Source organism: Streptomyces sp. NPDC058092 (assembly GCF_042884935.1).
Lineage (GTDB): Bacteria > Actinomycetota > Actinomycetes > Streptomycetales > Streptomycetaceae > Streptomyces.
In genome coordinates, this window is the sequence record NZ_JBHVSY010000007.1 from 295,818 (window position 1) to 353,488 (window position 57,671).

29 protein-coding genes and 1 pseudogene (1 of these 30 only partly in view) are annotated in these 57,671 nt (G+C 73.5%); 17 read left to right on the forward strand and 13 right to left on the reverse strand.

Annotated features, from left to right (window positions below):
* Positions 1-31 precede the first annotated feature (31 nt).
* The 3 genes from ACFVV1_RS14855 to pheT all read left to right on the forward strand — a co-directional run bounded on the left by ACFVV1_RS14855 (position 32) and on the right by pheT (position 4,894).
* Positions 32-1,108, forward strand: a complete 1,077-nt coding sequence (locus ACFVV1_RS14855; protein ID WP_389989624.1) for an ATP-binding protein — start codon at positions 32-34, stop codon at positions 1,106-1,108.
* 145 nt (positions 1,109-1,253) lie between these two features.
* Positions 1,254-2,381 (forward strand): phenylalanine--tRNA ligase subunit alpha, encoded by a 1,128-nt coding sequence (gene pheS / locus ACFVV1_RS14860; protein ID WP_389989528.1) that lies wholly within the window; start codon positions 1,254-1,256, stop codon positions 2,379-2,381.
* Positions 2,381-4,894 (forward strand): phenylalanine--tRNA ligase subunit beta, encoded by a 2,514-nt coding sequence (gene pheT / locus ACFVV1_RS14865; protein ID WP_389989530.1) that lies wholly within the window; start codon positions 2,381-2,383, stop codon positions 4,892-4,894. Before pheS ends, pheT begins: the two co-directional genes overlap by 1 nt.
* 368 nt (positions 4,895-5,262) lie before the next feature.
* Here the strand turns inward: pheT and ACFVV1_RS14870 are convergent, their stop codons facing one another.
* Positions 5,263-6,396, reverse strand: coding sequence for a CaiB/BaiF CoA transferase family protein (locus ACFVV1_RS14870; RefSeq protein WP_389989531.1), 1,134 nt, complete (start codon positions 6,394-6,396; stop codon positions 5,263-5,265).
* Positions 6,397-6,533: 137 nt separating this feature from the next.
* Between ACFVV1_RS14870 and ACFVV1_RS14875 the strand changes: the two genes are divergently transcribed.
* Positions 6,534-7,709, forward strand: coding sequence for an acyl-CoA dehydrogenase family protein (locus ACFVV1_RS14875; RefSeq protein ID WP_389989533.1), 1,176 nt, complete (start codon positions 6,534-6,536; stop codon positions 7,707-7,709).
* Positions 7,710-7,762: 53 nt separating this feature from the next.
* Here ACFVV1_RS14875 and ACFVV1_RS14880 read toward each other — a convergent pair whose 3' ends face one another.
* Entirely contained in the window at positions 7,763-9,256 is a 1,494-nt protein-coding gene (locus tag ACFVV1_RS14880) for a PucR family transcriptional regulator (protein ID WP_389989535.1), read from the reverse strand.
* Positions 9,257-9,350: 94 nt separating this feature from the next.
* Here ACFVV1_RS14880 and ACFVV1_RS14885 point away from each other — a divergent pair, with 94 nt between their 5' ends.
* The 3 genes from ACFVV1_RS14885 (at position 9,351) to ACFVV1_RS14895 (ending at position 12,192) form a co-directional block, all read left to right on the forward strand.
* Positions 9,351-9,809: a hypothetical protein gene (locus ACFVV1_RS14885; RefSeq protein ID WP_389989537.1), complete on the forward strand. Its 459-nt coding sequence runs from the start codon at positions 9,351-9,353 to the stop codon at positions 9,807-9,809.
* Between the two features lie 403 nt (positions 9,810-10,212).
* Positions 10,213-11,562, forward strand: coding sequence for a transcriptional regulator (locus tag ACFVV1_RS14890; RefSeq protein ID WP_389989538.1), 1,350 nt, complete (start codon positions 10,213-10,215; stop codon positions 11,560-11,562).
* A gap of 99 nt (positions 11,563-11,661) precedes the next feature.
* Positions 11,662-12,192: an NUDIX domain-containing protein gene (locus ACFVV1_RS14895; RefSeq protein ID WP_389989540.1), complete on the forward strand. Its 531-nt coding sequence runs from the start codon at positions 11,662-11,664 to the stop codon at positions 12,190-12,192.
* A 73-nt stretch (positions 12,193-12,265) separates the two neighbouring features.
* Here the strand turns inward: ACFVV1_RS14895 and ACFVV1_RS14900 are convergent, their stop codons facing one another.
* On the reverse strand, positions 12,266-13,126 hold the full coding sequence (locus ACFVV1_RS14900) for a 3-hydroxybutyryl-CoA dehydrogenase (protein WP_389989542.1): 861 nt from the start codon (positions 13,124-13,126) through the stop codon (positions 12,266-12,268).
* 198 nt (positions 13,127-13,324) lie between these two features.
* Here ACFVV1_RS14900 and ACFVV1_RS14905 point away from each other — a divergent pair, with 198 nt between their 5' ends.
* The gene (locus ACFVV1_RS14905; RefSeq protein WP_389989544.1) at positions 13,325-14,617 is read left to right on the forward strand and encodes a glycoside hydrolase family 10 protein; all 1,293 of its coding nucleotides are present in this window, start codon (positions 13,325-13,327) and stop codon (positions 14,615-14,617) included.
* Between the two features lie 105 nt (positions 14,618-14,722).
* Here ACFVV1_RS14905 and ACFVV1_RS14910 read toward each other — a convergent pair whose 3' ends face one another.
* Together ACFVV1_RS14910 and ACFVV1_RS14915 are read right to left on the reverse strand one after the other, a co-directional pair.
* On the reverse strand, positions 14,723-14,932 hold the full coding sequence (locus ACFVV1_RS14910; protein WP_384464778.1) for a DUF1918 domain-containing protein: 210 nt from the start codon (positions 14,930-14,932) through the stop codon (positions 14,723-14,725).
* An 86-nt stretch (positions 14,933-15,018) separates the two neighbouring features.
* Positions 15,019-16,038: a DMT family transporter gene (locus ACFVV1_RS14915; protein WP_389989546.1), complete on the reverse strand. Its 1,020-nt coding sequence runs from the start codon at positions 16,036-16,038 to the stop codon at positions 15,019-15,021.
* On the opposite strand from ACFVV1_RS14915, the gene ACFVV1_RS14920 reads away from it, so the two are divergent.
* Both ACFVV1_RS14920 and ACFVV1_RS14925 read left to right on the forward strand, forming a co-directional pair.
* A complete protein-coding gene (locus ACFVV1_RS14920) occupies positions 16,037-17,494 on the forward strand; it encodes a PLP-dependent aminotransferase family protein (protein ID WP_389989548.1) in 1,458 nt (485 codons plus the stop codon). The two genes, ACFVV1_RS14915 and ACFVV1_RS14920, sit on opposite strands and share 2 nt — an antisense overlap.
* Positions 17,495-17,624: 130 nt before the next feature.
* A pseudogene (locus ACFVV1_RS14925) lies at positions 17,625-18,115 on the forward strand (serine hydrolase); the annotation flags it as partial.
* Between the two features lie 93 nt (positions 18,116-18,208).
* Here the strand turns inward: ACFVV1_RS14925 and ACFVV1_RS14930 are convergent.
* The 3 genes from ACFVV1_RS14930 to ACFVV1_RS14940 form a co-directional block, all read right to left on the reverse strand.
* Positions 18,209-18,949, reverse strand: coding sequence for a Clp protease N-terminal domain-containing protein (locus tag ACFVV1_RS14930; protein ID WP_389989550.1), 741 nt, complete (start codon positions 18,947-18,949; stop codon positions 18,209-18,211).
* A gap of 83 nt (positions 18,950-19,032) precedes the next feature.
* The gene (locus ACFVV1_RS14935; RefSeq protein WP_389989552.1) at positions 19,033-19,494 is read right to left on the reverse strand and encodes a hypothetical protein; all 462 of its coding nucleotides are present in this window, start codon (positions 19,492-19,494) and stop codon (positions 19,033-19,035) included.
* 173 nt (positions 19,495-19,667) lie between these two features.
* Positions 19,668-20,165: a peptidylprolyl isomerase gene (locus ACFVV1_RS14940; protein ID WP_389989554.1), complete on the reverse strand. Its 498-nt coding sequence runs from the start codon at positions 20,163-20,165 to the stop codon at positions 19,668-19,670.
* 169 nt (positions 20,166-20,334) lie between these two features.
* Between ACFVV1_RS14940 and ACFVV1_RS14945 the strand changes: the two genes are divergently transcribed.
* Positions 20,335-22,191, forward strand: a complete 1,857-nt coding sequence (locus ACFVV1_RS14945) for a glycoside hydrolase family 15 protein (RefSeq protein ID WP_389989626.1) — start codon at positions 20,335-20,337, stop codon at positions 22,189-22,191.
* A gap of 241 nt (positions 22,192-22,432) precedes the next feature.
* On the opposite strand, the gene ACFVV1_RS14950 is transcribed toward ACFVV1_RS14945, so the two are convergent.
* Both ACFVV1_RS14950 and ACFVV1_RS14955 read right to left on the reverse strand, forming a co-directional pair.
* Positions 22,433-23,497 (reverse strand): hypothetical protein, encoded by a 1,065-nt coding sequence (locus ACFVV1_RS14950; RefSeq protein WP_389989556.1) that lies wholly within the window; start codon positions 23,495-23,497, stop codon positions 22,433-22,435.
* 166 nt (positions 23,498-23,663) lie between these two features.
* Complete coding sequence (locus ACFVV1_RS14955) at positions 23,664-25,748, reverse strand: B12-binding domain-containing radical SAM protein (protein ID WP_389989558.1); 2,085 nt, start codon at positions 25,746-25,748, stop codon at positions 23,664-23,666.
* Positions 25,749-26,041: 293 nt separating this feature from the next.
* Here ACFVV1_RS14955 and ACFVV1_RS14960 point away from each other — a divergent pair, with 293 nt between their 5' ends.
* Genes ACFVV1_RS14960 through ACFVV1_RS14980 form a run of 5 tightly spaced genes read left to right on the forward strand, consistent with a single transcriptional unit; the run spans position 26,042 to position 44,972 of the window.
* On the forward strand, positions 26,042-40,696 hold the full coding sequence (locus tag ACFVV1_RS14960; RefSeq protein ID WP_389989560.1) for an amino acid adenylation domain-containing protein: 14,655 nt from the start codon (positions 26,042-26,044) through the stop codon (positions 40,694-40,696).
* 14 nt (positions 40,697-40,710) lie between these two features.
* On the forward strand, positions 40,711-40,935 hold the full coding sequence (locus ACFVV1_RS14965; RefSeq protein WP_389989562.1) for an MbtH family protein: 225 nt from the start codon (positions 40,711-40,713) through the stop codon (positions 40,933-40,935).
* On the forward strand, positions 40,932-41,891 hold the full coding sequence (locus tag ACFVV1_RS14970; RefSeq protein ID WP_389989564.1) for an ATP-binding cassette domain-containing protein: 960 nt from the start codon (positions 40,932-40,934) through the stop codon (positions 41,889-41,891). The genes ACFVV1_RS14965 and ACFVV1_RS14970 overlap by 4 nt, the downstream gene beginning before the upstream one ends.
* Entirely contained in the window at positions 41,888-42,643 is a 756-nt protein-coding gene (locus ACFVV1_RS14975; protein ID WP_389989566.1) for an ABC transporter permease, read from the forward strand. Before ACFVV1_RS14970 ends, ACFVV1_RS14975 begins: the two co-directional genes overlap by 4 nt.
* Positions 42,644-42,653: 10 nt before the next feature.
* A complete protein-coding gene (locus tag ACFVV1_RS14980) occupies positions 42,654-44,972 on the forward strand; it encodes a lantibiotic dehydratase (protein ID WP_389989568.1) in 2,319 nt (772 codons plus the stop codon).
* A 27-nt stretch (positions 44,973-44,999) separates the two neighbouring features.
* On the opposite strand, the gene ACFVV1_RS14985 is transcribed toward ACFVV1_RS14980, so the two are convergent.
* The 3 genes from ACFVV1_RS14985 to ACFVV1_RS14995 are packed head-to-tail and all read right to left on the reverse strand — an operon-like array spanning position 45,000 to position 56,566.
* Positions 45,000-50,606, reverse strand: a complete 5,607-nt coding sequence (locus ACFVV1_RS14985; protein ID WP_389989570.1) for an SDR family NAD(P)-dependent oxidoreductase — start codon at positions 50,604-50,606, stop codon at positions 45,000-45,002.
* Between the two features lie 37 nt (positions 50,607-50,643).
* Complete coding sequence (locus tag ACFVV1_RS14990) at positions 50,644-54,189, reverse strand: amino acid adenylation domain-containing protein (protein ID WP_389989572.1); 3,546 nt, start codon at positions 54,187-54,189, stop codon at positions 50,644-50,646.
* Positions 54,182-56,566, reverse strand: a complete 2,385-nt coding sequence (locus tag ACFVV1_RS14995; RefSeq protein ID WP_389989574.1) for a lantibiotic dehydratase — start codon at positions 56,564-56,566, stop codon at positions 54,182-54,184. The genes ACFVV1_RS14990 and ACFVV1_RS14995 overlap by 8 nt, the downstream gene beginning before the upstream one ends.
* Positions 56,567-56,843: 277 nt before the next feature.
* On the opposite strand from ACFVV1_RS14995, the gene ACFVV1_RS15000 reads away from it, so the two are divergent.
* Positions 56,844-57,671, forward strand: partial view of a hypothetical protein gene (locus ACFVV1_RS15000; protein WP_389989575.1) — the 5' portion only. It continues 267 nt past the right edge of the window; the window shows 828 of its 1,095 coding nt (coding positions 1-828); it begins with the start codon at positions 56,844-56,846; the stop codon falls past the right edge of the window.

Below are 57,671 nucleotides of genomic sequence, written 5' to 3' on the forward strand. Positions count from 1 at the left end.
CCAGGACCCCGACAGCTGGGACACCCACAGCCTGGACACCGGAGCCGTCGACGCGACCGTCGATCCCGACGACCTCCCCGACGGCCTGGTCATCGCCGACGAGACCGGCCGGGTCATCTGCTTCAACTCCGCCGCCGCCCGGATCACCGCCGTGCCCCGGGCCGCCGCCCTCGGCCGCCCCTTGGAGCACGCCCTGCCGCTGGAGGACCTCAAGGGCCGCCGCTGGTGGGCGCTGACCGATCCGTACGGCGGCCTCGCCATCCGGGTCGGCCAGCCCGAGCGCAATCTGCTGCTGCCCGGCGGCCGCGAGGTCCTGGTCTCCGCACGGTACGTACGCGAGCACCCGACCGGTCCCGTACGCCGGGTGGTGATCTCGCTGCGCGGCACCGAGGCCCGCCGCCGCACCGAACGCAGCCACGCCGAGCTGATCGCCACGGTCGCCCACGAGCTGCGCTCCCCGCTGACCTCCGTCAAGGGCTTCACCGCGACCCTCCTCGCCAAATGGGAACGGTTCACCGACGACCAGAAGCGCCTGATGCTGGAGACCGTCGACGCCGACGCGGGCCGCGTCACCCGGCTCATCGCCGAACTGCTCGACATCTCCCGGATCGACTCCGGCCGGCTGGAGCTGCGACGGCAGCCCGTGGACCTCTCCGCCGCCGTCGAACGCCACATCCAGGCCCTCACCGCGAACGGCCAGACCCCCGACCGCTTCCTCGTCCGTACCTGCCAGCCGCTGCCCGCGGTCTGGGCCGACCCGGACAAGGTCGACCAGGTGCTCGGCAACCTGCTGGAAAACGCGGTGCGCCACGGCGAGGGAACCGTCACCATTGAAGTCGCACCCGCATCCGTACCCGCGAAGAGCGACGAGAAGGGAACGGCCGTCACCGTGAGCGACGAAGGCCCCGGCATCCCCGAGGAGTCGATGGGCCGTGTCTTCACCCGCTTCTGGCGGGGGAGCAAGCGCGGCGGTACGGGCCTGGGCCTCTACATCGTCAAGGGCATCGTCGAGGCGCACGGCGGCACGATCACGGTCGGCCGCGGCCCCGGCGGCGGCGCGGAATTCCGATTTATCCTGCCCGTGAGCACGCCGGCCTACCTGGTCTGAGCAGCCCACGGGCCTCCCACACATCCTGTGACCCTTAGACTCGACCTTTGGCACCTTTGCGTCCTCCAGTCGTCGAGCGGGGCCATGGGGGTCCGGGGTATCCCCCGGTAAGCGCAGTACCAGCCAATCGGAAGCACGGGAAGAGATGTCGGCACCGAACAAGTCGTACGACCCAGTCGAGGTCGAGGCACTGAAACCGGAAGAGATCGAGCGCATGCGGGACGAGGCGTTCGCCGCCTTCGCCGCCGCCGGTGACCTCGACGCGCTCGCCCAGGCGAAGACCGCGCACACCGGTGGTACCTCGCCCCTGTCACTCGCCAACCGGGAGATCGGCGCACTGCCGCCGCAGGCCAAGGCCGAGGCGGGCAAGCGCGTGGGCCAGGCCCGCGGCGCCGTGAGCAAGGCCCTCGCCGCCCGTCAGGCGGAGCTGGAGGCCGAGCGGGACGCCCGCGTCCTGGTCGAGGAGGCGGTGGACGTCACGCTGCCCTACGACCGCGTCCCGGCCGGCGCCCGCCACCCGCTGACGACCATCATGGAGCGCGTCGCGGACGTCTTCGTGGCCATGGGCTACGAGGTCGCCGAGGGCCCCGAGGCCGAGGCCGAGTGGTTCAACTTCGACGCCCTGAACTTCGTGCCCGACCACCCGGCCCGGCAGATGCAGGACACCTTCTTCGTCCGGGGCGCCGACGGTGCCGAGAACGACGAGTCCGGCGTCGTGCTGCGTACGCACACCTCGCCGGTCCAGGCCCGCACCCTGCTCGACCGCGAGCCCCCCGTCTACGTCGTCTGCCCCGGCCGCGTCTACCGCACCGACGAGCTCGACGCGACGCACACCCCGGTCTTCCACCAGATCGAGCTGCTCGCCGTCGACGAGGGCCTCACCATGGCCGACCTCAAGGGCACCCTCGACCACATGGTCCAGGCGCTCTTCGGCCCGGACATGAAGACCCGGCTGAGGCCGAACTTCTTCCCGTTCACCGAGCCGTCCGCCGAGATGGACATGGTCTGCTACGTCTGCCGCGGCGCGTCCGTCGGCAACCCGGACCGCCCCTGCCGCACCTGCGGCAGCGAGGGCTGGATCGAGCTCGGCGGCTGCGGCATGGTCAACCCCAAGGTGCTCGTCGCCTGCGGTGTCGACCCCGAGAAGTACAGCGGATTCGCCTTCGGGTTCGGCATCGAACGGATGCTGATGTTCCGCCACAACGTCGAAGACATGCGAGACATGGTCGAGGGTGACGTCCGGTTCACCCGGCCGTTCGGGATGGAGATCTGATGCGCGTCCCGCTTTCCTGGCTGCGGGAGTACGTCGACCTGCCGGCGACGGAGACCGGCCGTGACGTACAGGCCAAGCTCGTCGCCGTGGGTCTGGAGGTCGAGACCGTCGAGCAGATCGGCGCCGGCCTCAAGGGCCCGCTGGTCGTCGGACAGGTACTGACCATCGAGGAGCTGGAGGGCTTCAAGAAGCCCATCCGCTTCTGTACCGTCGACGTCGGCCACGCCAACGGCACCGGTGAGCCGCAGGAGATCGTCTGCGGAGCCCGTAACTTCTCCGTCGGCGACAAGGTCGTCGTGGTCCTCCCGGGCGCCGTCCTGCCCGGCGACTTCGCGATCGCCGCACGCAAGACGTACGGCAAGACCTCGCACGGCATGATCTGCTCCACCGACGAGCTCGGCATGGGCGACGACGGCACGCACGGCATCATCGTGCTGCCTCCGGAGCACGAGGTCTCCGCCGACGCGATCGAGCTCCTCCAGCTCGTCGACGAGGTCCTCGACATCGCCGTCACGCCGGACCGCGGCTACTGCCTGTCCATGCGCGGCGTCGCCCGCGAGACCGCCATCGCGTACGGGCTTGCGCTGCGCGACCCGGCGCTCCTCGACGTGCCCGCGCCGAACGCGTTCGGGTACCCGGTCAAGGTTGCCGACCCGATCGGCTGCGACAAGTTCACCGCGCGCACCGTCGTCGGCCTCCAGCCCGAGGCACGCTCCCCGATCTGGCTGCAGCGCAGGCTGCAGAAGGCCGGGATGCGCCCCATCTCGCTCGCCGTCGACGTCACCAACTACGTGATGCTGGAGCTCGGCCAGCCGCTGCACGCCTACGACCGCACCCGCCTCGACGGACCGATCGGGGTGCGCCGCGCCCAGCAGGGCGAGAAGCTCACCACCCTCGACGGCACGGCCCGCGTCCTGGACGCCGAGGACCTGGTCATCACCGACAACCGCGGGCCGATCGGCCTCGCGGGCGTCATGGGCGGAGCCAACACCGAGATCGCGGACGTCCAGGAGGGTGCGCACAGCACCACCGAGGTCGTCATCGAGGCCGCGCACTTCGACGCGATCTCGATCGCCCGGACCGCGCGCCGCCACAAGCTGTCCTCCGAGGCGTCCAAGCGCTTCGAGCGCGGCTCCGACCCGCAGGCCGCGGCCGCCGCCGCGCAGCGCACCGTCGACCTGCTGGTGCTGCTCGCCGGCGGCACCGCCGAGGTCGGCGCCACCGAGGTCAGTGCACCGTCCGCGCCCCGCACCATCGCGATGCCGGCGGACCACCCCGACCGGGTGGCCGGTGTCGGCTACGGCCGCGAGACCGTCGTACGCCGCCTCCAGGAGGTCGGCTGCGACGTCTACGGACAGGACGAGCTGATCGTCACCGTGCCGTCCTGGCGCCCCGACCTCAGCGAGCCGAACGACCTCGCCGAAGAGGTCATCCGGCTCGAGGGGTACGAGAACCTCCCGTCCACCCTCCCGACGCCGCCGTCCGGCCGCGGGCTCAGCGACCGCCAGCGGCTGCACCGCAGGATCGGCCGGGCGCTCGCCGGAGCCGGCTACGTCGAGGCGCTGAACTACCCGTTCATCGGCGCCGCCGTGCTCGACCAGCTCGGGCTCGACACCGACGACGCCCGCCGCCGTACGGTCGAGCTCGTCAACCCGCTCTCCGACGAGGAGCCGGCGCTGCGCACCACGCTGCTGCCGGGTCTGCTCGGCGCACTGCGGCGCAACGACGGCCGCGGCGGTCACGACCTCGCGCTCTTCGAGACCGGTCTGGTCTTCAGGCCCACCGGCACGGAGACCAAGGCCGTACGGCTGCCCGTCGACCGCCGTCCCACCGACGAGGAGATCGCCGGGCTCAATGCCACGCTGCCGCGCCAGCCGCGCCACGCCGCGGTCGTCCTCACGGGCGCCCGCGAGCAGGCCGGCTGGTGGGGCAAGGGCCGCCCGGCCGACTGGGCGGACTCCATCGAGGCCGCCCGCACGATCGCCCGCGAGGCGGGTGTCGAGGTGACCGTCCGCAGCGACCAGCACGCGCCGTGGCACCCGGGCCGCTGCGCCGCGCTGTACGTCACGGTGAACGGCGCGGAGACCCTCTTCGGGCACGCCGGTGAGCTGCACCCGCGCGTCATCAAGGAGCTCCACCTGCCGGAGCGCACCTGCGCCATGGAGGTCGAACTCGACCTCCTGGAACAGGCCGCCGACGGCGCGCTCCAGGCACCGCGGATCTCCGCCTTCCCGGTGGCGACCCAGGACGTCGCGCTGATCGTCGCGGAGAACGTCCCCGCCGCCGAGGTGGAGCAGGCGCTGCGCGAGGGCGCGGGTGAACTCCTCGAATCGCTGCGGCTGTTCGACGTCTTCACCGGCGACCAGATCGGTGCGGGCCGCAAGTCCCTGGCGTACGCGCTGCGGTTCCGCGCGGCGGACCGCACGCTGACCGTCGACGAGGCCTCGGCCGCGCGCGACGCCGCGGTGGCCCTTGCCGCCGAGCGGACGGGTGCGGTGCTGCGGGGCGCGTGAGGCGCCGTCGTTCTCGATCGCAGGGCGGGCCGGATCTCCGGCCCGCCCTGCGCGTTCGAGGATGTTTCGGAACCCGCCCGAGGACAGGCGGGAGTTCCGGTCGGCGCGGCGCTCGACGGCACCTCGGCGCCCGTCCGGGCCGGCTCGTTCTCCAGCCCGTCGGGTGTTTTCCGAGACCTGCCTTCCGGAACCGCTTCGGGTCGACAGCGGGGGCCTGGGGGCGGACGGCGTGCTGATCGGCCGCCCCTGCCGCTACGGACTCGGGCCGGGAGGCCGTGGTGCCCAGCGGGTCGGCGACGGACGCGTCGGAACTACGCGCCGGCGACTGAAAGGGCCGGGCCGTCTCCGTGGCAGTCGCGGGTCCGGGTTCAGCCGATGGTCCAGTCGTGGAGGACTTCGGCGCGATGGGCATCGAGTTCGGGGGTGGTGGAGGGCGAGGCGTGGGGGGTGTTCTGGAATGCGACGGGCTGGCGCAGTGCGGTCATGCCGTCCAGGGCGGGGTGTTGGAAGTGTCCGGTGACGCCCCGGTGACGGACGCTGTCGAGAGCCTGCTGGAGATCCTGTACGGGGCCGGCGGGAACGCCCTGCTGTCCGGCGAGCGCGACGACGTCGGCGGCGGAATGCTGCCGTGTCCAGGACTCGATGGTGGCGCGGACCTCCGGTTCGTGGGCGGTGCGTGCCTCGTCCGTGCGGTATGTGGGGTGGTCGGCGAGATCAGGGCGTCCGATCAGGGCCAGCAGGTTCTGGAAGGTGCGGTCGTTGGCGGCCGCGAGGACGACGGGGGCATCGGCTGCCTGGTAGACACCGAACGGGGTGGAGACGGGATGACGGTTGCCGACGCGGGTGGGCGGGGTGCCGTCGGCGGCCAGCAGGCTGGCGTTGGTGAGCTGGAGGGAGACCATCGCATCGAGCATGGCGATGTCCAGGTGCTGCCCCCGTCCGGTGCGGCCGCGTTCGACGAGGGCGGCGCAGATCGCCCATGAGCCGTACAGGCCGGCCTGCAGATCGGCGATGGACTCGCCGACCTTGGTCGGTTCCCCGTCGGCCCGGCCGGTGGTCTCCATGATCCCGGACATGGCCTGGATGATCAGGTCGTAGGCGGGACGGGCGGACATCTCGCCCGTCTGCCCGAATCCGGAGATGCTCGTGTAGATCAGGCCCGGGTTGCGGGCGAGCATCGCTTCCGCGCCGACGCCCAGCCGGTCGGCGACGCCCGGCCGGAAGTTCTCCACGAGTACGTCCGCGCGGTCCACCAGGGACCACAGCGTGCGCAGGTCCTCATCGTTCTTGAGATCGAGCGCGATGCTGCGCTTGTCCCGGTTGAGCATCGCGAAGTAGACGCTCATGCCCTCCACGAACGGCCCGAGATGCCGGGTGTCGTCGCCGTTGGGGGGCTCCACCTTCACCACGTCGGCGCCGATGTCGGCCAGCAGGGACGTACAGAACGGGCCGGCCAGTACCCGGGACAGGTCCAGCACACGGATTCCACTCAAAGCCGGCATGGCAACTCCTTCGTTCGACTGCGCCGAACGCTAGGAGGAGCAGTCGGCACAAGGTATGTGCAGTGGCACGGAGAAGGACCCCGCCGTCGTGCGTCGGCACATTGCCGGTGGCGGGCGGCAGGTGGGTGACTGAGGACATGAACACCTCCGAACAGACCCCGCAGGCGGACCTGCCGTACCGGATGCCCAGCGAGTACGAGGACTTCCGACTGTCCGTGCGCGCCTTCGCCGACGAGCGGATCCAGCCCCTGGCATCGATCGCCGACGCCGAGGACGTCTTCTCCGAGAAGGGCTACGCGGAACTTGTCGCCGCGCAGTTCCATGCGCTCGGCGTTCCCGAGCGTTACGACGGGGCGGGGGCGGACGCACTGGCGCAGGCCATCGCCATCGAGGAGATCGCCCGGGTATCGGCGGGCATCTCCACCGTGCTGACCTCCAACAAGCTCGGTGTCACCCCGCTGCTGCTCGCCGGATCCGCCGAACAGCTCGACCGGTATCTGCCGAAGGTGGCCGCCGGCGAGGCGCTGTGCGCCTACGCGATCTCCGAACGGGAAGCGGGCAGCGATGTCGCCGCGATGACCTGCCGGGCGGTGCCCGAGGGGGACGGCTGGCGGCTGACGGGCACCAAGAGCTGGATCACCTCGGCCGGCGAGGCCGCCGTCCTGATCGTCTTCGCCGTCACCGATCCCGGACAGGGCAAGCGCGGCATCTCGGCCTTCATCGTGGAGGAGACCGACGACGGGATCTCCTACGGTGCCCCGGAGCGCAAGATGGGCCTGCACGGCTCGGTCACCAAGGAGGTCCACTTCGACGGTGTGCACCTTCCCGGCGACCGGCTGCTCGGACGGCGTGGCCGCGGCCTGCACCTGGCGCTGGAAACGCTCGACCACACCAGGATCTCCATCGCGGCACAGGCCGTCGGCATCGCACAGGGAGCGCTGGACTACGCGGCGGACTACGTACGCGAGCGGCAGCAGTTCGGCCACCCGGTCGCGGAGTTCCAGGGAGTCCAGTTCATGATCGCCGACATGGCGATGCGTATCGAGGCCGCCCGCTCGCTCACCTACCGGGCCGCGGCGGCCTCGCAGGCCCGCGCCGGTGACCTCACCTTCCTCGGCGCTGCCGCGAAGTGCCTCGCCTCCGACACCGCCATGGCGGTCACGACCGACGCCGTCCAACTCCTGGGCGGGGCCGGCTACGTACACGATCACCCGGTGGAGCGGATGATGCGCGACGCCAAGATCACGCAGATCTACGAGGGCACCAACCAGATCCAGCGGGTCGTCATGGCACGGCAGGTACTGGGGCGCTGAGCCCGCCCCACCCGGCGTGGCGAGAGCCCGAAGGGCCGGCCGGCCGTGCCGGATCAGTCATCCGGTGGCGCCAGGACCTGGAGGGCCAGCCACAGTTCCAGCCGGTCCTGGGTGGAACCGAGCCGTTTGCCCAGCAGCCGCTCGATCTGGCCGATCCGGTACCGCAGCGAATTGCGGTGCAGGTTCATGGCCCGGCACGTTTCCGCCATCGAACCGTCGTGTTCGAGGTAGAGGCGCACGGTGGCCTCCAGCGCCGCACCGTGGTCGGCATCGTAGCGGCGCAGGGGTTCGAGCAGACTCCTCGCGAGTTCCGCCAGTGGAAGGTCGGCGCTGCTCAGGATCAGGCCGGGGAGTGACAGCGTGCGGCATTCCTGCACGCCGGATCCTTGCCCCTGGGCGTGCCGGGCCTCGTGATAGCCGATGCGGATGCCGTGGGAGCCGCGGTGCAGGCCACTGACGCCGACCTTCGCTGCCGCGGGCCGGCCGTCGAGGTAGCGCAACAGCCGGTCGGCGACCGTCCGTGCGTCGCCGTCCGCACCGACCACCACGACGATGCCGTCGTCGAGCGGACACATCGGGTACAGGTCGGACCGGCCCTGCAACAGTGCGACCAGGTCGAGGGGGCGCTGCCGCAGCAAGGACGCCGCGTGCGCGGAGCTCGCCACGACCACCCGGTGGCTGCCCTGCGGGTCCAGCCCCAGCTGGGCCAGCTTGCGCTGCGCCTCCTTCTCGGGGAGACCGTGGTGGACGATGTCCGCGATCACCTGCGCGACCAGCTCACGGCCGCCGGACACCAGCGCCTGGCGCCGCGCGATCTCCAGGCCGACGAGATTGGCCGTCGGCGCGAGCAGGGTGACCTGCTCACTGGGGCCCCGGGCCGCGATGTACCCGACGACGACGCCATCCGCCCGCACCGGAAGGGACACGGTCCCCGAAGTGGCCGCTGCCTGTGGCTGGTTCGAAGCGGCGGCCACCTCCTCCACCGGCCAGCGCGCGGCCGACGGGTGTTGCTCCAGCACCGTGCCCGCCGTGTCGAGGACGGCGACCTCGGCGGTCAGATGGTGGGCCAGTACGGCGACGAGATGACGCAGGCCGCGGCCCGCGAGAAGGGCTCCCATGATCTCGTCCTGCAGGCGGATCATCAGCCGGGTCCGGGCGTACTGCTCGGCGAAGATCTGGTCCGCCGTCCACCGGCTGATCTGGATGAACGGGATCTCCACCGGAGAAGTCAGCAGCGCGAGCCCGTGTCGTTCGGCGGCGTCCCGCAACCCCGCCGGCACCCGGTCGTGAACCAGCCCGATCCCGATGCAGAGTGCCGCGACGGGCACGGCGACCAGGTCCCGCACCAGCTGGTCCCACTCCCGGCGGGTACGCCGGCGCAGGCCGGTGGTCAGAACCAGCTCACCACCGCGCAGGAACGGGACCGGATCCTCCAGCTCGGTGGTGGAGGACCAGCTGATGGGCACCTCGGCCCAGCCACCGGGATCGGTGACGGCGGTCAGCCGCAGTTCACGCTGGGCGAGCAGGTGAGACGCAAGCACGGGCATCAGCACAGGCTGCCACAGCCCGCATCACCGAGTCCTGTGCGCATGCACAGGATGAAGCCCTCGAGACCGGTCACCTGCACATCTGTCCCGTACGGTGCCCGGCCCCACCGTCTCCACCACCGGCGTGACCGCACTGCCGCGAGGAACCGCCCGGTACGGACACCACCGCAGGCACGAAGGGAACACCGGGAACGCATGGACACGCATGCTCGTACTGCGGCGCGGCCACTACGACATCGAGGCACTGTTCCGGCGTGACGGGGGCCGCTACGGCCGCTGGTCGGTACCCGGGCTGGTGGCCTACGTGCTCGGCTTCGCCGTCATGGTCCCGTTCTTCAGCGTGCCCGGACTCTTCGTGGGACCGGTCGCCTCGGCCCTGGACGAAACCGACCTCTCGGCCTTCGTCGGGCTGCTGGTCTCCGCCGGTCTCTACGCCGCCCTGGCACCGTCCGCCGGCCGCCGGGCCGAGACCGCACCACTGGACACCGCCCGCGGCCGGACGGAGCGAGCCCGAGCCTGTCCGGCGATCGAGGAAGGTAAGCGAGGAAGGTGAGTAGGGAGGGGCGCATCCGGTCACCGGACGCGCCCCTCCCGTGCTCGCCGAAGGGCGAGGACCGCACGCGGGCCCCGGCCCGGCCCGGGGGAACCCGGCTCCGTGCCGACCCCGCAGCCACCCTCCGATCCGTGGGCAGTGGGTCGTGCGATCCGGCGCCGTCCGCGCCGCCACGGAGTGTCGGGCAGGTCGGCGGAGACGGACGGCGCGGGTGCGGGTCGTCGGCTGTACGAGGGGGAGCAGACGACCCGGCCGCCTCTTGCGAGACGACTGATTCAACCGATCCGGGTCCCGGCGTGCCAGAGCGCGCGGCGGGACGGTTCGGGCATTCCGTTCACACCCCGTGTGAATCGTGCTCCACTGGTGCGACACGCCTCGGCGTGCCGAACCACCGGAGGGGCACATGGGGGCAACGGAGCCCAACATTCTGCTGGCGGCCCTGATCGAGGAGGCGGGCGTCTCCCGGGCCGGCCTCGCCGCGCACATCAACCGGGCCGGCCGCTCCCGCGGACTGTGCCTGCGGTACGAACACACCGCGGTGGCCCGCTGGTTGAAGGGGCAGCGCCCCCGTGGCCAGGTGCCGGACCTGGTCTGCGAAGTGCTCGGGAACCGGCTGAACAGGCCTCTTTCGCTGGACGACATCGGCTTGGCGGCTCCGGGCGCCGGTGCGGCCGGGCCCGCGTCCACGCTCGGCGGATTCGTCGAGCGGGCCACCGCGCTGTGGCGCTCCGACGCACAGCAGCGCCCGCACGCGCTCGCCCCGGCCGCCGTCACGGGTACCACGGCAGTGATGCCCGTCTGGGAATGGGAGAACCCGCCCGAGGACCTCGATGTCTCCCGCAGCGGCACCACCCGGGTCGGCACGGCCGACATAGTGACCTTGCGCGCGGCCCGCGCCCACTACGAACTCATGTACCGCAGGGCAGGCGGAATCGCGACCCGATCCCGCATCGTCGGCTTCCTCAACGCGGAGACCGCCCCGCTGCTGCGTGGCGCCTACAGCGATGCGACGGGGCGCCAACTGCACCGGGCGACGGGCGGGTTGGTGGCCGTCGCGGGCATCTGCGCCTACGACTCCGACGCGCACGGGCTCGCCCAGCGCTACTTCCACCAGGCGCTGCGGCTGGCCAAGGCGAGCGGGGACCGAGGCCTCGGCGGCTATGTGATCGCCCTGCTGGTCAACCAGTCGCTGTGCCTCGCCGAGTACCGGCAGTCGGTGGCCTTCGCGCAGGCGGCACTGCGGGCCGCCGGCGGCCACATCACTCCCGCGCTGGCCGCCGATCTGTACGCGATGCAGGCCAAGGCGTACGCCCACCTCGGCGACGCGGGCAGCGCCCTGGAGTGCATCCGGCGGGCCGAGTCGGAGGCGAAACGCATCCGACCGGGCCAGGAACCGGACGAGACGGGATACGTCCAGCCGGGCCTGGTCGATGTGCAGGTGGCCGAGGCGCTGCTCAGCCTCGGCGATCTGCCGGGGGCCAGGGAACACGCGGCGGCGGCCGTACGGACCCCGGCGCACGACCGGGGCCGGGTGCACCGGCTCGCCATGCTGACCCATGTCGAGCTGCGCCAGGGCGAGGCGGACCGGGCGGCGGCCACCGCCGTGGAGATGGCCGAGCGGGCCAGGGGCATGGAGTCGCGGCGGCTGCGCGACCGGCTGCGCGCGGTGCGCGAGGACCTGATCGCGAGCGGCTGCGCCGAGGCGGGGCGGGCCGCCGAACTGATCGACGGGGCGTTGCGCGTACCGCTGTGAGTACCCCTGCGCATGCGTAACCGGTGGTACCGGTACGTTCCCCTCCGGTCCTGCACCTGCTGCGATGTTGCCACCTACTTGTCGGAGGGTGGCAAAACTGTGCGATGGACGAACCTGAGCGAACAAACCGTGTATGAGAACCGCTGGTTCCGGGTCAATCTGGCGGATGTGGTCATCCCCGACGGCCGTCATCTCGACCACTACCTGATCCGGCTGCGCCCCGTCGCGGCGGCCACCGTCGTCAATGAGGCCAACGAGGTGCTGCTGCTGTGGCGGCACCGGTTCATCACCGACAGCTGGGGCTGGGAGCTTGCCGCGGGCGTCGTCGAGGATAGTGAGGACATCGCGGCCGCCGCGGCCCGGGAGATGGAGGAGGAGACCGGCTGGCGCCCCGGCCCGCTGCGTCCGCTGCTGACCGTGGAGCCGTCGAACGGTCTCACCGACGCCCGGCACCACCTCTACTGGTCCGAGGAGGCCGCCTGGACGGGCCACCCCAGCGACGACTTCGAGTCCTCGCGCCGCGAGTGGATACCGCTCAAGCTGGTGCCCGACATGATCGCCCGCGGCGAGGTCCCGGCCGCGGGCATGGCGGCCGGGCTGATGATGCTCCATCACTTACGGCTGGGCTGAGGCGCCCGGAACCGCGTACGGGGCCGGCCGGGGCAATGCCCCGCCCGGCCCCGTACAGGCACGAGAGAACGGATCAGGAGTACGGGTAGAAGCCCGAGCCGGTCTTGCGGCCGAGCCGGCCCGCGTCCACCATCCGCTGGAGCAGCGGGGGAGCGGCGTACAGCGGCTCCTTGAACTCCGCGTACATCGAATCGGCGACCGAGGCCACGGTGTCCAGACCGATCAGGTCGGAGAGCTTCAGCGGGCCCATCGGGTGGGCGCAGCCGAGCTCCATGCCGTTGTCGATGTCCTCCCGACTGGCGATGCCCGACTCGAACATCCGGATCGCGGAGAGCAGATACGGAATGAGCAGCGCGTTGACGACGAAGCCGGAGCGGTCCTGGGCGCGGATCGGGTGCTTGCCGAGGACGTCCTGCACCAGGGCCTCGGCGCGCTTCACCGTCTCGTCGGACGTCGTCAGCGCGGGGATCAGCTCGACGAGCTTCTGCACCGGGGCCGGGTTGAAGAAGTGGATGCCGATGACCTGGTCCGGGCGAGAGGTCGCCACGGCCAGCTTCACCAGCGGGATGGAGGAGGTGTTCGAGGCGAGGATCGCGTCCTGCCGGGTCACCACCTGGTCGAGCACCTGGAAGATCTCGGTCTTGACCTGCTCGTTCTCCACGACGGCCTCGATGACGAGATCGCAGTCGGCGAACTCTCCGAGGTCGGTGGTGAAGCTCAGACGAGCCAGTGTCTCGTCGCGCTCCGCCGGAGTGATCTTGCCGCGTTCGGCGGCCTTCGAGAGGGAGTTGTGCAGCCGGGTGCGGCCGATCTCCAGCGCCTCGCCGGTGGTCTCGGCCACCTTGACCTCAAGACCGCTGCGGGCGCACACCTCCGCGATACCCGCGCCCATCTGGCCACAGCCCACCACTCCGACGCGTGCAATGTCGGCCATAGAGTCCGTCACCTCGTGCCTTTCGCTGTTCTGCGTGTCGCAGGTTCCCGTCTGATTCCGGTGCCCGCCCCGACCCCCCGACGTTACTCCGCGACCTACGGGTCATTGCGGGCCGGGGCGGGCATGCTCTGCGTTACGCCTGAATCCAGGGGCGACGGACGATGACGACGATGACAGAGAGACGGCAGGTGTAACGAAATGCGGCAAATGGCCAGGAGAGGCTTTGTTGCGGGTGCGGCTGGAGTGGTCGCCGGGGTGGTGAGCACCGTCACCACGGCCGGTGACGCCGTCGCGGCTCCGTCCCGGCAGGCCGGTTCCGGGCGGACGGACGCACCGCCCCGCGAGGGCGGCCGGCGGGTCGCGCGGCGTGAGCTGCGCGGCATGTGGGTCGCCACCGTCGCCAACGTCGACTGGCCCTCCGCGCCCGGTCTGACGGCGGCCGAGCAGCAGGCCGAACTGATCGGGTATCTCGACGAGGCCGTCGACCGGCGGCTGAACGCGGTGATCCTCCAGGTCCGGCCGACCGCCGACGCGCTGTGGCCCTCGCCCTACGAACCGTGGGCCCAGTACCTCACCGGGGTCCAGGGCAAGAATCCCGGCTGGGATCCGCTGGGCACCGCCGTCCACGAGGCGCACCGCCGCGGCCTGGAACTGCACGCCTGGTTCAACCCGTACCGGGTCGCCAACCACACCGACCCGTCCCGGCTGACCGCCACCCACCCCGCCAGGCTGCACCCCGAATGGGTGCTGCCGTACGGCGGAAAGCTCTACTACAACCCCGGAATCCCCGAGGTCCGCCGCTTCGTCCAGGACGCGATGCTCGACGCGGTCCGCCGCTACGACATCGACGCCGTGCACTGGGACGACTACTTCTACCCGTACCCGGTGGCCGGGCAGGTCTTCGACGACGACGCCACGTACGCGCGATACGGCGCCGGCTTCCCGGACAAGGCCGCCTGGCGGCGCGACAACACCGACAAGCTGGTGCGCGAGACCGCCGAGCGGATCAAGAAGATCAAGAAGAACGTCCAGTTCGGGATCAGCCCGTTCGGCGTGTGGCGCAACGCCGCCACCGATCCGCTCGGCTCCGACACGAAGGCGGGCGTGCAGACGTACGACGATCTGCACGCCGACACCCGCGGCTGGATCAAGAAGGGCTGGATCGACTACATCTGCCCGCAGATCTACTGGAACATCGGCTTCGCGGCCGCCGACTACGCCAAGCTGCTGCCCTGGTGGGACGAGGTCGTACGGGGCACGGGCGTCGATCTCTTCGTGGGCGAGGCGCTCTACAAGGCCGGTGACCCCGCGCAGCCCGCCGCCTGGCAGGACCCGGCCGAACTCTCCCGCCACCTCGACTTCGCCGCCGGCTACGACCAGGTGCGCGGCCACGTCTACTTCTCCGGCAAGAACGTGGTCACGGACCGGATCGGAACCATGGCCCGGGTGGTGGCCGACCACTACCGCAGCAGGGTGCGTCCACCCCGCTGACCGAAGCAGCGGGGTGGACGCACCCAGCTGAGCGGGCGGGCCGCCGGGAATCCGGTCGGCCCGCCCGGGGCCCGGGGGAAGAGCAGTGCCGTCCGCCGGAGGCCGCTACCGGGTCTCCGGTGCCTGCTTACGGGCTTTGTGCTGTACGACGCTGTCGGGACCGGGCGAAATCAGGTGTTCGTGTCCGTCCTCGAAGCGGACGCGGTACGGGGGAGTGCCCCCGGCGCCGAGCACTTCGACGATCTCTGCGACCCGGTCGTGCTGTCCCACGGTCCTGCCGTGCGTCAGCAGACGGTCGCCCGCGTGTGCCTCCATCGGGTGTGACCTCCTCACGGGTGGCGGTCCATGTCGACAAGTCTATGACCGAAATGCGACTTCGCCCGGTGGAGGGTGCGGGGTTCTCACCCCGTACGCCGCGCGCGCCCCGCCCGTTGAGTGACCGCGATGCAGACCAGCACCGCGATCGCCGCCACCGGCGCTGCCGTCGAGACCTTCTCGCCGAGCACGAGGAACGACCACACCAGAGTCAGCATCGGCTGCGCGAGCTGGAGCTGGCTGGCCCGCGGCACCCCGATCTCCGCCATCCCGCGGTACCAGACGTACAGGCCGAGGAAGGTGGACCCGGCCGCCACCCAGACCAGGCCGATCACTCCGTGCGCGGTCAGCCGCACCGGCTCCAGGGGCAGCGCGATCGCCGCCCCCGCCACCGCGAGCGGCAGGGAGACGATGAGTGCCCAGCCGACCACCTGCCAGCCCGGCATGATCCCGGCGAGCCTGCCGCCCTCGGTGTACCCCGCCGCGCACACCAGCAGCGCACCGAACAGATACAGGTCGCCGCCGGACAGCGCACCGCCGCTCTGCTGCACGGTAAACGCGATCACCACCGCCGCCCCGGCGAGCGCCGCGACCCAGAAGGCACGGGGCGGCCGTGCCCCGGTCCGCAGCGAGGAGAACACGGCGGTGGTCAGTGGAAGCAGCCCCACCACCACGGCCGCGTGCGAGGTCGTCGAGGTCTGCAGGGCCAGCGTGGTCAGCAGCGGGAAGCCCACCACCACGCCCGCGGCGACGACGAGGAGCCCCGGCCGGTGCCGACGGTCCGGCACCGGTACGCGCCCCGCCATCAGCACGGCGCCCGCGATCGCCGCGGCGAGCAGGGTGCGCAACGCCACCAGCGACCAGGGGCCGAAGCTCTCCAGGCCCCAGGCCGTGGACGGGAAGGTCAGCGAGAAGGCGACGACACCGAGCCCGGCGAGAACCACGCCACCGCGGTTCGCCGAACCGGCCGTCGTACGGGTCGTCGATCCGGCGGTTCCGGTCGCCGTACGGGTCGTCGATCCGGCGGGCGATTCAGCCGCCGGTCCGGCCGTCGACGCAGCAACCGCTATCGTGCTGTGGGGAATAGCGCTATCGTCAGCTTTCATGCAAGAGCGTAGCAGTGCCGCTGTACTCGTCGCTTCTCTCCGCAGCGAACTGAACCGCTACTCACCAGGTGGAAAGCTGCCGTCGAGCCGGGCCCTCGTGGAGCGCTTCCGAGTCAGCCCCGTCACCGTCTCCCGGGCCATCGCCCAGCTCGCCGCCGAGGGCCTCGTCGTCACCCGGCCCGGCTCCGGCGCCTTCCGGGCACAGCCCCGTACCGATGCGCCCCCGCCGGGCGACACCTCCTGGCAGGAGGTCTCCCTCAGCGGCGATCGCGGCCCCGAAGCGGTGCCGCGTACGGTCGATGCCTCCGGTGTCCTGGTCACGCTCGCCGCACCGCCGCCCGGTGTCATCGAGCTCAACGGCGGCTACCTCCATTCCTCGCTCCAGCCGGAGCGGGCGCTCGCCGCCGCCCTCGCCAGGGCCGGGCGCCGCCCCGGTGCCTGGGGGCGCCCGCCCACCGACGGGCTGACCGAACTGCGGGCCTGGTTCGCCCGTGAGATCGGGCCCGCGCTCACCGCCGCCGACGTCCTGATCACCGCGGGTGGCCAGAGCGCCCTGGCCACCGCGCTGCGCGCCCTCGCCCCGCCCGGCGCCCCGGTCCTGGTCGAGTCGCCCACCTACCCCGGCATGCTGGCGGCCGCCCGCGCCACCGGGCTGCGGCCCGTGCCGGTGCCCGTCGACGCCGACGGAGTACGGCCGGAACTGCTCGCCGCCGCGTTCCGGGCCACCGGCGCCCGCGTCTTCGTCTGCCAGCCGCTCTTCCAGAACCCGACCGGCGCGGTCCTCGCCCCCGAACGGCGCGGCGAGGTCGTCCGGATCGCCCGTGCGGCGGGGGCCTTCGTCATCGAGGACGACTTCGCCCGCCGCCTGGCCCACGACGACGCCGGGCCACTGCCCGCGCCCCTGGCCGCCGACGACCCGGACGGTGTGGTCGTCCACGTCTGCTCCCTCACCAAGATCACCTCGCCGAGTCTGCGGGTGGGCGCGCTCGCCGCCCGCGGTCCGGTGCTCGGCCGGCTGCGGGCCATCCAGGTCGTCGACAGCTTCTTCGTCCCCCGACCGCTCCAGGAGGCCGCGCTCGAACTGGTCGGCTCCCCGGCGTGGGGCCACCATCTGCGTTGCGTGTCGACCGAGCTGAGAAGCCGGCGCACCACCATGACGACGGCCGTGCGGCAGGAGCTCCCCGCCCTCGCGCTCCCGCACATCCCCGCGGGCGGCGGGAGCCTGTGGTTGCGCCTGCCCGAGGCGGAAGCCGGTACGGACGAGTCCGCGGTGGTCTCGGCGGCCCTGCGCGCGGGCGTGGCCATCGCGCCCGGTCGCCCGTACTTCTGCGCCGAACCCCCGTCCCCGCAGGTCCGGTTGAGCTATGCCGCGGTGGCCGGTGCGGCCGAGATCGCCGAGGGCGTCCGCCGTCTGCGCGCCGCCTGCGACGAGGTCCTGGGCGGATCCGGGGGGTGAGCTCCCGCCGTGAGCGAGGACACCCACGAGGCCTGCGAGAGGGCCGACTCCGGGCCATCGAGAGGCCCGCATCCGCGGCGGCATCCCCGGTCGTGCCCGGCCGGAAGCGCCGGTGGAGGCCCTCTTGACCGCGCTGTGCGCGCAGTTGGAACCCTTGGCCGTCGCCACGCTGCTCAACCCGCCCACGGGTGCTGCCGCCGCCGACGCCCCGCAGTGGCGGGCGGCCCGGATCCCCATGGCCAACGGCCACGGCACCGCCCGCGCCGTTGCCGCGCTGTACGGGATCTACGCCGGAAGGGGCAGGTCGGGCGACCGGCGGATTCTCTCCGAGGAGGCCGTCGAGCGCGCCCGCGAGGGGCAGGGGTCCTGCCACGACCTGGTGCTCGGCACGGGCATCGGCCATGACACGGAGCTCGCGCTCGGGCTGTGGCCGAGCGGCCCCGAGGGCTCGTACGGTCCCAACTCGCGGGCCTTCGGTCATGACGGCGCGGGCGGCTCCTGCGGCCTCGCCGACCCGGGGGCCGATCTCGCCCTGGGCTGCGTGATGAACCGGATGGGCCCCGGATCTCCGACGATCCGCGCAAGACGGCCCTGATCGAGGCGGTGTACGGGGCACTGTGACCGGCCGACGCGCGGATGACCGACGCGCGGATGACCGGCACCGGATGACCGGCACCGGCCTCCGCCGCGCATACCCCGGACGGGCCGCTTCGGTCAGGCCTCCTTGTCCGAGGCGGCGATGAGCGTGAGGGCCTCGGCGATGCCCGTCTCGGCGGTCGCCTTGTCGATGCCGAGGTCCGTCAGCACACCCGCGCCGTCCTCCTGCTCCAGCAGGGCGAGCAGGATGTGTTCGGTGCCGACGTAGTTGTGGCCCATCCGCAGGGCCTCCCGGAACGTCAGCTCCAGTGCCTTGCGGGCCCCGGGGGCGAACGGGATGAGGTCCGGCAGCTCGTCGACCGCGACCGGCAGAGCCTCGGTCGCGGCCTGACGGACGGCCTCCGGCGTCACGCCCTGGGACGTGATGAACGCGGGGCCCAGTGCCTCCGGCTCGGCGATCAGTCCCAGCACCAGGTGCTCGGTGCGCACCTCGGTGTTGCCTGCGGCGCGGGCCTCGTTCTGCGCGGTCATCACGACGTTCCTGGCCCGCTCGGTGAAGCGGCCGAACCCTTGGCCGGGGTCCAGGTCCGAGGGCTCGCCGGGGTCCTTGGAGACGAACCGCTTCTGGGCCGCCTGCCTGGTCACCCCCATGCTCTTCCCGATCTCCGTCCAGGAAGCGCCCGAGCGCCGGGCCTGGTCCACGAAGTGCCCGATCAGATGGTCGGCCACATCGCCGAGGTGGTCCGCGGCGATGACCGCGTCGGAGAGCTGGTCGAGGGCGTCGGTGTGGACCTTCTTGATGGCCTCGATCAGGTCGTCGAGGCGTACGGGATTGGTTGGGCGTACAGGTTTCACCATGTGTCAACTGTAGGTTGACACGCCTTCACTGTCAACCATCAGTTGACAGTGAAGGCTGCGGGAGCCGTGCCACCGGTGCGGGATCACCGGCGCCCCGTACAGAAGACGCATCCCTCCCAGTGGACCGGCGCGCACAGGACGCGGTGCCGTACGCACGAGGCCATGGCGGCTTCTTCCGGGCCGGGAAAAGGGGAGCCACCGCTTCGCCGCTCGGAGTCGGCCGGATCGAATGCCGCGACCATCTCCCGGTACTGCCACAGACAACTCTCGGCAAAGGGCGGCTCGTAGCCCAGCTCGTCCCATCGGTGTCTGCGCAGGGCGAGATCGAGCACCCGCAGGACGAAGTCCTTCGCCGCTCCCCGCTCGCACGGGGAGCGGCCCCAGTCGACGTCCTCCAGATCGAACCCGACCGCCCCGCGCCCCATGACGCTCTGGTCCTGCAAGGTCAGCAGGGTGGCGAAGCGGTGCTCCCAGGCGCTGTCGGCGAGATCGGACACGGCCAGCATGAGCACATCGACGAAGACGTCCGTGCCCCCATTGGACATGGACAGACTGCGGCCCCCGCCGCGAAAGACGTTCCCCACCCGAACACCGTAACGAGCGAATCGCGCGGCCGGCCGGTCGGCCGTGGCTGTCCCTCGCCGGCCGGATACGACGGAGCGCGTCGTCCGACGGAGTCCGTCGGACGACGCGCTCGTTCAGCGGTTCCGTATGCGGGTCAGAGGACGCCGCTGTCCGCGATGGTGATCTTCGCCTGGGGCCGGCCGCTCTGCGAGCCGAGGCCCTCGATCTTCTTGACCAGGTCCATGCTCTCCTGGTTGTCGACCTCGCCGAACACCACGTGCTTGCCGTCCAGCCAGGACGTCACGATGGTCGTGATGAAGAACTGCGAGCCGTTGGAGTTGGGGCCGGCGTTGGCCATGGAGAGCAGGCCCGGCTTGGTGTGCGTGAGCTTGAAGTTCTCGTCGGCGAACTTGGCGCCGTAGATGCTCTGGCCGCCCGTGCCGTCACCGCGGGTGAAGTCGCCGCCCTGCAGCATGAAGTCGGGGATGATCCGGTGGAACGAGGAGCCCTTGTAGCCGAAGCCCTTCTCGCCGGTCGCCAGCGCGCGGAAGTTCTCCGCGGTCTTGGGAACGACGTCGTCGAACAGTTTGAACGTGATCCGCCCAGCGGGCTCGTCATTGATGGTGATGTCGAAGTAAACCTTGCTCGTCATGGAACCATCCTGACATCGATGCGCTCGGCGCCGACGGGCGGGCACGGTGCCGGGCCCGTCGACGTGGCAGGGGGAGTGGCACCGCGGCGCCCACTCCCGCTGTCCTGCACGTCGACGACTGGTTAGCCTGAAGAGGGGGTGCGCAGGCTCAGGGAGGTCCGATGTGACTGTGGAGGCCAACGCGAGCGCCGGGACGCCCAATGCTTTCGCATCCCCGGGTGTCGGCGCGCCCCGCTATCTGCCGGTCGCCGAGCACGGCCTGATCGGCGATCTGCGCAGCGCGGCGCTGGTGGACACCAACGGCACCATCGACTGGTACTGCTGCCCGCGCTTCGACGCACCCAGTGTCTTCGCCTCGATCCTCGACGCCGACCGTGGCGGGTATTTCGAGCTCGCGGCGGATGCCGCGACGCGTACCAAGCAGTTCTACTTCCCTGACACCAATGTGCTGATCACCCGCTTCTTCGCGGAGGACGGGGTCGGCGAGGTCCAGGACTTCATGCCGGTACTCGACGATTCGCGCGAGGCCGACCGGCACCGTCTGATCCGCCGCGTGGTGTGCGTGCGCGGATCGCTGCCGTTCCGCGCCCGTGTGGCCCCCCGTTTCGAGTACGGGGCGCAGCCGCACACCGTGCACGTACAGCATGGCCAGGCGGTCTTCGAATCGCCCTCACTCACTCTCGCGCTGACGTCGAGTGTGCCGCTCGAGGTCGCCGGCCAGGACGTATGGTCGCTGTTCAAGCTGCATGAGGGCGAGTCCGCGGTCTTCGCCCTCGACCGGGTCGGCGGCGACGTGTCACCCCGCTTCTGCCCGCTGTCCGAGGCGGAGCAGCAGTTCAACGCCACCGTCGGGTACTGGCGGCGGTGGCTGTCCCGGTCGCGGTACCGCGGTCGCTGGCGGGAGATGGTGCAGCGCTCCGCCCTCACCCTGAAGCTGCTCACCTACGCCCCGACCGGCGCCATCATCGCCGCGCCGACCACCAGCCTGCCCGAACGCATCGGGGGCGAGCGCAACTGGGACTACCGCTACGTATGGATCCGTGACGCAGCGTTCTGTGTGTATGCGCTGCTCAGGCTCGGCTTCACCGAGGAGGCCGAGGCCTTCATGGGTTTCCTTTCCGAGCATGTCCCCCTCGAAGTGACCGGGACGACCGGCCCGCTGCAGATCATGTACGGCATCGACGGGCGCCGTGAGCTGCCCGAGCGCGAGCTGACCCATCTCGAGGGGTACCGGGGCTCGGCCCCCGTACGCGTCGGCAATGGTGCCGTCGACCAGTTGCAGCTGGACATCTACGGGGCGCTCATCGACGCCCTCTACCTCTACGACAAGTGGGGGCAGCCCATCTCCAGTGCGCACTGGGACAGCATCACCGAGGTGGTCGACTGGGTGTGCGACCACTGGGACCAGCCCGACCAGGGGATCTGGGAGACGCGCAGCGGGCGCAAGAACTTCCTCTACTCGCGATTGATGTGCTGGGTGGCGATCGAGCGCGCCATGCGGCTGGCCCAGCATCGCGGTCTGCCCGTCGACATCGTGCGGTGGGGGCGGGCCCGGGATGCGATCTATCGCCGGATCATGCGCCATGGCTGGTCCGACGAGCGGCACGCCTTCGTCCAGTACGAGGACGGCCACGTCCTCGACGCGTCCCTGCTGATGATGCCGCTGGCGAAGTTCGTCTCCCCGACCGACCCGAAGTGGCTCGCCACGCTGGACGCGCTGGGCGAGGACCTGGTGTCCGACTCGCTGGTCTACCGCTACGACCCGCAGGCCAGCACGGACGGACTGCGGGGCGATGAGGGCACGTTCTCGATCTGCTCGTTCTGGTACGTCGAGGCGCTGGCCCGCGCCGGCCGCCTGGACGAGGCCCGACTCGCGTTCGAGAAGATGCTCACGTACGCCAACCACCTCGGTCTGTATGCGGAGGAGATCGGCCACACCGGGGAGCAGCGCGGGAACTTCCCTCAGGCCTTCACCCACCTGGCGCTGATCAGCGCGGCCTTCGGTCTCGACCGCGCGCTCGGCTAGTAAGCACCGTTGCAGTACTAGGGCGTGAGTTCAGGCACCCGTGTGGAACGCGAATCGTCGCTGCCGTCGTCGCTTTCACGACGTCCGTGTCCGCGCCCGAGGCGGCATACGCGGCGCCCCGCTCCTCACCCGACCGTGTCATGAACTCCTTCGCCTTCGGCGAGGTCTGCCGGGCGGCGGCATCCTCCTTGCTGATCTCGCCACCCGTGAGGTGCTTGCCGAGGCCCGATCACCACCGCACTCAAGACGCTGCTTCGATCCAGCGATTGAGCGTCTCGCTCGTGTCGTCGTAGGTGAGCCAGGTCCCGTCTCCGAGCGGGCGCACACAGCTGTCGACGGGGCCCGTGGGATACGCGACCGCCCCGCGTATCTCCAGGGTGCGGGCGTCGAGCAGCCAGTGGCGGGCCCGATCCGGGTCCTCGTCGGATTCGACCGTCGAGGCGATGACGGTGTCGGCGTCGACGAAGCCGCAGCCGTAGTCCCAGCAGGGTGGGTCCTCGTCGTCGGCCGGCTCGGGCGCCTCCTCGGCCAGCACGGCGCCGTCCAGGGCGTGCAGTCTCAGGTCAGCTCCGTAGTGCTCGACTGTCAGGAAGCCCGGAAGCCCCGTGTGGACGTCCGTCAGGATGCGGTCCATGGTCTCGTTGAGGTCCCAGCTGGTCAGCTTCGCGCCGTCCCAGCGCGCCCAGTGGAGCAGGATGCCGTCCTGGCCCATGCCGATGCAGAGACCCATGTGGATGCCGTCCGGGTGGGACAGGTGGTGTGAACCGGAGGCCGCGCTGTCCAGCGGCAGCCGAGCCAGTTCTCGTCCGTCCCGGGCGTCCAGGACGACCCAGCATTCCTGCCAATCCTGGTCCTCCGGCTCGACCACGACATGCGCCCAGACGAGCCGGCCGTCGTCGGAGACCCGGCAGGATCCGTGCTCGAGCCCGCGGCACACCTCCTGCTCGTCCCCCGTGTGCGCGTGGCCGATCTCGGGCCCCCAGCAGCCGTGCCGGTACTCCCACAGCGTCTCTCCGCCCACGCTCACGGCCCTTACCGCGCGCTGGCCCGAGAACACCGCGAAGGAGCCGTCGGGGCTCACCGAGTGAACACCACGGCCCCACCCCGGCCAGGGAAGGGGGAAGACGGCGGTCGGCGCGCGCTCCCCCGCGAAGACCTCGACCAGGTCGTGGACCTCCAGCTCGTGCCCGCTCTCGAGAAGAGCACGGCGCGGCCCGTCTCCACGGCTCTCGAAGGCGAAGCCGTTGACCAGTGCATCCCCACCCGGCAGCCTCACCGAGTCGCGCAGTTGTGCGGTGATCGACATGGCTCGAAGGTATCGGACCCCGCTGACAGCATGGCCGGTGCCGGGAGCTCGGGCGACGCAGACCGGCGTCACGCGTGTACTCGTCCGAGTACCGCTTCGTGTACGTGCTTCCCACCTGGCACTGCTTCCTCTGGAGCCTCAGGTCCCAGTCTTCAGGTGTCCGCAATCAAGAGGAAGCTTCAGTGACGACGTCCACCGCGCGTACGACCACGACCCCCAGGGCCACCAGGTGGTCCAGGAGGCTCACGTCGACCGTGTCGTCGCGGTCGGGGGCCGACTCCGCGTACTCCTGGATCTCGGCGCGCAGACCGGCGGCGGACATCGGGCCCTCTCCGAGACGGCGCAGCACGAACTCCTCCGCACGGCTCAGGGGGTACAGGGCCGAGGCCGCCCTGTCGACGGCGATGGTCAGCGTCATGCGTGACACCTCGAAGACGGGGCGCGCGCCCTGCGCGGCGGGGTCGTCGAAGTGCACGGCCCCGGAGTTGGCCACATGGACCCGCTGCAGCTCGCAGCCGGTGGACAGGGCGACCGTCGCCTCGTCCGGTACCGCCTTTGACGGGCTCGCCGGTTCGCCGGCGGCGGCGAAGAACCGGCGGAACGCGTCCGGGCCCACATCGGCGTTGTAGAGGATGTCCTCCGGCACGTCGATCAGGGCGACCTCCGGGTAGAGGCGCTGGATCCGTTCCATGGCCGCCGCGCCGTCCGACACCTCCTGCGGTGCCGTGTGCCGGAAGTCCAGGTGGTACCAGCGCTTCTTGGGGTCGCCGAGGACGATGATCCCGTACTTCTCGGGGGTGTCGGCGATGGGAGCGCCCTTGAGCAGCCTGAACGTGCCCACGTCCGCACGGGCGATGACGTGCCGGTGGTCGCGGACGAACCGGTAGGTGTCGTCCGCCTCCTCCGCCGTCTCGGACGGGAAGCCGCTGAACACCCCGGCCTCCACGGAGATACCCGCCGAGCTGCACATGCGCAGGATGTTCGACATGCGCTGCCGGTCGGTCCCCTTGACCATCGCCTCCAGCACGCGTTCGTTGGCGCTCTCCATCCCCATGTACAGGCGCACGCAGCCGGCCCGGCGCATGGTGGCGAAGAGTTCGTCCGTCATCCCCTTCTCGAAGCGGGCCACGCCGTGCCATTTGATGTCCGTGCCGCGGGTTATCAGGGCTTCGGATATCTGCTTCAGGTGCAGGGGCAGCATGACGTCGGACTCGAACGAGAACACGCTCTCGCCGGTGGCCTTCTGGATGGTGGCGACGTCCTCGGCGATGAGCTGCGGCGAGCGCATCCGGTACGGCGTCATCTTGATGAACGCGTAGTTGCAGAAAGCGCATTTGTTGAAGTAGCAGCCGCGCGTGGGCATCAGACAGATGATGCGCTTGGGCGCGAAATAGCGGTCCATCGGCATCATCGTGAAGTCCGGTGTGGGCGACCAGTCCAGATCGAGCTGGTAGTGGTCGTCGAGCTGGCTGACGACTTGGCCGTCCACGTACCGGACCATGTTGGCGACGGCGGCGAGGTCGCGCTTGCCGTGCAGCGCGTCGACGAAGTGCAGGAACGTCTCGTCGGCCTCACCGACGAAGAAGGAGTCCAGCCAGCGTCCGAACCGTCCGTCCGCCATCAGCACCTCCTTGCCCCACGTGATCACCGGGCCGCCGAAGGTGAGGTGGATGCCGGGATCCGCTGCGCGGATGCGGTCGGCCAGGATGAACGCGGGTATCAGCTGGGAGAAGTACGGGACGGATATGCCGATCACCTTCGGGGCCGCGGCCAGCAGCGACGGAACGGTGGTCGTCTCGAAGTACCGGGCGAGCGGACCCGCGTCGGTCCGGACGGCTGTTTCGATCTCCTCGTAGGAGTCGTAGGAGCTCGGCGAATAGGAGTACTTGCCGAACCGGACCCGCGGATGCGATGCCGAGAGCAGGTCGCCGGCGAGGTGGAACAGGCGCTTGGCGAACAGCAGCTTCATCGGGTCGTAGAAGTCGACCGGGTCGCGCAGAATGGCGCGCGCCGCGTCGATGTCGGCGATCAGTTCCGCCGCCGTGCCGCTCGTCCGGCCGGGAACGTCCTCGCGGTGCAGCGCCTCGGCCAGCGCGTCCGGTCGCCAGAGATCGTCGAACGCCTCGAGGTTCACGTCGCGCAGCGACACGTCCGCGTAACCGGCCCGTTTCAGGACCGCGCCGAGCAGCGGCAGAGCGCCGTAGGGCAGCGAAGGATCAGCGGCGGGGGGAAAAACGATCGTGATGTTCACGGGGTGCTCCGCGTCGGCGAGGAGGGCTGAGACGGAGGCACATACCCCGCGTCGGAGCGTAGCCCACACACCGCGCCGGGCCAACTGCCATGATCTTGCTCGTTATTGAAGTGAGATTCGGTCAACCCCGGTGCGGGTGCGGATTTCTGTAGCGGTCAAGATCTTGTGGGAGCGCTTCGGGAGGTGGAACCATGTGCCTCCGCACGCGGGGTACGGGAACGGGCGGGCCGGCGTACGGCCGAGGGGACTCGGCGTGCGACGGGAGGGCAAGTGGGGACCGGGGGTTGGCGGCTATGACGGGTTGGAGTACTCCGGCCTCCTTCGACCAGGAGCGGGTGTGGTTCGCGAGCCGGCTGGATCCGGACTCCCCGGCGTTCAACGTCCCCACCGTCGTGCCGCTGTCCGGTGTCGCGCTCGGCGCCGGAGACGTGGCAGCGGCCCTGCGCACCGTCGTGCAGCGCCACGAGGCCCTGCGGACATCTCTGGCGGCGGCTGCGGACGGCTCGCTCCGCCAGACCGTCCACGAGCGCGTGGAACTGACCGTGGACGAGGAGGACCTGCGGTCCCTGGAGCGGGCGGCGGCCGGCAGCCGGACCGAGGAGCTCCTCACCGAGCTGGCCGCGGCGCCCTTCGACCTGACGCGGGCCCCGCTGTTGCGCGCCCGGCTGGTCCGCCTCTCCGAAGCGGACCGGCTGCTGCTGGTGGTGGTCCACCACAGCGCGTTCGACGCCGCCTCGGTGGCCCTGCTGGACCATGAGGTCACCGAGCTGTGCCGGGCGGCCGCGGAGGGCCGCCCCGCCGAGCTTCCGCCGCTGCCCGTGCAGTACGCCGACTACGCCGCCTGGCAGCGCTCCCGGTACGACAGCGGCGAGTTCGAGCCGGACCTGGCCTACTGGCGACGGCGGCTGGCCGGGCTGCCGCCGGTGCATGCCCTGCCGCTGGACCGGCGGCGCCCCCCGGTCCGGAGCAACACCGGTGACACCGTGCGGTTCGCCGTGCCCGAGGAGGTCGGTGACGCGGTGGCCGCGCTCGCGCGGCGCGGCGGCACCACGCCGTTCACGGTGCTGCTCGCGGCGTTCACGGCCCTGCTGGCGCGTACCTCGGGCAGTGCGGACGTGGTGGTCGGCGTTCCCGTGTCCGGACGCGTCCTGCCCGAGGTGGGCGCGCTGATCGGCATGTTCGTCAACACGGTCGTGCTGCGCACCGACGCGTCCGGGAACCCGGCCTTCGGCGAGCTGGTGGCCCGTACCCGCGATGCGGTGGCCGACGCGCTGGAGCACTCCCAGCTGCCGTTCCAGAAGCTGGTCGAGGAGCTGTCGCCCGAACGCGACCCCAGTGTCTCCCCGCTCTACCAGATCGCGTTCAACTACCTGCCCGACTCCGGGAACGAGCTGGTCGACACCGGCACCGCCAAGGACGAGCTCGTTCTGGAACTGGGCCCGCGGGAGGGGCGGCTGAGCTTCCGCACCGACCTGTTCGACCGCCGCACGGCCCAGGCCCTGGCGGAGCGCTACGTCAGGTTCCTGGCCGCTGCCTCGCCGGAGACCCGGCTGGCGGACCTGCCGCTGGCCGGCGCGGAGGAGGAGCGGACGCGGCTCGCGGACGGCCGGGGTCCGCACCGGGAGCTGCCGGCCGGGCTGGTGCCGGAGCTGTTCCAGGCCCGGGCGGCCGCGAGGCCCGGGGCCCCGGCGCTGGTCGGCGCCGGCGTCTGCCTGAGCTACGCCGAGCTGAACAGCCGCGCCAACCGGCTCGCCCGGGTGCTCGTCCGGCGCGGCGCGGGTCCCGAGCGGCGGATCGCCCTGGTTCTGCCGAGGTCCGCGGAGATGATCGTCGCGGTGCTCGCGGTGTTCAAGGCCGGCGCCGCCTACGTACCGGTCGATCCTGACCTCCCCCGGCTCCGCCGGGAGTTCCTGCTGACCGACTCCGCGCCCGCGCTCGTCCTCACCCTCACCGCGACGGCGGACGAGGACCTGGCCGAGGTCCCGGTGCTGGCGCTGGACGACCCGGCCGTGCTCGCCGAGCTGGCCGGGGCCGACGACGCCGACCTCACCGACGCCGACCGGACGGCCCCGCTGCGGACGGCCGGCCTCGCCTATGTGCTGTACACCTCCGGATCGACCGGCCGGCCGAAGGGCGTGGCGGTCACGCACTCCGGGCTGAGCAACCTCGCCCACGCGCACATCGACCTGCTCGGCATCGGGCCGGACGACCGCGTGGCCAACCGGTCGGCCTGGTCCTTCGACACCTCGGTGCTGGAACTGCTGTCGACGTTGCTTGCGGGTGCCGCGCTCGTCGTCACCCCGCACGAACCGGCCCTCCTCGGGGAGGAGCTGGCGGACTGGCTGCGCCGGTACGCGGTGACACACCTCCTCGCACCGACACCGGTCGCGGCCACCCTTCCGGCCGGTGCGCCGCCCACGCTCCGGGTGATCTTCGTCGGCGGCGAGGCGTGCCCGGCCGAGCTGGTCGCACGGCTGGGCGCCGACGTGTCGTTCGTCAACACGTACGGCCCGACCGAGACCACCGTCGTCGCCACCACGTGGCAGGGCCGGCAGCAGCCTCCGACCGCGGTCGCGCCGATCGGACGACCGCTGCAGAACACCACCTGCTACGTGCTGGACGACCGGCTGCACCTGGTGCCGCCCGGGGTCCCGGGAGAGCTGTACGCCGCCGGCCCCCATGTCGCCCGCGGCTACACCGGCCGGTTCGACCTGACCGCCGAGCGGTTCGTGGCCGACCCGTTCGGGGCGCCGGGCACGCGCATGTACCGGACCGGTGACCTGGTGCGCTGGAGCCACGACGGCGACCTCGAGTTCCTCGGCCGGACCGACCGGCAGGTCAAGGTCCGCGGCTACCGGATCGAACCGGGCGAGATCGAGACGGTGCTGACCGAATGCGCCGGTGTCCGGCAGGCCGTCGCAGTGATGGCGGCCGACGACCCGCCGCGGCTGATCGGCTACGTGGTGGCCGAACCGGGGGCCGGGCCCGACCCGGAGGCGCTGCGCGGGGAGCTGGCCGCGGTGCTGCCCCGGCACATGGTGCCCGCGCAGATCACCGTGCTGGAGGCGCTGCCGCTGCTCCCCAACGGCAAGCTCGACCGCACCGCGCTGCCCACCCCGTCCCCGGCCCGGCCCGGGGCCGGCCGCCGGCCCGAGACGGAACGGGAGAAGGTGCTCTGCGCGGCCGTGGCGCACGCCCTGCACCTGGACGAGGCCGGTGCCGACGACGACTTCTTCCAGCTGGGCGGCGACAGCATCTCGGCGATCACCCTGGTGGCCAGGGCGCGCGCCGCGGGACTGCGGATCACCGCACGGCAGGTCTTCCAGCACCGCACCCCCGCGGCCCTGGCCCAGGTCGCCGCCGGGGTGGCCGACGGCGCCCCGGCCGGTGGCGAACCGGCCCCGCTCGTACGCCTGGACGCCGCCGACCGGGACCGGCTGGCCGCCCGTCACCCCGGCCACCACGACGTACTGCCGCTCTCGCCGCTGCAGCAGGGGCTGCTCTTCCACGCCCAGTACGACGAGCAGGCGCCGGACGTCTACACCGTGCAGCTGGTCCTCGACCTCTCCGGCCGGCCGGACGCCGGCCGGCTGCGCGCCGCCGGGTCCGCACTGCTGCGCCGGCACCCCAACCTGCGCGCGGGGTTCTGGACCGACGGCGCCGAACCGGTGCAGGTGATTCCCGTTCCGGGCCCCATGCCCTGGCAGGAGCTGGACCTGCGCCCGCTCGACGCCGGTCGGCAGGACGAGGAGGTACGTTCCTTCCTGGCCGCGGACAAGGCACGCCGGTTCGACCTGTCCGCACCTCCGCTGATCCGGATGTGCCTGCTGCGGCTGGCCGACGACCGGCACCGCCTCGTCCTCACCAGCCACCACATCCTGATGGACGGCTGGTCCATACCGATGCTCCTCGACGAGCTGCTCACCGGCTACGCGGGGGGCCCGGAGCTTCCGCCGCCGCCCGCCTTCCGCGACTACCTCGCCTGGCTGGCCGCGCAGGACCCGGAGCGGTCCCGAGCGGCCTGGCGGCGGGCCCTGGACGGAGCGCGCCCGTGCGCCGTGGCACCGGGCGAGGCCGTGACCCGGCGCCCCGTCACGCCGGAGAGGGTGGACGTGACGCTCTCCGCGGAGGAGACCACCGCGCTCTCGGCCGCGCTGCGCGCCACCGGCGTCACCCTCAACACCCTGACGCAGACGGCCTGGGCGGTGGTGCTCGGCCAGCTCACCGGCCGTGACGACGTCGTCTTCGGCGGCTCGGTGGCGGGGCGTCCGCCGGAGATCCCCGGCGTCGACCGCATGATCGGACTGTTCACCAACACCGTGCCGGTACGGGTCCGGGCGCGGCCGAGGGAAACCCTGACCGCCCTGCTCAGGCGCGTCCAGGATGAGCAGTCCGAGCTGATGGCCCACCAGCACACGGCCCTTGCCGACATCCAGCGCGACGCCGGCGGCGACCTGTTCGACACGATGACGACGCTCGAGAACTACCCCGACGCCGGACAGCTCCTGAACGGGGGCGCCGCGGCGCCCGCCGGAGACGCGGACGGCCTGCGGCTGACCGGGGCGACCGTCGACGACGCCACCCACTACCCGCTCAGCCTCACCGTGGTGCCCGGCACGCGGCTGCTGCTGCGCCTGGAGTACCGGCCCGACCTCTGTTCCGCCGCTGAGGCCGGGTCGATCGCCGCCCGGCTCCGGAGCGTCGTCGCCGGCGTGACCGGCGCCCCGGAGGCGCCGGTCGGCCGGCTGGCGCTGGCCGACGCGGCCGAACGTACGGCGCTGCTGGCCCGGGCGGCCGGTCCGGTCCGGCCCGGCGGCCCCGTCGAAGGGCCCGCCGAGCTGGTGGCCCGGTGGGCCGCAGTCGCGGGCGACCGCACCGCGGTGACCGACGGCGAAACGGTTCTCGGCTACGCGGAACTCGACCGGCGGGCCGACCGCCTCGCCCGGCTCCTCGTCGCGCGCGGTGCCGGGCCGGAGTCCGTCGTCGCGCTGGCGCTGCCCCGGTCGGCCGGGCTGATCGTGGCGGCGCTGGCCGTGGCCAAGGCGGGCGCCGCGTTCCTGTGGGTGGACCCCGGCCTGCCGCCGCTCCGGCAGGCCCGGCTGGTGTCCGGCGCGAAGGCGCTGCTCGCCGTAACGGCGGCGGGCCACGGCGAGGCACTGCCGCCCGGCCTGCCGGCCTTGGACCTGGACGCCCCGGACCACCGGGGCGGCGCGCCGCTCCCGGCCCCGCCGCACCCCGACCACCTCGCCTACGTGCTCCACACCTCGGGGTCCACCGGAACCCCCAAGCCGGTCGCCGTCACCCGGCGCGGCACGCACACGATGGTCCGTGCCCAGCTGGGCCGATTCGGCCTCGACGCCGGGAGCCGGATGGCGCAGCTCGCCCCCTGGAGCTTCGACGCCGCGATGTCCGAATGGCTCACGACCATGGCGGCCGGCGCCGCCCTCGTGCTGCCGCCCGCGGGGGAGCCCCTGGTCGGCGAGGCACTGGCGCGCTGGATCGACACGGCCCGGGTGACGCACGTACAGCTCACGCCCGCCGTCCTGGCCACGTTGCCGGAAGGCTCCCTGACCGGGGTGCGCACCCTGGTCGTCGGCGGCGAGTCCTGCCCGCCGGAGCTCGTGGCCCGCTGGTCGCCCGGCCGGCTGATGATCAACGCGTACGGTCCCGCCGAGGCGAGCGACACGGTGACGCTCGCCGACTGCCGGCCGGACGGCTCCGGCGCGAGGGTGCCGATCGGCACCCCGGTGGCGAACGTGGCGGTCCACGTGCTCGACGCCGCGCTGCGGCCGGTCCCGCCCGGTACGCCCGGCGAGTTGTACGCCGCCGGCCCCGGCGTGACACGGGGCTACCTCGGCAGGCCGGCGGACACCGCCGAGCGCTTCGTGGCCTGCCCGTTCGGACCGCCGGGCGCCCGCATGTACCGCACCGGCGACCTGGCGCGCTGGACCGCCGGGGACGAGCTGGAGTTCCTCGGCCGGGTCGACCGGCAGGTGCAGGTGCACGGCGTCCGGATCGAACCGGCCGAGGTCGAGGCCGCGCTGGCCGACTGCCCCGGCGTCGGCCAGGCCGCCGTGCTCGCGGTGGGCGAACCGCCCCGGCTGGTGGCGTACGCCGCACCGGGCGCGGGTCGAGAGCTGCCGTCACCCGCCGACATGATCGACTGGCTCGCCGGAGTGCTGCCCCGGTACCTGGTGCCCTCGGCCGTGGTCCCGCTGGCCGCGCTGCCGCTCAACCGCCACGGGAAGGTCGACCGGCACATGCTGCCGGACCCGGGGGCGCCGCGCCGCGGTGCGCCCCGGGAGCCGGGCACCGAACGCGAACGGGTGCTCTGCGCCGCCGTCGCCGACACCCTGCGCCTGGACTCCGTGGGCCCGGACGACGACTTCTTCGGGATCGGCGGCGACAGCATCTCCTCGATCCAGCTGGTGGCCCGGGCACGGGCGGCGGGGCTACGGCTGACCGCCCGGCAGATCTTCGAGCACCGGACGGCGGCAGCACTGGCGGCGGTCGCCTCCGCTCTGCGGACCGAGGACGACGTGGACGTGGCGGTCGGCCCGCTGGAGGTGTGGCCCATCGCCGCCTGGCTGCGCGAACGCGCGGCGCCTCTGGACGGCTTCGCCCAGTCGACCGTGCTCGGCACCCCCGCCGGCACCACCCGGGAGCAGTTGCTGACGGCGATCGGCGCGCTGCTCGACCGGCACGACGCACTGCGGCTCCGGCTGCTGCGGCCGCAGTGGACACTGGAGATCGCCCCGCGCGGCGCGGTGTCCGCGGCCGACTGCTGGCGGCGCGTCGACGTGCGGGGGCTGGACCGGGAGGCCCTGCGTACCGCCATCGACACCGAACGCGCCGGCGACGGGGGCGGATTCGACCTCGCGGCCGGTGTGGTGCTGCGGGCGGTGTGGTTCGACGCCGGTCCGCGGGAGCCCGGCCATCTGCTGCTGTCCGTCCATCATCTGGCCGTCGACGGATACTCCTGGCGGGTGCTGGTGCCCGACCTGACAGCAGCCGCTGGTTCGGCGGCGGCCGGGGAACCGGTGCGGCTGCCCGCGGTGGGCACCTCGCTGCGCCGGTGGGTGCGGCTCCTCCACGAGCAGGCCGGCGGACCGCGGCGCCGTGCCGAACTGCCGTACTGGCTCCGGGTCACGGCACCGACCGCGGCCCCGGCGCTCGCCCGGCGGCCGCTGGATCCGGCCCGGGACACCTACGGCCGGGCCCGGTTCCGCACCTGCTTCGTCCCGGCGGAGCTGACGGCCGAACTGCTGACGACGGTCCCGGCCGCCTTCGGCGGCACCGTCCAGGACCTGCTGCTGACCGCGCTGGCCATGGCCGTCGCCGAGCACCGCCGGGACCGCGGGGAACCGGACGACGGCACCCTGCTGGTCGATGTCGAGGGCCACGGCCGCGAGGAGATCGCCGAAGGCGTCGATCTCACCCGCACCGTGGGCTGGTTCACCAGCATGTATCCGGTGCGGCTGCGGCTCGGCGAGCAGGATCCGGCCGAGCTGTTCGACGGCGGTCCCGCGACCGGCCGCGCCGTGAAGCGGGTCAAGGAGCAGCTGCGCTCGGCGCCGGACGCCGGTCTCGGCTACGGCATGCTGCGCCACCTCGACCCCGACACGGCCGCCGCCCTCGCGGACCGCGCCGCTGCCGAGATCCTCTTCAACTACCTGGGCCGGTTCGACGGGCAGTCGGGTACCGGTGCGTGGAGCCCGACGGTGGAGTCGGGAGAGCTGGCCGGCGGGCTCGACCCGCACATGGCCATGCCGCATGTCATGGAGCTCAACGCCATGGTGGTCGGCGGCCCTTCCGGGCCCGCCCTGGCGGCGACCTGGTCGTGGGCCCCCGGCGCGCTCGACGACGCGACCGCCGCCGAACTGGCCGACGGCTGGCAGCGGGCGCTGCACGCGCTGTGCGCGCACGTGCGTGCACACGGCGGCGGCCGCACCCCGTCGGACTTCCCGCTCGCCCGGCTGGACCAGGACGAGGTCGACCTGGTGACGCGTGAGCAGCCGGGCGTCCGGGACATCCTGCCGCTCACGCCGCTGCAGGAGGGACTGCTCTTCCACAGCGGCTACGACGACGGCCCCGACCTGTACACGATGCAGCTCTACGTCGACCTGGTCGGCCCGGTGGACGCCGCCGCCGTCCGGCGGGCGGGCCGGCTGATGCTGCGCCGGCACCCGAACCTGCGGGCCGCGTTCCGCTGGCAGGGTCTGCGCCGCCCGGTCCAGGTGATCACGGACCACGACGACTTCGCGTGGCAGGAGACCGATCTGAGCGCCCTGGGCGAGACAGACCGCCGGGCGGCGCTGGACCGGCTGCAGGCCGCCGACCGCGACCAGCGGTTCGACCTCACCCGGGCACCCCTGATGCGGATGGCCCTCGTCCGGCTCGCACCGGACCGGCACCGGCTGCTGGTGACGCACCACCACACGCTGATCGACGGCTGGTCCACACCGCTGTTCGTGCGGGAACTCCTCAGGCTGGCCGCCGACGGGGGCGACACGGGCGCACTGCCGCCGGTGCGCCCGTACCGCGACTTCCTCGCCTGGCTCGACGGCCAGGACACGAAGGCCTCCGTCGCGGCCTGGGTTCGGGCGCTGGCGGAGCTGGACGGCCCCACCCTGGTGGCCGGCGACCGCGGCACGCGGCACCTGCCGGTCCGCCCGCGGGAGCTGACGGCCGAACTGGACGCGGCCGCCACCGCCGCCCTCACCGCGGCGCTCCGCGAGCACGGACTGACCCTGCACACCGTCGTGCTCGGCGTATGGGCGACGGTGCTGGCCCGGCTGACCGGCCGCGACGACGTGGTGTTCGGCGCCACGGTGTCGGGCCGGCCGGGCGAGCTCGACGGATCCGGCGAGATGCTCGGGCTGTTCATCAACACGGTGCCGGTGAGGATCCGGCTGCGCCCGGGCGACACCGTCGCCCGGCTCTTCCGGGAGATCACCGCCGGCCAGGCGGAGCTGCTCGCCCACCACCACGTGCCGCTCAGCGAGATCCAGCGGACGACCGGGCACGACGCGCTCTTCGACACCGCCGTCGTGGTGGAGAACTTCCCGGCCGGCGCGGAGGACGACGCCGGGCCGACAGACACCCTGCAGGTCTCCGGGGCGGGCGGCTACGACGCCACGCACTACACGCTGGACCTGACCGTGGTGCCGCACGAGCGGCTGCGGATCGTGCTGCGCCACCGGCCGGACACCTTCGGGCAGGCCGCGGCGACGGCCGTCCTCGACCAGGTGGTGGAGCTGCTGCGCACCGTCGTGGCCGAACCGGAGGCCCCGGTGGGGAGGTTGCGGGCGCCGGCCGGTGCCGAGCGGTCCCGCCGGCTCGCCGCGGGCGCGGCCCGGCCGTGGGCCGGCACTCCCCCGCTGCCGGCGGAGGGCCTCCTGCCGGACCTGTTCGAGGCCCGGGCCGCCGCCTGTGCCGAGCGCACCGCCGTCGCCGACGGCGACCGCTCCTACGGCTATGCCGAACTCAACGCCCGGGCCAACCGGCTGGCCCGACTGCTGGTCGCACGCGGAGCCGGGCCCGAGCAGGTGGTGGCCGTGGCGGTGCCGCGCTCCGTGGACGCGGTCGTCGCGGTCCTGGCGGTGGCGAAGACCGGCGCCGCGTTCCTCCCCGTCGACCTGGACTATCCGGCGCAGCGGGTGGCGGTCATGTTCGCCGACGCGCGGCCGTGCCTGGCGGTGGCCACCGCCGCGACGGCCGGGGCGCTGCCCGCGGGGGTCGCGCCGCTGCTGCTCGACGAGGCGCTCGCCGAACCGGGCGGCGCCGGCCCGGCGGACACCGACCTCACCGACGCCGACCGACTCGGTCCGCTGCGGCCGGAGAACCCGGCCTACGTGCTGTTCACCTCGGGCTCGACCGGAACGCCCAAGGCGGTCGCCGTCACCCACGCCGGGGTGGCGAACATGGCCGCCGTGCAGATCGACCGGTTCGGCGTGGACGCCGACTGCCGGGTGTCGCAGCTCGCGTCCTGGAGCTTCGACGCGGCCATGTCCGAGCTGTGCACCGCCCTGCTCTCCGGAGCCACGCTGGTACTGCCCCCGCCCGGCACCGTGCTCGCCGGCGACCCCCTCGCGCGCTGGATCGAGCAGAGCAAGGTCAGCCACGTCCAGTTGACGCCCGCCGTCCTCGGCACCCTGCCCGACGACGCGCTGGCCGGCGTCGGCACGCTCGTGGTCGGCGGCGAGGCGTGCCCCGGGGAGCTGGCGGAACGCTGGTCCGCCGGGCGCCGGATGATCAACACGTACGGGCCGACCGAGGCGGCCGACACGGTCACCCTCGCCGACTGCGGCCCCGCGGCGGGCGCCGCCGTCGCACCCATCGGCCGCCCGGTGCCACGCGTCGGGGCGTACGTGCTCGACGCCACCCTGCAGCCGGTCGCCGAGGGCGCCGCCGGTGAGCTGTACGTCACCGGCGCCGGGCTGGCCCGCGGTTATCTCGGCCGGCCCGCGCGCACGGCGGAGCGGTTCCTGGCCTGCCCGTTCGGGGAGCCCGGCGAGCGGATGTACCGCACCGGCGACCTGGTCCGCCGGCGGGCGGACGGCCAACTGGAGTTCCTGGGGCGCGCCGACCAGCAGGTGAAGATCCGCGGGGTGCGCGTGGAGCTCGCCGAGATCGAGGCCGCCGTCACCGCGCTCCCCGCGGTGGCGCGGGCGGCCGTGGTCGTCCGCGAGGACCGGCCCGGTGACGCCCGCCTGGTGGCCTACGCGGTACCGGCGCCCGGCGCCCGGCTGGACGGGGCCGCGGCGCGCAGGAGCCTGGCCCGGGCGCTGCCGCGCGCCCTCGTGCCGGCCGCCGTGGTGGCGCTCCACGAGCTGCCCGTCACCCCCAACGGCAAACTCGACCGCAAGGCGCTGCCCGCGCCGCTGCCCGCCGCGGCCGGCACCCGGGCGGCCCGTACCCCGGCCGAACAGGTGCTGTGCGAACTGTTCGCCGACGTGCTGGGCGCGCCCGTGGTCGGCGCCGACGACGACTTCTTCGACCTCGGCGGCCACTCCCTGCTGGCCACTCGGCTGACCGGCCGGGTGCGGGACGCCCTCGGGGCGGACGTGGACGTCCGGACGCTGTTCGAGCACCCCACCCCGGCCGCCCTGGCGGCGGAGCTGGCCGACCGCGAAGGCGGTCCGGTGCGCCCGCGGCCGGAGCCGGCCGCCCGGCCGGCGCGGCTGCCGCTCTCGTACGGGCAGCGGCGGTTCTGGTTCCTCAACGAGCTCGCCGGCGGTGCCGTCAACAACAGCATGCCGCTGGCACTGAGGCTGCCCGGCGACGCGGACGCCACGGCGTTGCGACACGCCCTCGACGACGTCGTGGCCCGGCACGAAAGCCTGCGCACGGTGTTCCCCACCGGGCCCGACGGCGTCCCCTACCAGCACGTGCCGGCCGACGGCCGGGCACCGCTGAGCACCGTCGGGTGCGCCACCGAGGACGTGCCCGCGGCGATGGCCGCGGCGCTCGGCCGCGGCTTCGACCTCGCCACGCAGACCCCGCTGCGCGCCCACCTGTTCACCGCCGGCTCCGGCGAATCCGTCGTGCTGCTCGTGCTGCACCACATCGCCGGCGACGGCTGGTCGCTGGGTGTCCTCGCCGACGACCTGCACACCGCGTACGAGTCCCGGCTGGCGGGCCGCGCCCCCGCGTGGCAGCCGCTGCCGGTCCAGTACGCCGACGTCACCCTGTGGCAGCGCAGCCTGCTCGGCGCGCCGGACCGGCCCGACAGCCGGCACTCCCGCCAGCTGGAGCACTGGCGCCGCACGCTCGCCGGCCTGCCCGACTGCACCCCGCTCCCGACGGACCGGCCGCGCACCGCCGCGACCGGCGACCACGGCGGTACCGTCACCCTCGGTGTCGACGCCGACCTGCACGCGCGCCTGCTGGGCGTCGCCAGGCGCACCGGGACCACCCTGTTCATGGTGCTGCAGACGGCGCTGAGCGCCCTGCTGACCCGGCTGGGCGCGGGCACCGACATCCCGATCGGCACGCCGGTGTCCGGCCGCGGCGACGCGTCCCTGGACCGGCTCGTCGGCTGCTTCGTCAACTTCCTGGTGCTGAGGGCCGACACCGGCGGCGATGCGACGTTCCGCCAGCTGCTGGGGCGGGTGCGGAAGGCGGACCTGGACGCCTACGCGCACGCGGACCTGCCGTTCGAGTCCCTGGTCGAGGCGCTCAACCCGGCCCGGACACCGGCCCGGCATCCGCTGTTCCAGGTGGTGCTCTCGCTGCAGACGGCCACGGCGGCGGACGGCGGCTTCGAAGAACTGCCGGTCGAACCGGCCACCGCCCAGTTCGACCTGTTCTTCGAGGTCACCGAGCGGCGCGGAACCGACGGCGCACCGCAGGGCCTGGACTGCCACCTCGGCTACCGCGGCGATCTGTACGACCGCGGCACCGCGCAGGCGTTCCACCGGTGGTTCGGGATGCTGCTGCGCGCCATGGCCGCCGACATCGACCAGCCCGTCAGCCACCCGCGGCTGCTCACCGGCGCCGAGCGCCGGCGCCTGCTCCACGAGTGGAACGCCACCGGGGCTCCGGCGGCCCCGGACGTCGTGACCGCGCTCCAGCGGCAGGTGCTGCGCACCCCGGAGGCCGACGCCGTCATCGGCGAGACCGGCACGCTCAGCTACACCGGCCTCGACCGGCGGGCCAACCGGCTCGCGCACCATCTGATCGGCCGGGGCGTCGGCCCGGGCGCGCTGGTCGCCCTGCTGCTGCCGCGGACCGAGGAGTTCCTGGTCGCCGTGCTCGCGGTGCTCAAGGCCGGAGCGGCGTACCTGCCACTGGACCCCGACCACCCCTCCGACCGCCTGCGTCACGTACTCGACGACGCCGCACCCGATCTGGTGCTGGAGGCGGTGCCGGACGACGGCGCCCTGGCCGCGGCCGGCTGTCCGGGCACCGCCCCCGACGACGCGGACCGGCCGGCCGGCCCGCCGTCCGCGTCCGACCCGGCGTACGTCATCTACACCTCGGCGACCACCGGCCCGCCCAAGGGCGTGGTCATCGGCCGGGGGGCCCTCGCCAACCTGCTGGCCGCCCTGCGCGGCATCCTGCGGCTGACCCCTCGCGACCGGATGCTGTCGGTGACCACCGCGGCCTTCGACATGTCGGTGCCGGAGCTCTACGGTCCGCTGCTGAGCGGCGCCGCCGTCGTGTTGGCCGGTCCGCGGACGGTCCGCGACCCGGTGGCGCTGGCCCGGCGGTGCGCGGAGACCTCGGTCACCGTCGTGCACGCCACCCCCTCGCTGTGGCAGTCCCTGGCCGAATCCGTTCCGGAACTGCTGCCCGGGCTGCGGAAGTTCACCGGCGCCGAGGCGCTGCCCGCCGGGCTGGCCGGCCGGCTGTCCGGCCCCGGCGGCGAGCTCACCAACCTGTACGGTCCGACCGAGACCACCGTGTGGTCCACCGCGGCCCGCCTCATCGGCCCGGTGGACGGGCAGCCGATCGGCACTCCGCTGGCCAACACCCGGGCCTACGTGCTCGACGAACGGCTGCAGCCGGTCCCGCCCGGGGTGACCGGGGAGCTGTACCTCGCCGGCGCCGGGCTCGCGAACGGCTATCTGCGTCGGCCCGCGCCGACCGCCGAACGGTTCACGGCCTGCCCGTGGGGACGGCCCGGCGAGCGCATGTACCGCACCGGCGACCTGGCCCGCTGGACGTCCGCGGGGCAGCTGGAGTACTGCGGCCGGGCCGACCAGCAGATCAAGCTCCGCGGGTTCCGGATCGAGCCGGGCGAGGTCGAAGCGGCCCTGGTCTCCCATCCGGATGTGGCCCGGGCGGCGGTCCTCGCGCGCGAGGACCGGCCCGGCGACCGGCGGCTGGTGGCCTATGTCGTACCGGAGGCGGGCGTTGGCGTCGACCCGGCGGCGCTGCGCGCGCACGCGGGCCGCACCCTGCCGCCCTACATGCTGCCGAACGCGATCGTCGCGCTCGCGGCGCTGCCGCGGACGCCGAACGGCAAGCTCGACCGCCGGGCGCTCCCCGCGCCGTCGGCCGCCCGCGCGGGCCTCGCCGCCCGCAGCCACCGCGAGGAGCTGCTGTGCCAGCTCTTCGCCGAGGTGCTCGGCGTACCGCGCGTCGGCGTCGACGACAACTTCTTCGACCTCGGCGGCCATTCGCTGCTCGCCGCCACGCTGGCCGGCCGGATCCGGGCCGAGCTGGGCGCCGAACTGGGCCTCGGCCTGCTGTTCGAGCACCCGACGGCGGGCGGTCTCGCCGCGCGGCTGGACGGCGGCGGCGAACGCGGGCTGGGCGTGCTGCTGCCGATCCGCACCACGGGAAGCCTGGCGCCGCTGTTCTGCGTGGCGCCCATCGCCGGCCTCGCCTGGTGCTACACGGGCCTGCTGCGGCACCTGGACCCCGAGCGGCCGATCTACGGCCTGCAGTCCCGGCTCGCGGCTCCTGGCCGCCCGCTGCCCGGCTCGCTCGCCGAGGTCGCCGCCGACCACCTCGAGCAGATCCGCTCCGTACAGCCCACCGGCCCGTACCACCTGCTCGGCTGGTCGTACGGCGGGCTGGTGGCGCACGAGCTGGCCGGGCAGCTGCGGCACGAGGGGGCGCCGGTCGGGCTGCTGGCCCTGCTCGACGCCTATCCGCTGGCCGACGGCGAACTGGACGCCCCCCTTGACCCGGTGGCCGCGCTGCACCGCCTGCTGGGCCCGGACACGGCCGCCGACCTGGCCTCCGAGCTGGCCGGGGTGGTGGCCAACAACGCCCGGCTGGCCGGGGCGCACCGCCCCGGGCTCTTCGACGGGGACATCGACCTGTTCCACGCGACCGGAGAACCCGGAGCGGCCCGGCCGGCGGCCTGGGCCGATCACACCACCGGTGACCTGCGTGTGCACCGGATCGCGTGCGCGCACGACGACATGACCCGGCCCGAGCACCTGCGCCGGATCGGCGCCGAGCTCGACATCCGGCTGAGACCACAGCCCTGAAGGAGCAGAACACCATGACCAATCCGTTCGACGACGCCGAGGGCCGCTTCCTGGTCCTGGTCAACGACGAGGGCCAGCACTCGCTGTGGCCCTCGTTCGCCGAGGTGCCCGCGGGCTGGACGGTGGCGCACCCGGAGGACGGCCGCCAGGCGTGCCTGGACTACGTCGAGACGCACTGGACGGACATGCGGCCCCGGAGCCTGGTGCGGTCGATGGAGGATGCCGGGCCGACGTCGTGATCGAGGCCCGTGGTCTGTGCAAGACCTTCCGCAGCCGCAAGGTCAGCGTTCCGGCGGTGCGCGATCTCGACCTGGACGTCGCCGAGGGGGAGATATTCGGCTTCCTGGGCCCGAACGGCGCCGGCAAGTCGACCCTGATGCGGATGCTGACCACGCTGCTGCCGCCGGACGGCGGCGAGGCCACGGTGGCCGGCGCCGACCTGCGCCGGCACCCGCGCCGGGTGCGCCGGCGGATCGGTTACGTGGCCCAGGGCCCGGCCACCTGGCGGCTGGTCACGGCCTGCGAGGAACTGGTGATGCAGGGGCGCCTGCACGGCATGTCGAAGGCGGCCGCCACGCGCCGCGCGGCCGAGGTCGTCGACGCGCTCGGCATGGCGGACTTCGCGGACCGGCAGTGCCGCACCTACTCCGGCGGCCAGCGGCGGCGGGTGGACATCGCCCTGGGCGTCGTGCACGAACCGGTGCTGCTGTTCCTCGACGAGCCGACCACGGGACTCGATCCGGCGAGCCGCAGCGACCTGTGGCAGGAGGTGCGCCGGCAGCGCGCCGCCGGCACCACGATCTTCGTCACCACGCACTACCTGGACGAGGCCGACGCGCTGTGCGACCGGGTGGCCGTCATGGACCACGGGACCGTCGTCGCGGTCGGCTCGCCCGCCGAACTGAAGCGGGCCGTCGGCGGCGACGTGGTGACCCTGCGGTTCGCCGGCGGGACCGACGCGGCGACCGCAGCCGCGGTGCTGGCGCGGGAACCGGGCCTGCAGCAGGCCGACACCCGCCGGGAGCGGCTGCGGCTGCACGTACCCGACGGCACCACGGCGATTCCCGGCCTGCTCGGCGCGCTGCACGAGGCCGGCACCAGACCGGTGGCCATCGAACTGCACCAGCCCAGCCTCGACGACGTCTTCATGGCTCACACCGGGCGCTCGCTGGCCGACGAGGATGGCCCGGCGTGATCACCTTGGCGCGGGAGATCTGGATCGTCTTCACCCGGTCCCTGCGGCTGAGCCTGCGCGAACCGCTCATGGTGCTGGTCGCGCTGGCTCCGCCCGTGTACTTCGTGGTGCTCTTCGGGCCGCTGTGGGAGCGTTCGCTGGGCATGTCCCGCGACCAGTCCTATTCGGTGTTTTTGCCCGGACTCCTGGTGGAGATCGCCGTGTTCGGCACCATCTTCGCCGGCGTGGGCCTGGTCAGCGAGATCCACGCCGGACTGCTGGAGCGGATGCGGGTCACGCCGGTCAGCCGGACGGCGCTGCTGCTGGGCCGGTGCGCGCGGGACATCTTCATGCTGCTCGTCCAGGGCTCGGTCCTGGTGGCCCTCGCCGTGCCGTTCGGCTTCCCGCTGCGGGCCGGACCGCTGCTGCTGACCTTCGTGCTGATGGCGTTCGTGGCCCTGGCGGCGACCTCGCTGTCGTACGCGCTGGCGACCGTCGTGCGCTCGGAGATGTCCCTCGCGGCCCTGGCCAACATCATCAACCTTCCCCTGATGCTGACGTCCGGCATCCTCCTCCCGGTCGCCTACGCCCCCGACTGGCTGCGCCTGGTCTCCGAGTTCAATCCGGTGCAGCACGCGGTGGTCGCCTCCCGGGCGCTGTTCGCCGGCACCTACAGCGACCCCTCGGTGGTCCGGGCACTGGTGATCGTGGTCGTCGTAGGGGGTTTGTCGGCCGCCTGGGCCGTCCGTCGTTTCACCCGCAGCATCCACTGATCAGGAGCCGGTGACCACCTTGTCCGACCATCTCGTCCCCCTGCCCGGCACCTCGTGGAGCGTGTGGCGGCACACCCTGGTGCGCTCCGCCGGATTCCCCGCCGACGGCGTCGCCGCGTTCTGCGCGCCGGAGCTGGCCCGGACCGTGGACCGGCATCTGGAAGGTGCCGGTGAAGCCGCCCGGGTCGACGCCGCGTTCGCCGCCGCGATGACCGAACTGGGCCGGGCCGTCCACGACGTGTGCGCCGATCCGCTGTTCCGCCAGGCGGTCACCTGGCAGAACCCCGGAGCGCTCAGCTCCGTCGCCGGGGTGCTGCGCGACGGGCCTGCGGCGCGGCGGAACGAACGCCGCCGCCGCCGGGAGGAGATCGTCGCCAAGTACTGGCAGCGGTACTGCACCAAGAACGACACGATCGGCTTCTTCGGTCCGATGTGCTGGTCGACGGTGGACAACGGCGGTCCGCGACTGGAGGTCCGGCACGGGCCGGCGCTCGTCCGGGACACCGCGGTGCACTTCGAGTGGTGGGCGCTCGACGCGCTGGCGGCGCACATCGCGACCGACGAACGGCTGCGCCCCTGGCTGCCCGTGGCCAGGCAGCCGCAGCTGCGTCTCGACGGCCGCCGGCTGGTGTGGCCGAACCGGCCCGCGCAGGACCTGCCGGCCGGCGCCGCCGAGTTGGTGGCCCGCTGCGACGGGCGTCGGCGGGCCGGCGAGCTCGCGGCCGGGCTGACCGCGGCCGGCACGTTCCGCCGCCCGGCCGACGTGTACGCCCAGCTCGACGAGCTCACCGCCGCCGGGGTCCTGCGGCTCGGTTTCGACCTGCCGATGGACCTCGGCGCCGAACGGCTGCTGCGCGAGCGGCTGGACGGCATCGGCGACGCCGGGGCCCGGGCGTGGGCGCTGGGGACGATGGACCGGCTGTGCGACGCCCGCGACGCGGTGGCCGCCGCCGACGGACCGGACGAACTCGCCCGGGCCATGGCCGCGTTGGAGGACACCTTCACCGGCATCACCGGCCAGGACGCCCGGCGGCGGCCCGGCGAGACGTACGCCGGCCGCACGCTGTGCCACCTGGACAGCGTCCGCGACCTGGATGTCACCGTCGGCGGGGACGTGCTGGCCCGGCTGGCCGGCCTGGCGCCGTTGCTGCAGTCGGCGCGCTGGCTGTCGGCCCGGATCGCGGCGGCGTACACGGCGGCGCTCACCGAGCTGTACCGCGAGCTGGCCGCCGACGCCGGCGGTACGGAGGTGCCGCTGCGGGAGCTGTGGTTCATGGCCCAGGCGCTGGTCTTCGGCGACGAGCGGCCCGCGGACCCGGTGGTCGCCGACTTCCTGGGCCGGTGGACGGCGGTGCTCGGCCTGGAGGACGTCCGCCACGGCACCGCCGAACTGCGGTTCACCGCCGAGGAGCTCGGCGCCCGTGTCGCCGAGGCGTTCCCCGCCGACCGGCCGGGCTGGTCCGAGGCACGGGTGCACAGCCCGGACGTGCACCTGTGCGCCACGGATGCCGAGGCGCTGGCCCGCGGTGACTACACCCTCGTGCTCGGCGAGCTGCACATCGCCTCTGCCGCGTTCGACACGCAGTTCTTCGCGCTCGGGCACCCCGAACCGCAGGTGCTGCGCGAGGCCCTGGCCGCCGACCTGCCGGACAGCCGGGTCCGTCTGCTGCTGCCGCACGACTGGCCGCGGCACTGCTCCCGCAACGCGTACTGGATGCACGGGCCGCACGATGTGGAACTGGGCTTCGTCCCGGCCCCGGGGGCGGACCCCGACCGGCTCGTACCGGTCACGGCCCTGACCGTCGCGGACGCACCGGACGGGCTCGTCGCCCGGGCGGAGGACGGCCGGCAGTGGCCGATCCTCGAGGTCTTCGCGAACATGCTGGGCCTGCAGGCGTTCGACACCTGGAAGCTGGCCGGCGCCGACGGCCACACGCCGCGGATCACGGTGGACGACCTCGTACTCGTCCGCCGCACCTGGCGGTCCACGGTCGGCGCCGGCGGGCTGGCCGACGTCACCGGCGAGCAGCAACGGTACGTGGCGGCCCGCCGCTGGCGGCGGGCCGCGGACATGCCCGAGCAGGTCTACGTCCGGGTCGCCACCGACATCAAGCCGCAGTTCGTCGACTTCACCAGCCCGGTGTACGTGCGCCTGCTCTGCACCATGCTGCGCGGGGCCCGGGCGAAGGGCGGCGACGGCGTGGAGGTGATCGTCACCGAGGCGCTGCCCACGGCCGAGCACGCCTGGCTGGCCGATGGGCAGGGCCGGCGGTACTCCTCCGAGCTGCGGCTCCAGATCATCGATCCGGAGCCGCCCGGCCGGCCCTGACCGCCGGCCCGCCCGGCCCGCCCTTGTTCAGCTCGGGCGCGGGCGCGGAAGGACCGGAATCGTCGTGGCCTCCGGAGCGGGGCGCGCGGTCGTCGGCTCCGGCTGTGCCGCCTGCAGTTCGGCGATGCGCGTGGCCATGCCCGCGACCGTGGGGGTGTCGAACAGCGTCCGTATCGGCAGCCGTACCCCGGTGGCCTTGCGGATCTGTGCGACCAGTTGCACGGCCACGAGCGAATTCCCGCCCAGCTCGAAGAAGTCGTCGTCCTCGGCGATGTCCTCCTCGCCGAGGACCGCCGACCAGACCCGGCCGATGGTGGCCGCCAGGTCGTCGCCGCCGGCCATGCCCGGGCCGGACGGTCCGGGCATGGCCGGTTCGGGAGTCTCGCCGCGCAGCACGGCCAGGGCCCGCTCGGCCCGCTCGGCGCTGCCGCGCAGCATGGCGTCGTACCGCCCCGGGGTGATCAGCACGTGTGCCGCCGGCGCCGCGGCCACCACCCGGTGGAGCGCTTCCAGACCGTCGGCGGGCATGATCGCCCAGGGGTCCGCGGGCTCGGCGTCCGGCGCCGCGGGTTCCGGCGCCGTGGCGACCGCCGCGCGTATCGCGTCCGGTTCGACGGCGCGCAGCATGAAGTCGGCGACCGTGACGAGTCGCCGTCCGCCGTCGTCGGTGACGGCGAAGTCCCAGGAGACGACCGCGGCGGTGTCGTCGTGCGCGCCGTCGCGCCACCGGTGCACCCACACCGCGGAGTCGAGCGGGGCGTGGATGCGCACCCGGCCGTAGCCGATCGGCAGCCGGGTACCGCCACCGCCCGGCCCGACCGGCATGGTCGCCACGTCCAGCAGTGCGGGATGCAGCGGCCAGTCGGCGCCGTCCGCCTCGGCCGGGACCAGGCGGACGAGTTCCTCGTCGGTGCCGATCCACGCCTCGCGAAGGCAGCGCCAGCGCGGCCCGAACGTCAGGACCGGGTTGCCGTCGAGCTGCTCGTCGAAGCGCTCGGCGTTTGCCGCCGACTCGGCGCACCGCCGGCGGACCGCCGCGAGGTCGAGCCGCGCGGTATCGTCCGGCCGGACCCACGCGGCGTGGCCGTGGGTGTGGGTGCGCACGGTGTCCTCGCGCACGCTGGACACGGTGAACTCCACCCCGTCGGCGTCCGGCCGCAGTGCGACGCGGACCTCCGTCCGCGTGCCGTCGGCGGCGGTGATCGGCTCGGTGAACGCGATGTCGGACAGCTCCAGTTCGCTCTCCCCGTCCGGCGCGGGCCGCCAGGCCGTCACCGCCGCGCGGACGAGTTCGAGCTGTCCGGTGCCGGGCACCACGGGCATCCCGCCGATGCGGTGCTCGTCGAGCAGCCAGTGCTGTTCGGCCGAGACGGTGCCGCGGCAGTACGCGGGGGCGCCGCCGGAGGCCGGCACGAGCTCGGTCAGCACCGGGTGGGCGATCGGTACGGCGCCGGTCCGGCCGGGCGCCGCGGCGGGTGCCGCGGCGGGTGTCGCCGCGCCGCCGGAGGCGGCCGGCCGGCCCGGGCGATCGCGTGCGGTGGAGCGGGCGGCCATCCCGATCCGGGCCCAGGCGCCCCAGCCCAGCGACAACACCGGGGCCGACCAGCCGTGCGCCGAGGCGGCGTAGGCGTCCAGGAAGGCGTTGGCGCCGGTGTAGTCCGTGTCGCCGATGCCGCCGACCACCGAGGACACCGAGGAGAACAGGACCACCGTGTCCAGGGGAAGGTCCCCGAACGCGGCCTGCAGGGCCAGTGTTCCGGCCACCTTCGGGGCGAGCACCGCGCGAGCGGCGTCGAGCGTCTTGACCTCGAGCATGCCGTCGCCCGGCAGGCCCGCCGAGTGAATGATGCCGTCCAGCTGCCCGAACCGTGCCAGGAGCTCTTCGCGGACCCGCCGCAGGGCGGCCGGATCGCACACGTCGGCGGCCACCGGCAGCACCTCCCCGCCCGCGGCCTCCATCCGCTCCACAGCGGCGACCGCGGTGCCGGCGCGGCCGGAGGTGCCGCGCAGCGCGGACCACCGGTCCCGCGGCGGCAGTCCGGAGCGGCCGAGCAGGACCAGCCGTGCCCGGAAGCGGCGGGCCAGGTCCTCCGCCACCGCCAGTCCGAGGCCGTCGTAGCCGCCGGTGATCAGATAGACGCCGCCGGTACGCCACGGGCCGGCCCCGCTGTCCGGCAGCGGCACCCGGTCGAAGCCGCGTACCCAGAGCCGGCCGCCGCGCAGCGCCAGCGGCCGGTCCCGGTCGTGGCCGGGGTCGCGCCACAGCGCGGCGACCAGCCGGTCCGCGGCCAGGCCGGTACCGGCCTGGCCGGCGTCGAGATCGAGGTGGCGGGCGGTGACGGCGGGCAGCTCCCGGTTGACGGCGAGCACGGCCCCGGCCACGGTCGCGTGCTCGGGGCGCCGCGCGTCGCCCCCGACGACGTCGTGCACCCCGGCGGTGACCACATCGAGGTGCACGGGGAGGTCGGCGGCCTCGGCGGCCAGGGCCCGGGCCAGGCAGACGAGGCTGAGGTAGCCGTGCTCCTGGGCCGACCAGGCGGCCGCGACGCGGCCCTCACCGGTCCCGGGGGCCGGCGACCAGGCGTGTACGACCCGGACGCCCTCGGTGAGGACCCCGTCGGCCAGCAGGGCCCGCACCAGGGCGAGGTAGTCGTCCGGCTCGGCGGGGCGCACGGTGTGGCCGCCGGCGCCGTCGCGGGCGTAGCCGCTGCCGGGGCGCACCCGGGTCACCGCCGTCCCGGCCCGGGTCAGCGCGGCGGACAGGCCGTCCGTGCCGTCCTCGGTGTCGAAGAGCACGCAGGCGGGGGCCGGCCGGGCCGCGGGGGTGGGGGCCAGTTGCCGCCACACCGGTACCTGGAACCACTCGGCCGGATCGGCCGGGACCCGGTCGTCGGCACCCGCACCGGTGGTGTCCTCGGTCTTCGCGGGCGCGGTCTTTGGCGGATCCGGCTCGATCCAGCAGCGGACCCTTTCGTACGGGTAGGCCGGCAGCGGCACCCGGGCCGCCCGCTGCCCGAACGCCTCCGAGTCCAGTGGGAATCCGCGGGTCCACAGCGTGCCGGCGGCGGTGTAGCAGACGGTCGGGTCGTCGGCGGACTCGGTCGGTCCGGGCAGGCTGGGCAGCACCAGCGCGTCGCGGCCGGTCTGCATCCGCACCAGTCCGGCGAGCTGCCGGCCCGGGCCGCACTCCACGAACGCCCACTCGCCGTCGGCCAGCAGGGTGCCGACGCAGTCCCCGAAGCGGACGGTGCCGCGCAGGTGCCGCGCCCAGTACGCCGGGTCCGCGGCGTCCTGCGCGGTGAACCACGTGCCGGTGACGTTGGACAGGAAGGGCAGCCGCGGGGCCTGCCGGGGCACCGCGGCCACGGCGGCGGTGAACTCGGCGAGGATCGGGTCCGTCATCGCGGAGTGGAAGGCGTGCGAGGTGCGCAGCTCGCGGCTGCGGACGCCGTCGGCCTCCAGCTCCGCGGCGAATTCCGCGACCGCGTCGGCCGGACCGGCCACCACGCACACGCCCGGCCCGTTCACGGTGGCCACCGACAGTCCGGCGGGCAGCCGCGGCGCCACCTGCTCGGCCGCCCGCTGCACGGCGAGCATCGCGCCGGCCGGCAGGGCGTCCATCAGCCGTCCGCGCAGCGCGACCAGGCGCAGCGCGTCGGGGAGTTCGAACACCCCGGCGAGAGTGGCGGCGACGTACTCGCCGATGGAATGGCCGACCATCGCGTCGGGGGAGTGGCCCCACGAGCGCCAGAGCACGGCCAGCGCGTACTCCACCGTGAACAGCGCCGGCTGGGTGTACACGGTGCGGCGCAACCGCTGGTCGGCGGCCTCCCGTTCGGCCTGCGCGGCCTCGGTGTCCGGGCCGCTGCCGTCGGCGAACAGCAACTGCCTCAGGTCCAGGCCCAGCTCCGGGGCGAGGAGTTCGGCGCAGGTGTCGACGGTGTCGCGGAAGACGGGCTCGGTGCGGTAGAGCGCCGCGCCCATGCCGGCGTACTGGGCGCCCTGGCCGGAGAAGAGCCAGGCCAGCCGGGGGCGTTCCGGCGCGGCCTCGCCGGCCGGCCGGCGCTTGCCCGCCCTGAGCGCGGCCACCGCCGCCGCGCTGTCGGTGGCGACGACCGCCGTACGGTGTCGGTGCTCGCGCCGGCCGGCCCGCAGCGTGTGTGCCACGTCGGCGACGGCCAGTTCGGGCCGGTCGGCCAGGTGCGCGGCGAGTTCGTCCACGGCGGTGGCCAGGGCCTCGGGGGTGCGCGCGGACAGTTGCAGCAGGTGCGCGGACCGCTCCGACGGGGTGCCCGCCGGGCTCGGCGCCTCCTCGAGGATGACGTGCGCGTTGGTGCCGCCGATACCGAACGAGCTGACCCCGGCCCGGCGCGGCGTGCCGTCGGTGTCCCATTTGGCCAGCGTGGCGTTGACGTAGAACGGGCCGGTGCGGAAGTCGATGGCGGGGTTGGGCGATTCGTAGCCGACGCTGGGCGGGATCATCCGGTGGCGCAGGGCCAGCGCCGCCTTGATCAGTCCGGCGGCCCCGGCGGCCTGGCTCAGGTGGCCCAGGTTGGACTTGAGCGAGCTCAGGCCGCACCAGCCCCGGTCGCCGGTCTGCCGGCCGTACGCCTGCGACAGCGCACTCACCTCGATCGGGTCGCCGAGGCGGGTGGCCGTGCCGTGCGCCTCGACGTAGCTCACAGTCCGGGGGTCGACCCCGGCCACGGACAGGGCCGTCGACACCACGGCGGCCTGTCCTTCCACGCCGGGCGCGGTGAAGCCGACCTTGCCGGCGCCGTCATTGTTGACCGCGCTGCCGCGGATCACCGCGTGCACGTGATCGCCGTCGGCCAGGGCGTCGGACAGCCGCTTGAGCAGCACCATGGCGCCTCCGGAGGCCCACAGGGTGCCCGTCGCGCCGGCGTCGAACGGGCGGCAGCGGCCGTCGGCGGACTCCACCCCGCCCTCGGTGTGCAGGTAGCCGTGGTTGAGCGGCAGCTCGATGGACGCGCCGCCGGCCAGGGCCAGATCGCATTCGCCGCCGCGCAGCGACTCGCAGGCGGTGTGCACGGCGACCAGCGAGGTGGAGCAGGCCGTGTGCACGCTGACGCTCGGTCCGCGCAGGTCGAGGTGGTACGAGGTGGTGGTCGTGACGTAGTCGGCCAGGTTGGCGTTGGACAGGGCCATCGAGCCGTCCAGGGCGTCGCTCACGGCGCGGTTGGCGCCGAGGTGCCGCCAGTAGTACCGGGTGGGCCCGACCCCGCCGTAGACGCCGATGTCCCCGTCGAAGCGTGTCGCGTCGTAACCGCCGTGCTGCAGCGCGGTGTTCGCCAGCTCGAGGAAGAGCCGGATCTGCGGATCGGCCAGCTCCGCCTCACGGCGGGTCATGCCGAAGTAGCCGTAGTCGAACGACTCGGGGTGGTCCAGGGCGGACACCACCGGCACGTACGACGGGTCGTCGACCACCGCGGGGGACACTCCCGCGGCGAGCAGCTCGGTGCGCGGCACGGTGCGGGTCGACACCACACCGTCGACCAGGTTGCGCCACAGGGCGTCGACGTCGGCCGCGCCGGGCAGGCGGCACGCCATTCCCACGATCGCGATCGGTTCGACGTCGTCATCGCCGCCGGGGGTGTTCTGCGGGGTCGTCATTCTTGCCTCTCCGAGTCCGGAAGCCGGGCGGTGCTGTTCAGTTCGGCCCACGCCGCCGGGTGGCGCGGGCCGGGGCGCGACGGCGGCGTGCCCGGCCTCGGTCGGTGCCGCGGTCCGCACCGGCTGCCGGTGCGGCACCGTCGAGATGGGCGGCGAGCGCGCGGACGTTCGGGTGGTGGAACAGGTCCACGACCCTCAGGTGCCGGCCGAGCACGTCCTCGAGTCGCTGCCGCACGGTGACGAGCAGCAGTGACGTTCCACCGACATCGAAGAAGTTGTCGGTGGCCTTGATGTCGTCGCGCTCCAGGACCTGCCGCCAGACGGCCAGGACGGCCGCCTCGGTGCCGCCGCCGGGGACGGGGAGCGCCGGGAGGGCCGGCGGCACGGCCGGCGCGGGCCCGGCGGTCGTGCCCTCGAACAGATCGGCGTACGGGCCGAGGCCGATCTCCCCGGCCGGGCGGTCCGGCGTGTCGAGGAAACCATCCAGCAGGTGTACGTAGGCGGCGAGGAGCCGCTCCGCGCGGGCGGTCGTGAAGCGATCGGTGTTGTGGACGAGTTCGATCCGGTAGCGTCCGTCGGCCTCGGCGGCGTAGACGGTCAGGTCGAACGGGGCCCCGGGCACGGGTACGGGCTCCGCCGTGACATCCAGTCCGGGCAGTTCGAGCCGCGGCTGCGGGAAGTTGTAGGCGTTGAACAGCACCTGGACCAGCGGCTGGCGGGACGCGTCGCGGGGCAGCCGCAGCGCCTCCACCAGGCGCTCGACGGGTGCCTCGGGGTGGGCCAGGGCGTCGAGCAGCTCGTCCCGGGTGTCCCGCACCTGCGCCCGGAAGCTCCGGCCGGCGGCCGGGCGCAGCCGCAGCGGCACCACCTCGATGAAGAAGCCCACGAGATCCAGGAACGCGGGGTGCCGGCGGTCCACCGCGGGTGTGCCGATGACCAGGTCGTCGCGCCCGGCGAGCCGTCCGGCGAGCTGGCCGAGCACGGCCAGCAGCACCGCCGACGGCGTCGCCCCGCAGTCACGGGCCAGCGCGTGCACCGCCGCGGTGGTCCCCGCCCCGAGGAGCGTCTCCACGCGCCCGCCCCGGAAGGTCTGCTCGGCCGGGCGGGGGTGGTCGCCGGGCAGTTCCAGCACGGGCGGCACGCCGTCGAGGTGCTCCAGCCACCAGCGCAGATCGGTGTCGGCGCGGCGGTTCGCCCGGTCCGCCCGCCAGGCCACGTAGTCGGCGAACGAGGCCGCCGCGGGCGGCAGCGGCGCCGCGCGGCGCGCGTACGCCGTGCCCAGGTCGTGCAGGAACAGTCCCTGTGACCAGCCGTCGAAGACGGCGTGGTGGGCGGTGACCGCCAGCACGTGCTCGTCCTCGCCGACCCGGAGCAGGCGGGCCCGCCAGAGCCGGTCGGCGGCCAGGTCGAAGCGGGCCCCGGCGGCCTGCGTGAGCTGTGCGGCCAGGGCGCCGGCCCGCTCCGCCGGCGGCAGCGTCGTCAGATCGGTGACCGGCAGGGGGATGTCGCCGGGTGGGTCGATCACCACGGCCGGCGCGCCGTCGACGGTCGGTATCCGCCAGCGCAGCACCTCGTGCCGCCGGGCGACCTCGGCCAGGGCGGACCGGAGCGCCGCCGGGTCCAGCGGGCCGTGCAGCCGCTGCGCCAGCGCGATGTTGTAGGCGCCGCTCTCCGCCGTGAGCTGGTCGAGGAACCACAGCCGCCGTTGCGCCGCCGACAGCGCCGGCGGGTTGCCGCGCGTCAGCTCCGGGCCGGCCGGCGCGGCGGTGGCCAGGGCGGCGGCGAGGCCGTCGACCGTACGGCCGCGCAGGACGTCCTCGATCCGTACGTCCCGGTCCAGGTCGGCCCGCAGCCGGGCGACCAGCCGCATCGCGCCGAGGGAGTGGCCGCCGGCGTCGAAGAAGGTGTCGTCGCCGGAGCGCACCGGCACGCCCAGCACGTCGGCCCAGGCCCGGGCGACCACGGCCGCCTCCTCGCTGTCCGGCTGCCAGCCGTCGCCGGGTTCCGCGGTGGCCGGTGACGCCAGCTCGTGCAGCGCCGCCCGGTCGGTCTTGCCGGACGCGTTGCGCGGCAGCGCGTCGAGCCGGACGAAACGCGCGGGCACCATGGCCGCCGGCAGCAGCCGGGCGCAGTGCTCGCGCAGGGCCGCGTCCGACGGTGCCCGCGCGGGCGTCAGGAACGCCGTGAGCAGGGGTCCCGCCGCGGTCGGGACCAGGTCGACGACCGCCTGACGGACCTCGGGGTGGCCGGCCAGAGCGGCCTCCACCTCCCCCGGCTCGACGCGGTGACCGCGAACCTTGAGCTGCCGGTCGGCGCGGCCGAGGTAGCGCAGGGCTCCGTCCGGTTCCCAGGCCGCCAGGTCACCGGTGCGGTAGAGCCGCCCGCCCGACCCGGAGAAGGGGTCGGCGACGAACCACTGCGCGGTCAGGCCCGGCCGTCCGAGGTATCCGCGGGCCGGCCCGGTGCCCCCGACCAACAGCTCGCCCGCCATGCCGACGGGCACCGGGCGCAGCGCCGCGTCCACCACGTACACGCGCAGGTTAGGCAGCGGGCGGCCCATCGGTACCGGCCGGGTCCAGTCGCCGGCGGCGTCGTGGGCGGTGGCCTCGACTGTGGTCTCCGTCGGGCCGTAGGCGTTGACGAAGCGCAGCCTCGGCGCCTCGGCGGTGCCCGCCCAGCGCCGCACCTGATCGGGCGCCACCGGTTCGGCGGTGGCCACGAGCACCCGCAGCGCGGCGAAATCGGCCGGGTCCAGCAGCGGCAGCATCGACACCGGCGGGGTGGCCCAGGTGACGTGGTGGGCGGCGGCGAAGCGGCCGAGCCGCTCCGGTGAACGGCGGTCGGCCTCCGGCACCAGGGCGACGGTGCCGCCGGCGGCCAGCGTGGTGAAGACCTCCAGGACGCTCACGTCGAAGCCGAACGACGCGGTGGCCAGGGCGATCGTGTCCGTCCCGATCCCGAATCGGTGTGCGGAGGCCGTCAGGAACGCCGTCACGCTGCGATGGGTGACGACCACGCCCTTCGGGGCGCCGGTCGAGCCGGAGGTGTACATCACGTACGCCGGGTTGTCCGGGGACAGGGCCTCCAGGACCGGGTGGTCCAGGGACGGGTGATCCGGGGACGGGTGGTCCAGGGAGGCCCGGCCGCCGGCCGGTGCGGTCACGAACAGCCGGTCCGGCGCCGCGTCGGCGAGCAGTGCGCGGCCCTCGGCGTCGACGACCGCGAGTTCCGCACCGGCGTCGTCGAGAACGGCCAGCAGCCGGTCGCGGGGGTGCGTCGGGTCCAGCGGCACATAGGCACCGCCCGCGAGCATGACGCCCAGCATCGCCGCGATCGTGTGCGGCCGGCGCCGGCCGCACACACCGACCGTGACCTCGGGGCCGACGCCGAGGTCACGCAGCGTCCGGGCGAGTCCGCCGGCCGAGGCGACCAGTTCGGCGTAGGTCACCGCACGCCGGCCCTGCCGCACGGCGATCGCGCCGGGGCGCCGCCGCGCCGCCGCCAGGACGGCCTGCGGCACGGTCGGCGCGGCCGCCGCGAGCAACTCTCCCCTGCCCCAGCACTCGGGCACGGCCTCAGTCATCGGCGCTCCCCGCGGCGTGCGGCGGCACGAGCGGATCGCGGACCTGCACGCGCAGCTCCGAGTAATAGGTGCGGCCGGCGGCATCCGGCACCCAGGTGTCCTCGGGGAGCGGCAGCACCTCCGTGACCACCACCTCGACGTCGGGCCCTCGGTCCAGACAGGCGCGGCGCACCATGGACGCGAGCGAGTACACCAGCGGCGGGCTGGTCAGGTCCGCGTATGTGGGCTTGAGTTCGGTGCCGAGGCGGATGAACACCCGGTCCGGCAGACCGAGTTCCGACGCCCAGCGCCGGGCCGCGAGATACCGCTCGGCATAGCCCTTGGCCGTGGCCAGGCCGGTCGCCCCGACGGTGCTGCGCCAGGTCTCGCGCTCCACGACGAGCCGGTCGATCGCCACCCGGGGGGTGTGCGGGCCGGCCGCGACCAGCTTGAACGCGTCCGCCGTGTGCATGGACAGGAAGTCGGCGAACAGCTCCAGCAGCGGCCACTCCTGCCCGTCGGCGTGCTGCGCCACCAGGTCGTCGTCCCGCTCGGTCACCGTCAGCGCGGTGACCGGGAGCAGCCGGGAGTGCTCGGCGCCGGGCGCCGGTACGAAGCCGAGCTGCCAGTTGTCCGGCGACCACAGCAGGTCGGCGACCCGGGCGGTCATCCGGGGGAAGTCCTCCGGCAGCAGCAGCTGCACCCGGTCCCTCCCGAGATCCCGGTCGATCGCGGACCGCAGGGCGCCCGGCCGGGGGTGGGCCCGGCTGAACACGCCGGTGCACAGCGTCAGATACGCCGCGTGCAGCTCGCCGAGCACCACCGTGTAGTCGCCGGCGGCCAGCTTCTCCAGACTGGGCGCGGCGATCTGCAGGTCCGGGCTGTGGATACGGGCGGTGGACCAGCCGGGCCCCGGCGCGTCGAACAGCTCGGCGGCCCGGGCGGACAGCTCCGCGGAGCGCAGCCGCACCCGGCGGGTGCCCGGTGCCGGTTCCGTCCCGCCCGTCAGCTCGGCCCACCGGCCGGCGAAGGCGGCCACGACGTCGTCGACCGGCCGTCGGCCGGCGCCGAAGAACAAGCCGTGGGCGAGATAGCGCAGATCGCCCAGCGGTACCTCCCGGGTGCCGAGGTCGGCGCACAGGTCGGCGTAGACCTCCCGCAGCGCCTGCCGGTACGCCGACGCCAGGGCGTGGCTGAGCCAGCGCGCGGCCGTGAGCAGCACGTCGAGTGCGGGCGCCAGCTCCTCGAGCAGCGGCCGGCCGAACGACAGCTCCAGGTCGCGCACGGAGTCCTCGTGGCACAGCGTGCGTCCGGCGTACGTCTGCCCCGCCCTGCGACGGCTGTCGAGCCCGGTCAGCTCGGTGAACACCTCGTCCAGCCGGACCGCCGCGGCGTGCAGGGCGGCCGGGTCGCCGGCCGCGGCGGCCACCGCGGAGCGGGCGGCGTCCAGCCGGCCGAACTCCTCGCGGGCGGCCTCGCGGGCGGCCGGATCGCCGATCGCGTCGATGGCCGCGTGCAGGGTCGGTTCGGCGGTGAGGTTCAGCGGCAGGTCGATGCCCCAGCGCAGCACGCCGCGCTCGGTGAGGCGCTCCAGCAGCATGAACCCGTCCGCGCTGCGGCGGACGGGGTTGCCGCTGTCCGCGACGAGCTCGGCCACCAGCCCGGCGGCCGGGCGCGGCCCGGTCAGCAGGCCGAACAGTGCCGCCTCGGCGGGGGTGAGCTCCACGGGCGGGGCCACGGGACGGTGCAGCATCCCTCCCCGTACGGAGAGTTGGGGCTGCAGTGCCACGGGCAGGTGCGGCCGGAAGCGCGGATCGGAGGCCAGCCGGTCCGCGAACGCCGCCAGGGCCCACCACTCGAAGTACACCTGCCGCCCGGTCACCAGGCCGGGTCCCGGACGGGCCGTCACCACAGCGTCGTCGTCGGTCAGCCGGACCCAGCACACCGGGCCGAAGAAGCCGATGGTGTCGTTCTTGGCGCAGTAGCGCTGCCAGTAGCGGGCCACCACCGCCTGCCGGCGGCGGGTCTTGCGGTCCGGCGGGGCGTCGGGGCCGGCCGCGCGCAGCCCGTCCAGGGACGCCAGCACACCGGGGTTCTGCCAGGTGATCGCCTCGCGGAAGAGCGGGTCGCCCGCTATCTCGTACAGCCGGGCGCCGATGACCGCGGCGGCCTCCCCGAAGGCTGCGCGATAGCCGGCCTCGTCGATGTCTCCGGCGAGACGGGCCTCGGCGGCCGCGGCGGCGGCGGCCGAGGCGAACACGCGCAGGCCCTCCGCGGGGAACCCGGTGGAGCGCAGGACGGCGTCGCGCCACACCTGCCAGCGGGTCCCGGGCAGATCGGCCAGCCCGACCGGCTCCTGGCCGGTGCCGTACACGGCCGGCGCGGATATCGGCGACACCCTCAACCCAAGCTCCCCCCGGAAAACGCCCACAGGTGTCCGGAGGTTCGCCGCCGACACCACACCGCCGCCAGGAACACCGGCCGGACAGGGCTTAGTTGATCTCGCACTGAGTGGGCATGCTAACCACGCCGTCGGCGCTTGGGAAGTGTTCGAATTCCTTGCCGCGGAGGCCTCCGGCGCGGCCGGTGAGGCGTTACTATCCAGCGGTGCCGATACCGAAGATCACTTTCGCGACCGCGAGACCGCACGGACGGGCCCCGGTGCGATGACGGCGGTGCCCACGGTCGTGGTGATCGGCAGTGGTTCTCTGGCCGCCTCCGTCTGCGCCGCCTTGGCGACAGCGGCCGGCCCGCCGCTGCAGGTGGTCGTGGCAGCCCGTGGGGAGAGCGTCGGCCAACTGTGCGGGCTGGCCGGCACGCGTGCCGCGCTGGCCGGTCGTGCCGTGCGCTTCCGGCCGCGGACGACCGGGCCGGACATGCGGGCCGCGCTGCCTGGGGTGATCCGTCAGGAGGCGCCGGACGGTGTGCTGCTGTGCGCGTCCCACCAGTCGCCGTGGGAGCGCCGCGGGGCGCCCTCCGCCTGGACCGCCCTCCTCGGGCGCGGTGGCTTCGGTCTGACTCTCCCGCTGCAGGCGGATCTCGCCGTGGTGGCCGGCCGGGCGGCGGCCGAGTGCGGCTCCTGGTTCGTCAACGCCTGTTTTCCGGACGCGGTCAACCCGGTGCTGGCCGCGCTGCGGGTGCCGGTGCTGTGCGGCATCGGCAACGTCGCGCTGCTGGCCGCGAGTCTGCAGGCCCGGCTCGGCCTGCCCGACCAGCGCCGGCTGCGGGTGGTCGGCCACCATGTGCACCTGAACCCGCCGGGCCCGGCGGGCGAGGCCCTCGGCTGGCTGGACGACGAGCCGCTGGACGGGGTCACGGCGGCGCTGGCCGGTCAGCGTGCCTGCGACCGGTCGGCCCTCAACCACGTGACCGGACAGGCGGGGGCGATGCTGATCGACGCGCTGGCGAGCGGCTCGGAGCTGGACACCAGCCTGCCGGGCGTGGCCGGGCTGCCCGGCGGCTACCCGGTGAGGATCAGCGGCGGCCGCCTTACCCTGCGTCTG

Coding starts and splice junctions, on each gene's coding strand:
- pheS (WP_389989528.1), top strand. CDS start 1,254: ATGTCGGCACCGAACAAGTCGTACGACCCAGTCGAGGTCGAGGCACTG.
- pheT (WP_389989530.1), top strand. CDS start 2,381: ATGCGCGTCCCGCTTTCCTGGCTGCGGGAGTACGTCGACCTGCCGGCG.
- ACFVV1_RS14870 (WP_389989531.1), bottom strand. CDS start 6,396: ATGCCGGCTTTGAGTGGAATCCGTGTGCTGGACCTGTCCCGGGTACTG.
- ACFVV1_RS14875 (WP_389989533.1), top strand. CDS start 6,534: ATGAACACCTCCGAACAGACCCCGCAGGCGGACCTGCCGTACCGGATG.
- ACFVV1_RS14880 (WP_389989535.1), bottom strand. CDS start 9,256: ATGCCCGTGCTTGCGTCTCACCTGCTCGCCCAGCGTGAACTGCGGCTG.
- ACFVV1_RS14890 (WP_389989538.1), top strand. CDS start 10,213: ATGGGGGCAACGGAGCCCAACATTCTGCTGGCGGCCCTGATCGAGGAG.
- ACFVV1_RS14900 (WP_389989542.1), bottom strand. CDS start 13,126: ATGGCCGACATTGCACGCGTCGGAGTGGTGGGCTGTGGCCAGATGGGC.
- ACFVV1_RS14905 (WP_389989544.1), top strand. CDS start 13,325: ATGCGGCAAATGGCCAGGAGAGGCTTTGTTGCGGGTGCGGCTGGAGTG.
- ACFVV1_RS14910 (WP_384464778.1), bottom strand. CDS start 14,932: ATGGAGGCACACGCGGGCGACCGTCTGCTGACGCACGGCAGGACCGTG.
- ACFVV1_RS14920 (WP_389989548.1), top strand. CDS start 16,037: ATGCAAGAGCGTAGCAGTGCCGCTGTACTCGTCGCTTCTCTCCGCAGC.
- ACFVV1_RS14915 (WP_389989546.1), bottom strand. CDS start 16,038: ATGAAAGCTGACGATAGCGCTATTCCCCACAGCACGATAGCGGTTGCT.
- ACFVV1_RS14930 (WP_389989550.1), bottom strand. CDS start 18,949: ATGGTGAAACCTGTACGCCCAACCAATCCCGTACGCCTCGACGACCTG.
- ACFVV1_RS14935 (WP_389989552.1), bottom strand. CDS start 19,494: ATGTCCAATGGGGGCACGGACGTCTTCGTCGATGTGCTCATGCTGGCC.
- ACFVV1_RS14940 (WP_389989554.1), bottom strand. CDS start 20,165: ATGACGAGCAAGGTTTACTTCGACATCACCATCAATGACGAGCCCGCT.
- ACFVV1_RS14950 (WP_389989556.1), bottom strand. CDS start 23,497: ATGTCGATCACCGCACAACTGCGCGACTCGGTGAGGCTGCCGGGTGGG.
- ACFVV1_RS14960 (WP_389989560.1), top strand. CDS start 26,042: ATGACGGGTTGGAGTACTCCGGCCTCCTTCGACCAGGAGCGGGTGTGG.
- ACFVV1_RS14965 (WP_389989562.1), top strand. CDS start 40,711: ATGACCAATCCGTTCGACGACGCCGAGGGCCGCTTCCTGGTCCTGGTC.
- ACFVV1_RS14985 (WP_389989570.1), bottom strand. CDS start 50,606: ATGACGACCCCGCAGAACACCCCCGGCGGCGATGACGACGTCGAACCG.
- ACFVV1_RS14990 (WP_389989572.1), bottom strand. CDS start 54,189: ATGACTGAGGCCGTGCCCGAGTGCTGGGGCAGGGGAGAGTTGCTCGCG.